Origin of the sequence: Tsukamurella sp. M9C (genome assembly GCF_020169415.1) — a bacterium.
Classification (GTDB): Bacteria; Actinomycetota; Actinomycetes; order Mycobacteriales; family Mycobacteriaceae; genus Tsukamurella.
This window is the reverse complement of the sequence record NZ_JAIULG010000003.1, coordinates 57,672-112,698: the sequence shown is the minus strand read 5'-3', so window position 1 is coordinate 112,698 and position 55,027 is coordinate 57,672. Positions and strand designations below refer to the sequence as shown.

The following is a 55,027-nucleotide window of genomic DNA, read 5'->3' as shown; positions in this document are numbered from 1 at the left end:
GCCGCATCGTCGGGCCCCGTCGTCTACAGCCACTCCTGCATGGCGGCCGTGTGGGAGCACCCGCGCAACATCACCGACGATCAGGCAAGGGCGTGCGCCGAGACGGGCGGCGTCGTCGGCGTCACCGGCGTGGGGATCTTCCTGGGGCCGAACACGCCGACCCTCGAGGCGATGGCCCGCCACCTGGAGTACGCGGTCGAGCTCGTGGGGATCGAGCACGTCGGGGTCAGCACGGACCACTCCTTCGACGCCGACGACTTCCTCGCGGAGATCGCGGCCAATCCCGGGGTCTTCGACGAGTCGTACACGCGCTGGGGGCCGATCCAGTGGATGCCGCCGGAGGACTTCGTGCGGCTCGAGGACTTCCTCGCGGGCCGGGGCTGGTCACCGTCGGACATCGCGGCGGTGACGGGCGGCAATTTCCTGCGCGTCGCGGAGCGGGTCTGGGCGCGCCGATGACGCCCAGCGCTTGACAACCCTCGATCTTTACTTGAGTCTCAGTAGTCACAACAGTCACGTCAGCCCCACGGGCTCGTGGCCGACGACTGAAGGAGACCCGAGGATGCCCGTGTGGATCGACGGCGGCCCCCGGCGATCGCGGCGCAGCCGTGTCGCCCGAGCCGCGCTCCGCGCGGCGGTGCCGGTCCTGGCCATCGGCGGGGTTCTGGCGGGGACGGGCGCGCTGCCCGAGACGGCGCTCGTCGACGCCCCGGGCGACGTCGCGCCGGGTGCCTCCGGCGGGCACGGCCGCGGCATGAGCCAGCTCGGCGCGCTCACCTACGCCAAACAGGGATGGGACGCGCAGCGGATCCTGGCCTACTACTACCCGGGCACCACGCTCGGCACCGTTCACACGGGGCTCCCGGTCACCGTCCGGCTCAGCGAGCGGAATCGCGTCGACGTGCTGGCGCCGGCGGGCGCCCTCGTCGGGGGTAAGCAGGTCGCGCCGGGCCAGGCGGTCAGCATCGACGGGACCACGGCCACGATCCGGCAGGGCTGCGGCGGGCAGGTGCTCGGCACCGTCGAGGCCGCGGACCGCACCATCAGCCCGCTGACCGCCGACCAGGGCATCGCCCCCGACCAGGTGCTGCGCTTCTGCGGCGACAACGCCCGGTACCGCGGGCGGCTCGTCGCTCGCGACGGCGCCGTGCTCAACGTGGTCGGCATCGAGGATTACGTGCGCAGCGTGGTCCCCGTCGAGAACTCGCCCGGCTGGGCCGATCAGGGCGGCGTCGCCGCGCTGCAGGCGCAGGCCATCGCGGCGCGCTCCTACGTCCTGGTCCGCGGCGCGGAGCGCGGCGAGACCTTCGACGACACCCAGGCCTCCCAGGTGTACGGCGGCGTCGACAAGGAGGACCCGCGCACCGACGCCGTCATCGTCAGCACGTACGGCCTCGTCATGGCCAAGGACGGCCGCGTCTTCGAGACCGAGTACGGCGCCTCCCGCGCCGACGACCCCGCCTCCCGGTAGCCGGACGAACGTCGCTGCCGTCGGCGAAGTCCCAGGTCGCCGCGCACAGTGACGGTGTCCGATCGGACGCAGTAGTGTGAGTCGCATGGCGAAGTTGCAGCTGGGGTACAAGGCATCGGCGGAGCAGTTCGGGCCCCGCGAATTGGTGGAGATCGCGGTCGCGGCGGAGGCCGCGGGCATGGACTCGGTCGCAGTGAGCGATCACTTCCAGCCCTGGCGCGTGAACGGCGGCCACGCCCCGTTCTCCCTCGCCTGGATGGCCGCCGTCGGCGAGCGCACCGAGCGCGTGAAGATCGGCACGTCGGTCATGACGCCCACCTTCCGCTACAACCCCGCGGTCATCGCGCAGGCTTTCGCGAGCATGGCGTGCATGTACCCCGACCGCATCTTCCTCGGCGCCGGTACGGGTGAGGCGCTCAACGAGTACGCCACCGGCTTCCAGGGCGAGTGGCCCGAGTTCAAGGAGCGCTTCGCGCGGCTGCGGGAGTCCGTGCGGCTCATGCGCGAGCTGTGGTCCGGCGAGATCACGAACTTCGAGGGCGACTACTACCACACCAAGGACGCCGTCCTCTTCGACATTCCGGACAAGCCCGTGCCGGTCTATATCGCCGCCGGCGGCCCCGTCGTGGCCAAGTACGCGGGCCGCGTGGGCGACGGGATGATCTGCACCTCCGGCAAGGGTATGGAGCTCTACACCGACAAGCTCATCCCCGCCGCCAAGGAGGGCTCGGACCTCGCCGGCCGCGACTTCGACGCGCTGGACAAGATGATCGAGATCAAGATCAGCTACGACCCGGATCCCGAACTGGCGCTGGAGAACACGCGCTTCTGGGCGCCGCTCTCGCTCACCGCCGAGCAGAAGCACTCGGTGAACTCGAGCGCCGAGATGGAGCGCCTCGCCGACGAGCTGCCCATCGAGCAGGTCGCCAAGCGGTGGATCGTCGCCTCCGACCCCGACGAGGCCGTCGCGGCCGTGAAGCAGTACGTCGACGCGGGGCTCAACCACCTCGTCTTTCACGCGCCCGGCCACGACCAGCGCCGGTTCCTGGACAACTTCCAGCGCGATCTCGAGCCCCGCCTGCGTTCGCTCGGCTGAGCCGCGGCTGCGATAGTAAATCCCATGGCCGCGGATCGAGCACCGAAGACGACCAGCATCTACATCGCCTCCCCCGAGGGGGACACCGGCAAGTCCACCATCGCGCTGGGAGCGATGAACCTCCTCACGTCCACCGGGTGGACGATCGGCGTGTTCCGGCCGATCCCCCGCTCGACGGGCGAGCAGCGCGACTACATCCTGGAGCTGCTCATCGAGCAGGCCACCGCCGAGCTGGACTACGAGGAGTGCGTCGGCGTCAGCTACGAGCAGGTGCACGAGGACCCGGACGCCGCGATCGCCGAGATCGTGAGCCGGTTCCACGCCGTCGCCGACAAGTGCGACTTCGTGCTGGTCCTCGGCTCCGACTACACGGACGTGACCACGCCGACGGAGCTCTCCTTCAACGCGCGGATCGCCGCCAACCTGGGCTCGTCGATCCTGCTCGCGGTCAAGGCGCTCGACCGCACGCCGGAGCAGGTGGTCGCCGTCGCCGAGCAGTCGATGGCCGAGATCAAGGCCAATCACGCGCACACCGCGTCGATCATCGCGAACCGGTGCGCGCCGGAGCAGCTCGAGGCGGTGTGCGAGGCGCTCAAGGCCGACACCGGCCTGCCCGTCTGGGTGCTGCCCGAGGAGCCCGTGCTCACCGCGCCCACCATGGGCGAGCTGATGGAGGCCATGGGCGGCCGGCTGCTCTGGGGTGACCCCGAGCTGCTCTCCCGCGAGGCGATGTCCGTGCTGGTCGCGGGCATGACCGCCGAGCACAGCCTGGAGCGGATCACCGAGGGCGTCGCCGTGGTCGCCGCGGGCGACCGGTCGGAGGTGCTGCTCGCCATGGTGACCGCGCACCGGGCCAACGGCTTCCCGTCGCTGGCCGGGATCATCCTCAACGGCGGGTACATGCCGCACCCGATGACCGCGGCTCTGGTCGACGGCCTCAAGCCCAACGTGCCGATCATCTCCGTCGAGCACGGCACGTACGAGACCGCCCGGCTCGCGGCGACGACCCGCGGCCGCGTCGGCCCCGGCTCCGAGCGCAAGGTGGACCTCGCGATCGCGCTCACCGAGAAGTACGTGGTCTCGGACGCGCTGTTGGAGGCGCTGCAGGTCTCCAACCCGGGCGTCGTGACCCCGCAGATGTTCGAGTACAGCCTCATCGCCCGGGCCCGCGCCGACCGCAAGCGCATCGTGCTGCCCGAGGGCGGCGACGACCGCATCCTGCGCGCCGCCGGCCGGCTGTTGCAGCGCGAGGTGGCCGACCTGACCATCCTCGGCCAGGAGTCCCGCGTGCGGGCCCGCGCCGCCGAGCTGGGCGTCGATCTCGGGAACACCGACGTGATCGACCCCAAGCGCGCGACCGACCTCGTCGACAAGTTCGCGCAGGCCTACTACGAGCTGCGCAAGCACAAGGGCATGACGCTCGAGCGCGCCGCCGAGACGGTGGTGGACGTCAGCTACTTCGGCACGATGATGGTGCACCTCGGCATGGCCGACGGCATGGTCTCCGGCGCCGCGCACACGACAGCGCACACCATCCGGCCGTCCTTCGAGATCATCAAGACCAAGCCGGGCGTCTCGACGGTGTCGTCGATCTTCCTGATGTGCCTGGCGGACAAGGTTCTCGCCTACGGCGACTGCGCCGTGGTGCCCGATCCGACGGAGACGCAGCTGGCCGACATCGCGATCTCGTCGGCACAGACCGCCGCCCAGTTCGGGATCGACCCGCGGATCGCGATGCTGTCCTACTCGACGGGCGAGTCCGGCACCGGCGCCGACGTCGACAAGGTGCGCGCCGCCACCGCCTTCGTCCGCGAGCGCGCCCCGGAACTGTTGGTGGAGGGCCCGATCCAGTACGACGCGGCCGTCGACCCCGGCGTCGCGGCGTCGAAGATGCCCGACTCCGCCGTCGCGGGCAGGGCGACGGTGCTCGTCTTCCCCGACCTCAACACGGGCAACAACACCTACAAGGCCGTGCAGCGTTCCGCCGGCGCCATCGCGATCGGCCCCGTGCTGCAGGGCCTCAACGCCCCGATCAACGACCTCTCGCGCGGCGCGCTGGTCGAGGACATCGTCAACACCGTCGCCATCACCGCGATCCAGGCCCAGGCCTTCGCCGCGGACCGGAGCGCCCGATGAGCGCCGTCGCGGGGACGGTCCTGGTCCTCAACTCCGGCTCGTCGTCGCTGAAGTACCAACTGCTGCACCCGGACACGGGCGAGGTGGTGCACGGCGGCATCGTCGAGCGGATCGGCGAGAGCGAGGTGCCCGACCACAAGGCCGCGCTGCGCCGGGTCTTCGAGGAGTTCACCGCGCGCGGCCTCGACCTCGCCGACGGTGCCGGTACCCCGGCGGGCATCGCCGCCGTCGGCCACCGGGTGGTGCACGGCGGCCGGTCCTTCCACTCGCCCACGCTCATCGACGACCACGTGCTCGCCGAGATCCGCAGGCTCAGTTCGCTGGCGCCCCTGCACAACCCGGCGAACGCGCAGGGGATCGAGGTGGCGCGCGAGTTGCTGCCCGGCGTGAAGCAGGTGGCGGTCTTCGACACCGCCTTCTTCTACGACCTCCCGCCCGCGGCGGCCACCTACGCGATCGACCGCGAGCTCGCGGCCGAGCACGCGTTGCGCCGCTACGGATTCCACGGCACCTCGCACGAGTACGTCTCGCAGCAGGCCGCGGCGTTCCTGGGCCGCCCGAACGCCGAGGTGGACCAGATCGTGCTGCACCTGGGCAACGGCGCCTCCGCCTCGGCCGTCCGCGGCGGCCGCGCCGTCGACACGTCGATGGGCCTGACCCCGCTCGAGGGCCTCGTCATGGGCACCCGCAGCGGCGACGTCGACCCGGGCCTGGTGCTGCACCTCGGGCGCAACATCGGCATGAGCATCGACGAGATCGACGACCTGCTCAACCGCCGCTCGGGGCTCAAGGGCCTCTCCGGGGAGAACGACTTCCGCGCGCTGGGCACCCTCATCGAGCAGGGCGACGAGCACGCGAAACTCGCCTACGACGTGTACATCCACCGCCTCCGCCGGTACATCGGCGCCTACCTCGTCGACCTCGGCGGGGCCGACGCCATCACCTTCACCGCCGGGGTCGGCGAGAACGCCGCGCAGGTCCGCGCCGACGCCCTCGCGGGGCTGGAGCGGTTCGGCATCGTCGTCGATCCCGCGCGCAACGCCGGCCGCATCACCGAGCCCACCCGGATCTCGCCGGACGAGGCACCCGTGGCCGTGCTCGTGATCCCGACCAACGAGGAACTCGCGATCGCCCGCGAAGCAGCGGCACTCTGATGCCCCTCGGGCGCGCGGTGGGGATCGAGGGCGACGGGGCCGACTACGGCTCGCCGCTCCTCGGCACCCGCACCGACGGCGCCCGACAGCGCAGGACCCGCACCGTCGCGCTGATCGCCGCCAGTACCTCCGTCGCGACGCTCCTCGGCGGCGGGTTCGCGGCCATGCTGATCGTGGTGGGCATCCCCGAGCCCTCCGTGCAGCGGCCCGAGCTGCACACCGTCAACACCGTGGCGGTGCCGTCGTACATCGCGGCGGGCCTCGTCGTGGGCCACCTGTACACCTTCTGGCTGGTCTACCGCTCGCTGCGATGGACCGGCGGCGACGACCCGCCGACGAAGCAGGAGGCCGCCGACGCCCTGGCCCTACCGCGCCGGCTCTACTGGTTCGAGATGGTGGCGTGGCTGTGCGCCGCGATCCTGTTCGGCTGGCTTTACGGCCGCGTCGACCCGGACCTGGTGCCGAAGGTCTCCCTGGTGGTGCTCGGCGCCGGTCTGATGACCTCGGGCGTGGTGCGGGTCCTGACGGAGTTCAGCATGCGTCCGGTAACGGCGATCGCGCTCCAGGTCACCCGGCCCGAGCCGCGGCACCAGAGCCTGCAGGGCCGGTCGCTGCGGCTGTGGCTGCTGGGTTCCGGGCTGCCCTTCCTCGGCGTCATCACCGTGGCGCTGTTCGCGCTCTTCGAGCCGGCCGCCACCGTACGCGGCATCGCGGTGAGCATGTGCGCCCTCGCCGCCGGCGGCTTCTTCTCCGGCATGACCTTCAACCTGCTCTCGTCGTCGCGCACATCCGCGCCCGTGAGGAGCGTGACCACCGGCATGCGCCGGGTGTCCGAGGGCCGGTACGACACCGAGGTCGTGGTCTACGACGGCACCTCGCTGGGCGATCTGCAATCGGGCTTCAACGCCATGGCCGCGGGGCTCCGCGAGCGGGAGCGGGTGCGCGACCTCTACGCCCGGCAGGTCGGCGAGCAGGTCGCCCGCGCCACCATCGAGAGCGAACCCGAGCTGGGCGGCGTCGAGCAGACCGTCGCGGTGATCTTCATCGACCTCGTCGGCTCCACGGCGCTGGCCGCCGAGCGCCCCGCGGCCCAGGTCGTCCAGATCCTCAACCGGTTCTGCGGCGTCGTCGTCGCGGAGGTGAACAGCCGCGGCGGGCTGGTCAACAAGTTCGAGGGCGACGCGGTGCTCGCGATCTTCGGCGCGCCCGCCCCGCTGACCGACCCCGCCGGCGCCGCGCTCTCGGCGTCGCGGGCGATGATGCGGCGCCTCGCCCTGGAGGTGCCGGAGGTCCGCGCCGGCTGCGGCGTGACCTTCGGCGTCGTCGTCGCCGGCTACGTCGGCGCGGCGGATCGGTTCGAGTACACCGTGATCGGCGACCCGGTCAACGAGGCCGCCCGGCTGTCGACCTACGCCAAGGCGGACCCGACGGTGCCGTGGGCCTCGGCCCCGGCGGTCGAGACCGCCGACCCGGGGGAGTGCGCGCGGTGGCGGCCCGGGCCCATCGACGTGCTGCGGGGGCGTACCCAGGAGACCCGGATGTACGTCGCGAAGCGCTGACGCGGCTCGTCGGGTCGCTGACCCGCCCGACGGTGGCGGTCAGGCGAAGGCGGGAAGCCGCGGCGGCAGCTGCTGCAGCACCCACTCGATGGTCACCGGGTTGGGCATCGACATGGCGTTCCCGATGGTGCGGTCGATGGTGGTGACCCGGTTCTCGCGGCTGACGGCGAGGGCGCGGAAGGCGGTGTCCTCCTCGACCTTGGTGCCGTAGTCCAGGTAGACGAGCGCGTCGAGGTCGAGGACGCTCACCCGCTCCGCGGAGATCTCGGCGAAGAACTTGCCGGTGGGGATCAGTGAGGAGACGGTCTCGGGCAGCGCGAAGCCGAGCATGGTGAGCACCTGCCCGCGGCCGTCGGTGGTGGCGTAGGCGTAGAAGCCCCCGTCGGACTTGGGCAGGACGGTGGCCGCCGTCTTTCCCCGGTACTGCGGGTGCTCCTCCTGGGTGCGGCGGATCGTGTCCTGCGTCTTGGTGATCAGCGCATCGCCCTGCGAGGCGCGGCTGACGCCGCCGGCGATGGCGCGGACCTGGTCCTCCCAGGGCACGCCCCACGCGGCGAACTGCGCGGGCCGCCGGACCACGGGCGCGATCGCCTCGAGGCGCGAGAAGGTGGCGTCGTCGAAGCCGGAGTTCACGGCGACGATCACGTCGGGCTTCGATGCGGCGAGCGTCTCGATGGCCTTGGTGTCCATCTGCGTGCCGGTGCCCAGCAGCATCTGCGGGTTCTTGCCCTGCAGCAGCGGCTTCGCCCACTCACCGACCGGTTCCTTGGCGTCCTGCGCCCACGGCGCGACGATCACGGGCACCACGCCGAGCGCGAGGAGCGTGTCCACGTCGCCCAGGCCCAGCGAGGCGACCCGCTGGGGCGCGGCCGGCGCCTCGCTCGTCGAGCTCGGGTCGACCCCCGACCCGCACGCCGCGAGGGCGAGCGAGAGCAGGACCGCGAGCATTGCCGAGACCAGACGCATACCGCCCCTTCCTTGGAATGAAGGGCAGCCTATCATTACGGTTGTGACCCTATCTGCGACTGAGGAGGCCCCCGCCGGGGGCACGCCCGCGCGGCCGGAGGCGACCTCCGGCGCCGCCCGGCGCAAGCGCCGTCTGTTCGGGCTGATCCTGCTGCTCGTGCTGCTGGTGGTGACGGTGATCGCCTCGCTGGCGATCGGTTCCCGGAGCCTCGCGCCGTCGCTCGTGTGGGACGGCCTGTGGCACCGCTACACCACGGGGCCGAACCCCGCGGACCCCGAGCTGAACCAGGCGGCGATCATCATCCAGACGCTGCGCGTGCCCCGCACCCTGCTGGCGCTCATCGCCGGCGCGGCGCTGGCGCTCGCGGGCGCGTTGATCCAGGGGCACACCCGCAACCCCGTCGCCGATCCCGGCTTCCTCGGTCTCACGCAGGGCGCCGCCTTCGCCGTCGTCTGCGCGACGTTCATCGGCGGCCTCACCCAGCCGATCCAGTACGTGTGGTTCGCCTTCCTCGGCACCGCGCTCACCGCGATCCTCGTCTTCGGGCTCTCCAGCCTGGGGCGCGGCGTCGGCTCGCCGCTGACCCTGGTGCTGGCCGGCATGGGCGTCGCGATGTTCCTCAGCTCGATGACCTCGGCGATCGCGCTCAGCGACAACGCCTCGCTCGACACCCTCCGGTTCTGGAACGCCGGCGCCGTCGTCGGCCGCGGCTACGACGTCATCCTCGTGGTCGTGCCGTTCATCGCCGTCGGGCTGCTCCTCGCCCTGGCCAACGGCCCTGCGGTCAACCTGCTCAACATGGGCGACGACGTCGCGAAGGGCCTGGGCCTGAACATCGGCCTGGCGCGCACCGTCGGCATCGGCGCCGTGACCCTGCTCGTCGGCGGCGCGACCGCCGCCTGCGGCAGCATCTCCTTCCTCGGGCTGATGGTGCCGCACATCGTGCGCTACTTCACCGGCCCCGACTACCGCTGGCTGCTGCCCTACTCGGCGCTGATGGGCGCCTGGCTGCTGCTGGCGGCCGACATCGTGGGCCGCGTGGTCGCCCGGCCGGGCGAGCTCGAGGTCGGCATCGTCGTGGCGCTCTTCGGCGCGCCCTTCTTCGTGGCTCTCGTCTGGTGGCGGAAGGCGGTCAAGGTATGAGCACCACCCTCGACACGGTCGACGAGCAGAAGAAGCCGCCGATCCGGCCCGGCCTGCGGTTCGGGAACGTCGTCTCCTTCGTGTGGCGGCCCTGGCCCGTCGCCGTCACTCTGGCCCTCGCCCTGGTGGCGTTCGTCGCCTTCTGCGCGAGTATCCGCCTCGGTGCCTTTCCGATGACCTTCGGCGAGGTCCTGCAGGCGCTGACCGGCACCGGCGATTCGACGACGCACTTCATCGTCATGGAGCTGCGCATGCCGCGGGCGCTCGTCGGGCTCCTCGTCGGCGCGGCCCTCGGCATGTCCGGCGCCATCGTCCAGTCGATCGCGCGGAACCCGCTGGCCAGCCCCGACATCCTCGGCGTGACCGCCGGCGCCGGCGTGGCCGCGGTCTTCCTGGTCACCTCGACCGGCACCCTCGCCGCCACCCTCAACACCGACTTCGGGCTCCCCGTCGTCGCGGTCACCGGCGGCCTGCTGACCGGCGGGCTCGTCTACCTCCTCGCCGTCCGCGGCGGGGTCGACGGTATGCGGCTCATCCTCGTCGGCATCGCGATCACCTTCCTCATGCGCGCGCTCGTCGACTGGATGCTGGTGCGCGCCGACATCCGCGACGTGGCGCGCGCGCAGACCTGGCTCGTCGGCTCGCTCGAGAGCCGCGACTGGTCGGACGTGTGGACCGCGCTCGGCCTCGGCCTGCCCGCCGCTCTGCTGGCGCTCGCCGCAGCCTTCCCGCTGCGCGCCGTCCAGCTCGGCGACGACGTGGCGCTCGGCCTCGGCGTCCGCCTGGGCCGCAACCGCGCGGTGCTGCTCATCGCGTCCGTGCTGCTCGCCTCCGCGGGCGTCGCCGCAGCCGGCCCGATCGGCTTCATCGCCTTCGTCTCGCCGCAGCTCGCGATGCGCCTCACCCGACTGCCCACGCCGCCGCTCATCCCGTCGGCGCTCATGGGCGCGGCGCTGCTGTCCTGCGCCGACCTCGCCGCCCGCACGATGTTCTCCGTCGCGCTGCCCGTGGGCATCATCACCGCCGCCGTGGGCGGCCCGTTCCTCGTCTATCTCCTCGTCCGCCAGAACCTCAAGGGGGCCAAGTGACCACCACAGAAACCGCGACGACGGCACCGTCGCGCCTCGGCGCCCGCAAGGTCACCTCCGGCTACGGGCAGGTGACGGTCCTCGACGACCTCGACCTCGACATCCCGTCCGGCGTGGTCACCACGATCATCGGCCCCAACGGCTGCGGCAAGTCGACGCTGCTGCGCACCCTCGCCCGGCTGATCAAGCCCTCGTCCGGGCACGTGGTGCTCGACGGGAACGACATCGCCAAGCTCAAGTCGAAGCAGATCGCCACAACCATGGGTCTGCTGCCGCAGAGCCCCCTCGCGCCCGAAGGGCTCACCGTCGGCGACCTCGTCGCCCGCGGCCGGCACCCGCACCAGACCTGGCTGCGGCAATGGAGCTCCGACGACGCCGAGGTGGTCGACGCCGCGCTCGAGCAGACCGGCGTCCGCGACCTCGCGGATCGCGCCGTCGACTCCCTCTCCGGCGGCCAGCGGCAGCGGGTGTGGATCTCCATGACCCTCGCGCAGGGCACCGACCTGCTGCTCCTCGACGAGCCCACCACCTACCTCGACCTCTCGCACGCCCTCGACGTGCTGGACCTCGTCGACGAGCTCAGCAGCCAGGGGCGGACCGTCGTCATGGTGCTGCACGACCTGAACCTCGCCATCCGGTACAGCGACAACATCATCGCCATGAAGGACGGTGCCGTGGTCGCCCAGGGCGCGCCCGCGGACGTCATCAGCGAGGAGATGCTGCGCGAGACCTTCGGGCTCCACTCCAAGGTGATCGACGATCCCGTCGCTCCCGGCCGGCCCTGCATCGTGCCGATCGGCACCCGCCGCACCGGCGAGGCGTAGCGGGGCGCCCGGCACCGTCGGGGCGCGTTCCCTAGCGGGACGTGAATCGCCCTCGCGCGCCGTGCATTCCCCACGTCCATGGACATAGGGAGGTGGCCGCCCCGCTAGGGAGCGCGCGAGCGCAGCGAGCGGGCGCGCCTCAGAACAAGGTGCGCGGGCGGATCGCGTTCGCCAGGTCGACGAGGGCGTGCCGCTGCCGCTTGCGTTCGGCGAGCGCCGCGATGTCGCGCAGCGACTTCTCCGTCGCCTTGCGCAGGCCGCGCTCCGTGAGCGCGTGGTCGAGCAGGGTGCGGGTGCCGTCGAGCCGGCCGTGCTGGTTGCGGTGTTGCACCCAGCCGAGGGCCACGCCGAGGACCAGGGCGCGCAGCTGCAACCGTCGGAACTCGGACTTGGGCAGGGTGCGCACGCGCCGCGCCGCCTCGTGCAGCTGCGCCTCCGTGACGTCGGCCAGGTCGCGGCCGTGCACCAGCGCGACCACAGACGAGCACAGCGCGTTGTGATAGTGCCGGCTGGTCGACGGCACCTGGTCGAGGATCTCGACGGTGCCCACGATGTCGCCCGCCGCGCGGCGCATCCGGGCGGCGCCGAACGCCGCCGAGATGATGCCGCGGTCGGTGCGCCACACGTTCTCGTACCGGCATCGCGCCCGGTCCAGCCAGCCTTCGGGGTCGGATTCGCCGGAGACGTAGCAGAATTCGGCAGCCACGGCGGCGGCCAGCTTGGGGGCCGCCTCGCCGGGCGCCTGGTCGGTCACCGTCTCGAAGTAGTCGTAGGCGGCCGCGTAGTCGCCCTGCATGAGGGCCGTCTCGGCGCGGTACCAGGTGACCTGCCAGCGGTGCGGCTCGCGCGAGGCGAGTGAGTCGAGCAGCGTCGTCGCCGCGTCCACCTCGCCCAGCTCGAGGTGCGCGCGGGCCTCCGCGAGATCGATCTCGACGGTGCCCGCCATCGCCTCCCGCAGCTCCGCGAGCGAGTCGAGGATCTGTGTGGGGTCGCTGCGCATGGTGAGTGCAAGTACGCCGGCCGCCGGATCGGCCGGGTTCGCGATCGGGATCGGCAGCGCCGCCAGGACTTCCGGCGCCCGCAGTCGGTCGTCGTGGACCTCCGGGTCGGGATCGACCGCCCGCAGCATCAGCTCGACGCCGAAGGTGGAGCGCTGCGGCGTGAAGACCACCGAGAGGCCGGGACGCGGCTCACCGGACTTGGTGGACAGGCACTCCCGGAGCACGCCGAGCAACTGATCGGTGAGCTCCGCCGCCGAGGAGAAGCGCTCGCCCGGGTCCTCCGCCGTGGCCTTCACGAGCAGGCGGTACAGCGAGTTGTACTTCGCGAGCGTGTCGTCCTCGGTGGGAGAGGGCAGACCGTCGACGTACCGGCCCCCCTCCATCGGCACCTTGGCGACCAGGACCGCGAGAGTACGGCCCACCGTGTAGACGTCCGAGGCCACCGACGGCCCCGTCTTCGCGATCTCCGGCGCCTGGAAACCCGGTGTGCCGTAGATGTATCCGTAGCCGCCGAGTGGGGCGACGGCGCCCAGGTCGATGAGCTTGACGTCCTCCTCGCTGATCATGATGTTGTCGGGCTTGAGGTCGTTGTAGGCCAGCCCCAAGCTGTGCAGGTAGCCGAGGGCGGGCAGCACCTCGAGGATGTAGGCGATCGCCTGCTCGACCTCCACCTTGGCGCCCGCGTCGGCGTCGTCCGCGGCCTCGGCGAGGATGTCCTTGACCGTCTTCCCCGGGACGTACTCCATGACGATGTACCCGATCTGGGTGCCGTCCGGATCGGGGTGCTCGACGAAGTTGTAGATCTTGACGATCGACGGGTGCGTCATCTCGGCGAGGAACCGTCGCTCCGAGACCGCGACGGCCTGCGCCTGGGCGTCGCCCGAGTTGAGCAGGCCCTTGAGCACGACCGGCCGGTCCACCACGTTGAGGTCGGTGGCCAGGTAGATCCAGCCCATGCCGCCGTGCGCGATCGCGCCCTTGATCTCGTACTGGTCGGCGACGATGTCGCCGGGCTTCAGCGCCGGCTCGAAGGAGAACCGCGCACCGCAGTGCGGGCACGTCCCGATCAGCTGGCCGGGCTCGCCGTCGTGCGCGCGGCCGACGGGCTTGCGGCAGTTCCAGCAGTACCGCTTGCCCTCCGCGATGATCGGGTTGGTGCGGATCGCCTCCGATGGGTCGACCTCGGTGATCCGGGGGATCTCGACGAGGCCGCCGCCCACGCGCCGCCGCGCCGCGACACGGGTGGTGCTCGCGGTCCGCACGGGACCGTTGCCGAACCGCGGCGTGGCCTCGGTCGCCACGGCGGGGGCGGGCGGCGGCACCGTCGTCACCTGGGTGCCGACGGGCGGCGGCTCGGTGTCGTCGAACAGGTCCACCATCGGCGCGCCGACGGTGCCCTGCTCGGGCTCCTCGTCGTCGTCGAAGGAGACGGCCTGGGCCTGCGTGTGTTCCTCGACGTCGTCAGTCATCGTGCATCACCCCTCGTACCTCGCCGCCGGCGCCGACCAGACCTGGCCGAGCGACGGCGCGAACCACTGGTTGTACAGGCGCATCCACGTCCCGTCGAAGGCCATCCGCAGCAGCACCCCATTGATGAAACGCACGAGGTCGGTCCGGTTCTTCCCGACGCCGACCGCGTAATACTCGAGCCCCATCGACGGCCCGGTGATGGTGAGGTTCGGGTCCTGGTCCTCGAGCCCGGCGAGGATCGCGTCGTCGGTGGAGATCGCGTCCACCTGCGACTGCTGCAGCATCACGAGGCAGTCCGACCAGGAGTCCACCGCGACGACGGAGGCGCTCGGCACCAGCCGGCGCACCCGGTCGAGCGAGGTGGTGCCCCGCACCTCGCACACCCGCCGGCCGGAGAGGTCGCCGACGGTGTTGATCGGCGCGCCCCGCGGCGCGAGGATGCGCTGCTGCGCGATGAAGTAGGTGGCGGAGAAGGCCACCGACTTCGCCCGCTCGCAGGTGGCCGACATCGTCTTGACCACCACGTCGACGGTGCCCTCCTCGAGCGCCTTCTGCCGCTCGGCGGTGGAGAGGATCCGGAAGTGGATGCGGTCGGGGTCGCCGAAGATCGCGGCGGCGATCTGGTGCGCGACGTCGGCGTCGAAGCCCTTGATCTCGCCCGTGATGGGGTCGCGGAAGGAGAGCAGGTTCGAGCCGATGTCGATGCCCACCACGAGGCGGCCGCGGTCCTGGATGTCGGCCATCGTCGTGCCCGGCACCATCTGCCCCGGCGCGGGCAGGCCCGACGGGGACGGCGTGGCGGTGCACATCGACACCTCGGACGGGATAGGCGCGTCGGTCGGGACGAGGGAGCCGGAGCCGGGCACCGGCTGGACGACGCCGGTCACCGCGTCGCCGGGGGCCTCGGGGGCGGCGATGACGCAGCCCGTCGACGCCAGCGCGACGGTCAGCGCGAGGGCGATCCCCTGCAGTGTGCGGCGCATCATCGGTACTCCCTGACCCGGGGGTAGAAGCCCGCGGCGACCCCGGCGGCCGCGAGCACGCAGAGGATGAACGCGCCCGGGCCGGAGAAGGCGATCGCGAAGCGGGCGGTGTTGACGTTGTCGCGGTACAGGGTGCGGGCCCGGTCGATCGCCGCCGTGAGGTGCCCGTCGAGGGAGCGGTAGGCGACGGCCGCGGAACCGGGGTCGGTGCCGATGGCCAGCCGCGTCGCACCCAGGTAGTCGCCCGTCGCCTCGCGCGCGGCGATCTGCTGGTGCGCGGTGACCCAGCGCTGCGCGTCGGCCCGCGCCGCCTCGACCGCGGCGGCGATCTGCGGGTCGGAGTCGCCGACGGACTCGAGGTCCTTCTCCGCGCTCTGCAGCGTCTCGGCGAACGCCGACGCGGGCACGCCGCGGCCGGCGCCGCGCTGCACCAGCCCCATCGTCTCCATGGATCGGGCCTTCTGCGTCAGGGTGCGGGCCTGCGAGAGCGCGTCGACCGCGGCGGTCCCGCGCTGCTCGGCGCGCAGGGAGTAGGTCGACGAGGTGAAGCCCGCGACCACCACCCAGGTCATCGCGATCGTCAGCGCCGCGGCCGCGACGACCAGGCCCCGGTTGACCCGGCGCTGCGTGCGCCGCGCGAGATACTGGTGGGTGAGCAGCACCGACGCCAGCGCGATGCCGAGCACCCCGTAGATCGCCCATGGCGGCGAGGCGAACTGATCGTGCGTGCGGCGCAGGTTCTCGGTCTCCTCGCGGTAGAAGCTCTCCGCCGCGGGCAGCAGGGTGTCCTGCATCAGGGTGGACGCGGTCGCCAGATAGGCGGCCGCCACCGAGTTGTCGAGCCGGTTGTTCGTGCGCGCCGTCTCGACCAACCCGGTGTACACGGGCAGGTTCATCGCGATCGTGTCGAGGTTGTCGTGGGCGCGACCGTCGTCGGCGGGCAGGCTCGTCGCGGAGGTGATGAGCGCCTTCCCCGCCGTGGCGAGGGCGACGCTGTAGCTGCCCTGGATCTCGTCGGACGGGAGGCCGCCCGCGACGAAGGCGGCGTTGGCGGACTCGTTGGCCGCCGAGAGCGAGCTGTAGAGCACCTGCGCCGCGTGCGCGCGGGGCTCGTAGTCGGCCAGGTTCTGCTGCAGCACCTCGGTGCGGGAGAGCTGCGCCGCGGAGGTGAACCAGCCGGCGAACAAGCACATCGTGATGAGCACGAGCGCCATGGAGACGAGCTTGCCCGGGCTGGAGGTGAAGAACTCCCGCAGTTCCGCGAATACCGAGGATTCCGGGAAGGATCGGAGGCGCAGGGACGACAGCTGCCGATTCTTCGACGCCTGGGCTGTCACCGTCTGCTCCTTCCCTGAGAGCCACCCTTCGGCCGGGGTCGGGCCACTGCGAACTTCGTGCCTTCGACCCTATCGCGCGACCCCCTCCCGAAGACGGGATGACGCGCATTGTGCGCGCCCCGAGTGGCCCCTTCGTCCGCTACGGTGGGTGTCGTGTTGGGTGACGGGAACGGCTGGGTCCGCGACCCGGACGGCTCCCGGTTCTGGGGCAGGTTCGGCGCCGCGGGTCTGTTGGCTCTGTCGCCGGACGAGAGCCGGGTGTTACTGCAGCACCGCGCGTGGTGGAGCCACCAGGGCGGAACCTGGGCGCTGCCCGGCGGCGCCCGCGACTCGCACGAGTCCGCCGCCGACGCCGCGCTCCGCGAGGCCTTCGAGGAGACGGGCCTCCCGCCCACGTCGCTCGAGGTGCTCTCCGAGGTGGTCACCGCCCGCTCGCAGGTCGGCTGGACCTATACGACGGTGCTCGCCCGTCTCGTCGAGCCGCGGGACCTCGTGCCCAACGAGGAGTCCACGGCGCTGGAGTGGGTATCGCTGGGCTCGGTCACCGACCGCAAGCTGCACCCCGCCTTCGCCGCCGCCTGGCCGGACCTGCAGGTCCAGGTCCGCGCCCTCGCGGAGGACTGACCGTCCGTGTACGGGGTAGCGCTGTGGGCGCTGCTGCTGGTGCTCGTCGTCACCGCGGTCGTGCTGATCTTCCTCGTCCCACCGCGCTCGCGTCGCCGCGGCGAGCGGCCGCGTTCGCCCCGCCGGCACTGATGCCCACACGGCTCGTGCAAGCGCCGGCGAAGGCAGGCGGTAGGCGACGTCACGAACGTTCGGCCACACCGAACGGGGTGTCGATGACGTACCTCCACCGCCCGTCCCGCCCGCGTCGAGCCACATCGGTCGCCGTGCCGCGGACGTCGACGTGGTCTCCCGCGGCGGTTCGCCCGACGATCTCCCAGTCGACGATCAGCAGCGCGAGTGCGTCGTCGAACACGTGCACCTGCTGCACCGCGATACGGATCGGGACGCCGAGCGACTGCAGAGCGGTGTTCGCGGACCGCCGTTCGTCACCGGTGACCGCGGTGCCTTCGCGCGGGATGAAGACCGCACTCGGCTCGTACACCCGCTCCAAAGCCGCCGGATCGCCGGAGTTGAAGGCCGCGGCGAAGACGTCCGGATGCAGATGCGGCTCGGTGGTCAGCTCGATAGCGTGGGCTGTGTGGTCCATGAGCACACGCTGGCAGCCGTTTCCGTGGCTCACCAAACGGTGAGTGCGGCAGTGGTCGACGATCTCGTCCCGGACGGCGTGGGAAACCACAGCGCACCCTCGGACGACTGCCCGGTAGAAACCGCGCTGGCAGCGATCGCGGGGAAGTGGACGACGCTCCTCCTGCGGGAACTGAGCCGCGGCGAGCTCACCTTCGGCGGCCTGAAAGCGGCGCTTCCCGACCTCTCCGACAAGGTGCTCGCCGAGCGCCTGGCCGCACTGGTCGACCGCGGCATCGTCGATCGGATCGCCCATCGCGGCTACCCGAATCGCGTGACGTACTCGCTCACCGAGGCGGGACGCACTCTGCGGCCCCTACTGATCGAGCTCTACCGGACGGGAACCCGACTTCAGGAGCTGCACCGCGGTCCGTGAACCGTGCGGCTATCCGAGGGCGGCCTTGAGGGCGCGGGCGGCGGACTCGGGATCCTCGGCGGCGGTGATGGCGCGGACGACGACGATGGCATCCGCGCCGGCGGCGGTCACCTCGGGAACGCGGGCCAGGTCGATGCCGCCGATCGCGAACCACTTCCGCGTGGGTGCGGCCGCCGCGGTCTCGCGGACCAGCGGCAGCCCCGGCGCGTAGCGACCCGGCTTGGTGGGCGTGGGCCAGCAGGGACCGGTGCAGAAGTAGTCGACGCCCTCCTCGGCGGCGGCCGCGAGGGCCTGGGCACCGTCGTGCGTGGACCGCCCGATCACGACGTCCGGCCCGACGATCTCCCGGGCGACTGGCACCGGCAGGTCGTCCTGGCCGAGGTGCAGCACGTCGGCCCGGGCCGCGAACGCGACGTCGGCGCGGTCGTTCACCGCGACCAGCGCGCCGTGCGCGTGCGCGATCTCCCGCAGCTGCGCGACGATCTCGATCTCCTGCGCGGCCTCGATCGCCCCGAACTCCCGCTCGCCCGCCGAGCCCTTGTCGCGCAGCTGCACGATGTCGACGCCGCCGCGCAGTGCAGCGGCGACGAACTCGGCCAGGTCGCCGCGCTCGCGGCGGGCGTCGGTGCACAGGTACAGGGAGGCGGAGGCGAGCCGCTCGCGGGGGGAGATCATGGCCCCAGCGTAGGCCCGGCGGAGTAGGCTGGATCACGTACACACGGGAGCTCCCGCCGCGGGGCTGAGAGTGGGGCACGTCGCGCCCCTGACCGTCAGACCTGATCCGGGTAATGCCGGCGAAGGAAGGATTCATAGGTGTGAAGAAGACTGTGACCGTCGTGGGCGGAGGCGCCGTCGGCCTCACCGTCGCCTGGACGCTGGCGCGGCGCGGGAGCACCGTCACCGTCGTCGATCCCCGGCCCGGCTCGGGCGCCTCGTGGGTGGCGGGCGGCATGATCGCCCCGTACTCGGAGGCATGGCCCGGCGAGGAGGAGCTGTACCGGCTCGGGGTCGAATCCCTGGGCCTGTGGGAGGGATTCGCGCGCGACCTGCAGCCCTACGCCGACGGTCCGCTCGTCACCTCCCGCGGCACCGTGCACCTCGCCGTCGACGAGGGCGACGCCGCGGACCTGCAGACCGTCGCCGATGCCGTCGGCGATCCCGCGGTGTTCGCGCCGCTGCGTCCGTCGGCCGCCGCCCGCGCCGTTCCCGGTGCGGCGCCGCGGATCCGGGCCGCCGCGACCGCGCCCGACGAGATCTCGGTCGACAACCGCCTACTGCACCGGGCACTCCGCGCCGCGTGCGCGGCGGAGGGCGTGGCCTTCCGCGCCGAGGAGGTCGGCGGTGCCGCGGCGCTCGACGGCCTCCCGGGTGACGCCGTGATTGTCTGCGCGGGTGCGGATTCCGCCGCGCTCGCGCCGGGGCTGGGCGTGCGGCCGGTGAAGGGCGAGGTGGTGCGGCTGCGGCGCGGCCCCACCTGCCTGCCGCCCCCGACGGTGACGGTGCGCGCCCGGGTCCGCGGCCGGCAGGTGTACGTGGTGCCCCGCGCCGACGGCGTGGTCGTCGGCGCGACGCAGTACGAGAACGACCGCGACCTCGGCGTGCGGATCGGTCCCGTGGTGGAGCTGCTGGACGACGCCTTCGCCGTGCTGCCCTTCCTCCGCGAGTACGAGTTCGTGGAGGTCGCGGCCGGGCTGCGGCCGACGACGGCGGGCAACGTCCCGGTGATCGCGCCGCTCGGCGGCCGCGTCTTCGCGGCGACGGGGCACGGCCGCAACGGATTGCTGCTCGCCCCGGTGACCGGGGCGCGAGCGGCGGATATGGTTCTGAAGCAGGAGGTGCAGGCATGGAGCTGACGGTGAACGGTGACGACCGGCAGGTGCTCGACGGGACGTCCGCGCAGACGCTGCTCGAGCAGCTCGGGCTGCCGGACAAGGGCGTCGCGATCGCGGTGAACGGCGCCGTCCACCCGCGCTCGCGGTGGGATGAGGCGCTGCCGGCCTACGCCGACATCGAGGTGCTGACGGCGGTCCAGGGTGGCTGAGCACTCCGATCCGCTGGTCATCGCCGGCCGGGAGTTCGGCTCGCGACTCATCACGGGCACCGGCGGCAGCGCCAACCTCGAGCACCTGCGGGCCGCCCTCGTGGCGTCCGGCACCGAGCTGACCACCGTCTCGCTGCGGCGCACCAGCCTGGCCGAGGGCGGCGGCGTCCTCGAGACCATCCGCGAGCTGGGCATCATGCCGCTGCCGAACACCGCGGGCTGCCTCGGCGCCGCCGAGGCGGTCCTCACGGCGCGGCTCGCCCGCGAGGCGCTGCACACGGATTGGATCAAGCTCGAGGTGATCGGCGACGAGCGGACCCTGCTGCCCGACGCGGTCGCCCTCGTGGACGCCGCCGAGGAGCTGGTGGCCGACGGCTTCACGGTGCTGCCCTACACCAACGACGACCCGATCCTCGCCCGCCGCCTCGCCGACGTCGGGTGCGCCGCGGTCATGCCCGCCGGCTCGCCGATCGGCACCGGCCTGGGGATCCTCAACCCGCACAACATCGAGATGATCGTGGCGCAGAGCTCCGTTCCGGTGATCCTGGACGCCGGGATCGGCACCGCGAGCGACGCCGCGCGCGCGATGGAACTCGGCTGCGACGCCGTGCTTCTCGCGTCCGCGGTCACCCGCGCCGCGGATCCGGCGGCGATGGCGACCGCCATGCGGCTCGCGGTGGAGGCCGGCCGGCTCGCCCGCGGTGCCGGCCGGATCCCACAGCGCCGCTGGGCCGTGCCCTCCTCCCCGATGGACGGCCGGATGGCCGCGGCGACGGGCTCCCGTGGCGGGGCCTGAGCGGGGCGGGCTGCCGGACGGGGCGTCGGAGGCACCGTCGGGACGGATCCGCCGCAGCGCGCAGATCGGCGGTGTCGCGGTGCGCCACGCCGCCCGGACGGCGGGCACTCTGGCCACCGGACGGTTCCGCGACGATCGGGCGGCCCGGGACGCCCGCGACGCGACGCTCCTCGCCCTCGCCGACGACCTGGTGACGGTGCTCGGCGGCATGCGCGGCGCGGCCATGAAGCTGGGCCAACTGATGGCCGTGATCGACATCGGGATCACCGGGAGCTCGGCGCGGGAGGCCTTCGCGGAGCGCCTGCAGCCGCTGTTCCGGTCGGCGCCCCGGTGGACCGACTCCGCCATGATGACGGTGCTCGACCGGGAGCTGGGGGAGCGGCGGGGGCGCATCGTCCGGCTCGACGGGCCGATCGCGTCGGCGTCGATCGGGCAGGTCTACCGCGGCGTTCTCGACGACGGTCGCGCCGTGGCGGTGAAGATCCAGTACCCGCGGATCGACGCGATGGTCCGGGCGGACCTGAAGAACATGCGACTGCTGCTCAAGGTGTTGGGCAAGTACATCCCCGCGACGAACGCCGCGGCGCTATCCGAGGAGATCGCCCGCCAGGTGCTCGCGGAGCTGGACTTCGTCGCCGAGCTGCGCCACCACCGCTACTTCGCCGACCTCTTCGCCGGGCACCCCGGCATCGTCGTCCCGCCGCCCGTCGACGAGCTGTGCACGGGCCGCGTCCTGGTGACCGAGTTCCTCGAGGGCGAGCCCTTCGTGGCCGCCTCCGCCCTGGACGGGCCGGCGCGGGACCGGATCGGCGAGGCCGTGTACCGCTTCTACTGCGGCGAGATGTACCGCACCGGCCGGTTCTGCGCAGACCCCCATCCCGGCAACGTGCTCGTGCTGCCCGACGGCCGCGCCGGATTCGTCGACTTCGGGATGACGGTGCACCTGACCGACGAGGAGCACGCCTTCGAGCGGGACCTGTTCACCTCGCTGCTGCGCGGCGACACCGAGCGGGTGCACGACCTCGCCGTGCAGGCGGGTTTCATCGGCCGCCCGGACCTCATGGACGCCGACGACCTCGCCGAGTACATCGACCACGTCGTCGGCTGGCACCTGCGCGAGGGCGAGGTGATCATCACGCCGAAGACCGCGCGCGACGCCGTGATCGCCGCGACGCTTCCCGCCGGCGGCTTCTACGACAAGTTCGAGGGCCAGATGCTGCAGGCGGAGCACGCCCTCGGCCGGCGCACCGACATGTCGACGGTGGCGCTGCTCGGCGAGCTCCGGGCGAGCGCGCCGTGGCGGGCGATCGCCTGCGAGGTCCTGGAACTGGGGGAGCCCGCGACGCCGATGGGCGTTGAGATCGCAGAGTGGCGGACTCGCCGGGAGGCCGAACCGCGATAGAATCTTCAACCATGTCGGTAACGGAGTCGGGCGTCGCGGAGGCCCCCAGGCCGCGCCGCGGCCGTCCGCCGTCCGTCGGCCTCGCCGAGCGGCGCCGCGAGGAGCTGACGGACGCCGCCTTCACCGTCTTCGCCGAGCAGGGCTACGAGCACGCCTCGGTCGCCGACATCGCCAAGCGCGCCGGCATGGGGCAGGGCACGCTGTACCGCTACGTCGAGGGCAAGCGCGAGCTCCTCGACCTCGTCTTCGATCGCTGCGTCGACGAGCTGATGACCGCCATCGCCCCGGACCGCGTCGTCGACGTGACCGCGAGCGGCGACCTCGCCGCCGCCGAGGAGATGGTCGAGGGCGTCGCCGGCCGGCTCTTCGGATTGGTCGATTCGCGGCCCGACATCCTCAAGGTGGTCATGGTGCAGTCCGGCACCGTCGACGAGGAGCTCCGCTTCCGGATCCAGGGCCTCTACCAGACCTTCGACTCGATGATGGGGCGCGCGCTCGGCCACGCCCGCGAGCTCGGGTGGATCGTGACCCGTACCGAGCACCCGGAGACCGAGACCGTCCACCTGGGGCGCCTGCTCCCGGCCCTCGGTGTGCCCGGCCTGGTGATGGCGCTGACCGCCGGTGACGATCCCGAGCGGCGGCGGGACTACGTGCGCGCCGCGGTCCGGATGTCGGCGAGCGGGATCCTGTCCGGCGAGGCGCGGGCGGCACTGCCACCCCTGGCACCGTCGGGCGAAGAGGCGCCCGCGGAGCCCGACGCCGCCGCGCCGGTGCCGGTGGCCGGACGGTCCGCCGAGCTGCTCGATGCCGCGATCGCCGAGTTCGTGGAGAAGGGCTACGCCGCGGTCGGGGTCCGCGAGATCACCGAGCGCGCCGGGGTCAGCCACGGCACCTTCTACAACTACTTCGACAGCAAGCGGCACATGCTGACGGTGCTCGTGGAGCGGAACCGGCAGGCCGTCCTCGGTCGGCTCGACCGCGTCGTGGCCGATCCGCCCGCGGCCACCGTGGAGGCGCTGCAGGCCGCGGTGTTCGACCTGAATCGGGATGTGCTCCAGGACATCGCGGAGCGACTGGACGAGTTCCGCTTCCTCGCGCTGGAGGTACCCGGCGTCGACGTCGAGGCCTTCGACACCTACCTGGTCCTGTACCGGGAGGCCGCGTCGAGATTCGAGGAGATCCTCGGCGGAGCGCTGGCAGTGGGCCTGCTGCACGAGAGTCTCGGCATCGGCGACATCGCGGAGGTGTGGCTGGGCTACATGCTCGGCACCGCGGCGGCGATGGTGAGCGACGTCGACGTGACGAGCCCCGCCGAGAGCGCTCGTGTGGTCACGAATCTGCTTCTCGGCGGGGCCCGTACGCTCTGATCGGTCAGACGCTGGCGAGGTCCTCGCCGGGGCGCGCGTCGTCGCGGTCGGCCGGCGTGGACTCGACGATGTCGTGGTCCTTGGTCTCCGCCATCAGGTAGCAGCAGAGCACGCTCACCGCGGAGAGCCCGGCCAGCATGAAGCCGACCCACAGCTGGTTGCCGTCCGCCACCCACTTCGCGGCGATCAGCGGCGGGATGGCGCCGCCGAAGATGCCCGCGAGGTTGTAGCCCAGGCCGGCGCCGGTGTAGCGGTAGCGTTCGTGGAACATCTCGGGCAGTGCGGCACCGGCCGGGCCGTAGGCGATGCCGAAGATGATCAGCGTGCCGATCAGCCCGACGGCGTACATCGGAAGGCTCTTGGTGTCGAGGATCGGGAACAGGACGAGCGACCACACCACGGCCAGCCCGCAGGAGGTCATGATGACCTTGCGACGGCCGATCTTGTCGGAGTAGATCGCCGACGCGGCGATCGCGAGGCCGAAGAAGACCGCGCCGGCCATGCCCATCGCCAGCACCGTGGTGCGTGGGAAGCCCAGGTTCTTGGTGGCGTAGTTCGTGAGGAACGCGGTGCCCATGTAGAACAGCGAGAACAGCGACGCCAGCGCACCGGCGGCGATGAGGATTTCCTTCCACTGGAAGCGGATCGCGTCCAGGAAGGGCAGCTTGGTGCGGTTGATCTCGCTCATCGCGCGCTTGCGGACCTCGGTGAAGACGGGGGTCTCCTCCACGGTCAGGCGCACCCACAGGCCGACCAGCACGAGCAGTGCGGACAGCAGGAACGGGACGCGCCAGCCGATCGTCATGAAGGCGCTCTCGGCGTTCTTGGTGTCACCGGCGGTCAGCGTGAACAGCAGGAACGTGCCGCTGGAGAGGAAGAACGCGAACGACGGGCCCAGCTGCGGGAACATCGCGTACAGGCCGCGCTTGCCCTTCGGGGCGTACTCGGCGGTGAGCAGCGTGGCGCCGGCCCACTCGCCGCCCACGGCGAAGCCCTGGAAGAAGCGCATCACCACGAGCAGCACCGGCGCGAGCGTGCCGATGCCGTTCGGGAACAGCCCGAAGACGCCGGTCTCGCTACCGGGCAGCAGGCCGATCATCACCGTCGCGGCGCCCATGATGAGCAGCGTCCACACCAGGGTGCGCTTGCGGCCGATCCGATCGCCGAAGTGCCCGAACAGGATCGCGCCGACGGGCCGGGCGAAGAAGGCGACCGCGAAGGTGGCGAACGAGGCCAGCGTCGCGACGCCGGGGCTCATGTTCGAGAAGAAGATGGTGGGGAACACCAGGGCGGCGGCGGTGCCGTAGATGAAGAAGTCGTAGAACTCGATCGTGGTTCCGATCGAGCTGGCCATCGCCACCCGGCGGAGCCGGGCTTTCGGGACGGCGGGGAGTTCGGGTGCAGTCACGTGCGCTCCTCGGGTCGGTGAACCCCACGAACGGTAGTGACCGCGGTCACACCCCCGATACCCCCGAAAGGGGGTAGACGGTGCCCGGGCCTACGGCAGGAGTCCGAGGCTGCGGGCGCGGGTGACCGCCTCGAACCGGGTGCTCGTGCCCAGCTTCTGGCCGGCGCTGCGCAGGTATGCCTTGACGGTCTCCGCGCTGATCGACAGGCGCTGCGCTACCTCGGCGTTCGTGCAGCCCAGGGCCACGTGGGCGAGGGCGTCCAGCTCGCGGGCGGTGAGCGGACGCTCGGGCCGGGCGGCACCGCCGGACGGGCGGCCGAGGTCGGTGATCCGGCCGCACGCCGATTCGAGGCGGGTCCGCACGGCACCGTCGGTGATCTCCCCGGCGAGGGCGCGGAGCTCGGAGAAGACCTCGCGCAGGAGCTCCCGGTCGACGCCCCCGAGCGCGGAGCGCTCCGCCGCGGCGGCCTCGGCGAACTGCATCCGCCGCTCCACCTCGTCGCGCACGCGGAGCTCGTAGGCGAGGTCGCGGACGGTGCGCGCGACGGCGCCCAGGACCGCATCGCCGAAGGTGGACTGCCTGTGGTCTGCGGCGTAGAAGACGGCCCGCACCACCCCGTTCACCGCGAGTGGGACCGCGACCATCGAGCGCAGGCCCTCCGCCTGGACGTGGGCGTGGTAGTGCTGGGTGATCCCGGCGGTGCCGTAGTCGGCGACGGCGGTGGGGCGGCCGGTGCGCAGGACGTGCCCGCCGAGGCCCGCGCCGCGCGCGACCGGGAGGCCGTTGAGCGCGGGGGTGCGCAGCCCGACGCCGCCGCCGAGGACGACGTGGTCCTCATCGACCAGGCCGACGAAGGCGACGGGAAGTTCTGTGCGCGTACGAATGGTTCGCAGGGCGGACCGGGTGACGTCGGCGTCGATCGTGCTGGCGGTCATCGGTCTCTCCGGGGTCACAGCGGGTGATTCATCATCGCATGACCGGTTCGTCCGTGTGATGGGAACCACAGCCGGGCGGCGTCAGCAGGGCGCCGCCGGCAGGGCCCCGAGCTGCGCGCGGACCGTCTCCGCGAGCCGGGTGAGTGCGTCCTTGCCGGATGCGAACGAGCCGTCGGCGGGCCGCGCGGACAGCATGAGCCCGGTGTAGCCGCGCGGCGTCTGCACGACGGCCAGCTGCCGGACCACGTAGGCGCCGTCGGTGCCGGGGCCCCAGCCGCCCTTCACACCCACCGACTGCGCGCCGCGCAGACCGAACGCGCCCCACTGCTGGTTCGCGTCGACCTCACGCATGAGTCCGGCGGCGATCCGGCCCGACGGCGAGCAGGGGAGGCGGGCGGCGAAGGTCGCGGCGGGGCCGTCCTCCCAGAGGGTCTGGCCGAAGGCGGAGTACTCGGGGCGCACCTTGCTGGACTGCACCACGGTCTGCGCGTCGCCGCCCTCTCGCAGCACCTGCTGCACCGCGAGGCCGGCCTTCGCGGGCGGGCCGAGGGAGTCCCAGATCGCCTCCGCGGCGGCGTTGTCCGAGTGGGTGATCGCGGCACGCATGTCCGCGGTGGCGGTGGGCTTCTCCGCCCGCTCGAGCGCCGCCATGACCAGCGGCACCTTGGACGTCGACCATGCCGGGAAGCCGGTGACGTTCCCGGCGGTCACGACGCGCCCGTCGCCCGCGACGGCGATGCTCGCCTGTCCGGGGATCCGCTCGACCGCCCGGTTCAGCGCCGCCAGCAGTGGATCCGCGGCGCGCGGTGCGGGGCTCGACGACGGTCCGACGGGCGCGCCGGAGCGCGCGCTCGCCGCGTCGTGCGGCGCCTCGGACGATGACGGGGCGGTGGAGCCCGCGTCGCCGACCGTGCACGCGGCGGAGCAGAGCGCGACCGCGAGAAGCGCTGCGGCCCTAGTAGATGTAGACGATCGCATTGTTCCCTCCCCGGCACGTCACGACGTTCGTCGTGCCGGTGCACGACATGGCGATCGATCCGAGGTTCGTCGCGTTCGGGCTCACCCCCGAGACCGATCCGGATTGGGGCGCGGTGAACTGCGCGCGATAGGCGGCCGCGATGACGTTCGCGAAGCCGCACGAGGTGTAGGGCTCGCCGGGGACGCCGCTGCCCCTGTCCGCGGCGACCGTGCCGAAGACCGCGCTCGTACTCCCGACGCAGACCTCGACGTTCGGCGGCTGGGCGGCCTTCGTCACCGTCGGCGTGGCCGACGGTGACGTGGTCGTGGTGGCCTCGGAGGTGGGCGCGACGGTGGTCGTCGTCGCCGCGACGGGCGTCGACGGTCCGCCGCCGCCCAGCAGGACGACGGCGGCGACGATGCCCGCGACCAGCAGGATCGCGCCGACCGCGAGTGCGGGGATCAGTATTGGACTGCGTCGCGGCGCTGCCGCGGCGGGCGGGTACGCGGCGGGCGGCGCGTAGCTCGGGGTGACGTACCGCGGCTGCCCACCCGAGGACGGCCCGCCGTGCGGGTACGAGATCTGCGTGGGCAACGGCGCGGACGGCGGGCCCGCCGCGCGCGGCGCCGAGGGCACCGTCGTCGTGGTGCCCCAGCTCTGCGGCGTGCTCTGCAGGGCGGCGGTGGCGGCCCGGGCGAGCGAGCCGCAGGTGGGATACCGATCCTCCGGACGCTTGGCCATGCCCTTGGCGATCACGGCGTCGAGCGCGACGGGGACGGGGCGGGGCGCGTCGGCCGACGCGCGGGGCGGCGCCGAGAGCAGGTGGTGCCGCATCATCTCGGAGATCGAGCTCGCGGCGAACGGGGGCCGGCCGACGAGCAGCTCGTACAGGACGCAGGCGAGCGAGTAGACGTCGCCCGCTGGGGTGGCGCCGCCACCGTCGAAGCGCTCCGGGGCGGCGTAGGCCTGCGAGCCGACGAACAGGCCGGCGGAGGTGAGCCGGTCCGCGTCGCCGACCACGACCAGGCCGAAGTCGAGGAGGTACGCGAAACCCGACGGGGTGACCTGGACGTTGGCGGGCTTCACGTCGCGGTGCACCAGGCCCTGTAGATGCGCGGAGTCGAGTGCGGAGGCGACCTGTGTCACCAGGTCGACGGCCCGCTCGGGCGGCAGTGGCCCCGCGGCGACGAGCTCGGCGAGGTTGCTGCCGTCGACGAGGCGCATGTCCAGATAGAGGGTGCCGTCGATGTCGCCGTAGTCGTGGATCGGGATGACGTGGGGGTCCGACAGCCGCGCGGCGGTCCGCGATTCGTTCGTGAAGCGCTCGCGGAATCCGGGATCCTGCGCGACGCCGGCATGCAGCAGCTTGAGCGCCACGTCGCGGCCCTTGACGGTGTCGTGTGCGAGGTACACCTCGCCCATCCCGCCGCGGCCCAGCAGCCGCACCAGCCGGTACGGGCCGAAGGTCGTGCCCGCCCGGTCGCTCGTCGAGTCCCCACTCATCGCTCGCCCCCTCCGCGGAGTCCGGTCGGGCCGAGTCTATGGCCGGGCGCGCGTCACGGCGGCGCGGCCGAAGAATTGTTAGCGTGAATCCATGATCGAAGTCGCGGGTTTGACCAAGACCTACGGGGCCGTGCAGGCGGTGAACGACCTGTCGTTCGCGGTGCGGCCCGGTCGCGTCACCGGGTTCCTGGGGCCGAACGGCGCGGGCAAGTCGACGACGATGCGCTGCATCCTCGGACTCGACCGCCCCACCGCCGGCCGCGCGACGATCGGCGGCAGCGAGTACAGCGCCATCGACCGCCCGCTGACGAAGGTGGGCGCGCTGCTCGACGCGAAATGGGTGCACCCCAACCGGACCGCGCGCGACCACCTGCGCTGGCTCGCGGTGGCGAGCGGCATCCCCGCCGGGCGCGCCGACGAATGCCTCGCGGCCGTCGGCCTCACGGACGCCGCGCGGAAGAAGGCCGGCGGCTTCTCCCTCGGTATGGCGCAGCGCCTCGGCATCGCCGGTGCGCTGCTGGGGGATCCGGGCGTGCTGCTGTTCGACGAGCCCGTGAACGGCCTCGACCCCGAGGGCATCGTCTGGGTGCGTACCTTCATGAAATCCCTCGCGGCACAGGGGCGCACCGTCTTCGTCTCCAGTCACCTGCTCGCGGAGATGGCCCTCACCGCGGATGACGTGGTGATCGTCGGCCGGGGGCACCTCGTGTGGAACGGCACCATGGCCGACTTCATCGCGCAGAACTCGGAGCACACCGTGCGCGTGCGGAGCCCGCGCGACCGCGAGCTGGCGAAGGCGCTCACGTCGCGCGGCCTCGCGGTCGATGCGGCGGCCGAGGCCGCGCCCGGTGGCGGCGGCCGGACCGTCCTCACCGTCCGCGGCACGACGAGCGACGCCGTCGGTGAGATCGCCGCGGCGGAGGGGCTGCCACTGGCCGAGCTAGCCCCGCAGAGCAGTTCACTGGAACAGGTCTTCATGCGCCTCACGGGCGGAGCCGTGGAGTACCGCGGAACGGGAGGCATCGGATGATCGTCCGCGCTGTACAGGCCGAGTTCGTCAAGCTCGCGACGGTCCGCGCCACCAAGTGGCTCCTCATCGGATCGTCGGCGGCGGCGCTGGCCATCACCGTGATCGTCGCGCTGGTGGTCCGCAACATCGGGGAGACCATCGACGACATCGGCGTGGTCGCCCTGGCGCCCCTCTCGGGCTTCGCGGCACTGCCCGGTATCGCCATCACCTTCGCCGGGGTCATCGGCGTCCTGTCGGTGACCACCGAGATCCGGTACAACACGCTGCGGACGACCTTCCTCGCCGTCCCGAACCGGTGGATCGCCCTGCTGGCCAAGACTTTCGTGGTCGCCGTGGTGTGCGCCGTGACCTACGCCGTGGCGATGGTCGTCGCGGTCCTGCTGTTCGGCGTGATCGTGGACGGATCCCCGGCGGAGGTCCTGCGCTCGGGCGCGGGCTCGTTCCTCGCCTTCCCGATCGGGACGGCCTTCGCGGCGGTGCTGGGCGTGGCGGTGGGCTGCGCGCTGCGGAACGGCGCGGGTGCCATCACCCTGCTGCTGGGCTACCTGTTCGTGGTCGACAACGTGATCACGACGATCCCGCAGACCCGGGAAGCCGGCCCCTATCTGCCGCTGTCGAACCTGCAGAACTTCATGGGCGTCCTCTTCGACGAGAGCTTCCCGTGGGGCGCGCCGGTGTCCTTCGTGTACCTGGTCGTGGTGATCGGCGCGCTGTGGGCCGGGGGCGCGGCGCTGGTCGCGCGACGTGACGCATGACTCATTGCGCCTTCACATCGACGCAGCTCACAGGGTCTATGTAAGCATCGCGTGAACGTTCGTCGCCGGCCCTTTCCGCTGATCGTTCGCAGTGCTACATAGGAAGGGTGACCGTCGAGAGCGCCGCCCCGCCGACCGCCCCGGACGCGCCCGTGCGGGACCCCGCGCCGGGGCTCGTGCGGCGCACCGTCGGGCGACGGGGCGTGCGGTACGTCGCGGTCCTCGTCGGGGCCTGGCTGCTGGCCGAGGCGATGGGGCTGTTCGGGGTCCCCGCGCCCGCGCTCCTCGCGGCGCTCGTGCTGGGTGCGACGCTGCGCATGGCGATCGGGCGGGAGGTCGCCGTCCCCGCCGAGGTGAGCCGGTGGACGCAGGCGTTCATCGGCGTCATGCTGGGCGGCTACCTGAATCTGGAGGCGATGCGGGCCGTCGGTCCTGTGCTCGCGCCCTTCCTGGCCATCTCGGTCCTCACCGTCGTCCTCTCCGTCGCCGCAGCCTGGGTGCTCAGCAGGTGGGTCTCCGGGCTCGACCAGCGCACGGCGACACTGGGCCTCATGGCCGGAGGCTCCTCGGCGGTGGTCACCCTCTGCGACGAGCTCGGAGCGCGCAAGGACGTCGTCGGCGTGATGCAGTACTCGCGCGTGCTGCTGGTGAGCCTCACCGCGCCGTTCGTCATGGTGGGCCTGGCCGGCGGCGCCACGGCGTCCTCGCAGTCCTGGCTGCTCGACCTGCAGATCGTGGGGCGCGGCGACCAGGTGGCGGGCCTGTCCACGGCCTTCGTCTTCGCGCTGGCGGGCATGTGGCTCGGGCGCAGGCTGCACCTGCCCGGCGGCGGGCTGATCGGGCCGATGCTCCTGGCCGCCGTGATCGGCGGCGCCGAGCTCACGCGCGGCTTCGCGCCGCAGGGTGCCTTCAAGGAACTGCTGCTCATCGTCGTCGGGCTGGAGGTCGGGCTGATGTTCGACCGGCGCCTGCTGCGCCGGTTGGCGCACCTGCTGCCGGCGATCGCGGGCGGCATCGTCGTCCTGTGCGGGCTGGTCGCGCTCCTCGCCGCCGCAGCGGCGTACCTGACCGGGGTGCCGCTGGCCGACGCCTACCTCGCCACGACCCCCGGCGGTATCAACGCGGTCGTCGCCAGCGCGACCGGCAGTGCCGAGGCCGATATGGCGCTGATCGCGACGGTCCAGAGCCTGCGGCTCATCATCGTGGTGCTCGCGCTGCCGTTGGTGGTGGCCGCGATGAACAGGTGGACGGGCCTCAGGAACTCTCGCGCAGCCGCCACGACGCGTTGACGGGGCCGTGGCCGGCGCCGACGGGGTAGGCGGCCGCGAGGGACCGGGTGACCCACTCCTTGCCGAAGGCCACGGCCTCCGGGACGTCGTAGCCGTGCGCGAGCGCGCAGACGGTGGCCGCGCCGAGCGTGTCGCCGGCGCCGTGATCGTGCCGGGTGTTGAGGCGCTGCGCCTCGAACTCGAGGAACTCGGCACCGTCGTACAGCACGTCCGTGCTGGTGGCCGCGGTCCGCAGGTGGCCGCCCTTGACCAGGGCCCACCGCGGCCCGAGGGCGTGCAGGGCGCGCGCAGCGTCGCGCTGCGTGGCCTCGTCGACGACGTCGATGCCGGTGATGAGGCGCACCTCGTCGAGGTTGGGGGTCACCAGGTGCGCGAGCGGGAACAGGCGGCGCAGCAGGGTCTCCAGCGCCTCCGGCGTGAGCAGCGGGTCGCCGCGCTGCGACGCGCAGACCGGGTCGACGAGGAAGGGGATGCGCGCGCCGATCCCGAGTTCCTCGGCGGTGTCGGCGATCGCGTCGATGATCCCCGCGGTCGCGAGCATGCCCGTCTTCGCCGCCCCGATCCCGATGTCCTCCACCACCGCCCGGATCTGGCCCGCCACGGTCTCGGGCGGGATCGGGTGGAAACCGGTGACGCCCAGGCTGTTCTGCACCGTGACGGCGGTGATCGCGCTCGTGCCGTGCACGCCGGCGAGCGCGAAGGTCCGCAGGTCCGACTGGAGGCCTGCGGCGCCGCCCGAATCCGAGCCCGCGATCGTCATCACCCGCACGGGGGTCTCGCCGTCCGCGGGCAGGGGGAGGAACTGCATGGGGTGAGGATACCGCCGGGAACCGGCAGGTCGGCGGGTGCGTCCGCGCGGAAAAGGCGTTGCGGGCGCAATCGCCCGCTCCTATCCTCGACCTGCTCGCCACGCCCGGACGACCGGAAGGAGGTGCGGTATGAGCACGTTCGTCCCCGCTCCGCCGGTGCGGGTCTTCAACGCCGACTACAGCCCGCTCGACGCGGTGCACTGGCAGGACGCCGTGGGCATGATGCTGCGCGAGGTCGCCCTCGCCCTCGAGCCGCACGACCCGCCCAGGGTGCTGCGCTCCCCGAGCACGGTGATCGAGGTGCCCAAGTCGATGCTGCTCGTGCGGTACGCGGCGGTTCCCTACCGTCGCACCGCCGATCACGCGAGCAGGACCGAGATCCTGCGCCGTGACGACCACACCTGCCAGTACGCGGGCTGCGGCGCGCGGGCCACGACGATCGACCACGTCTTCCCGCGCTCCCGCGGCGGCGGCAACACGTGGACGAACCTCGTCGCTTGCTGCGCGGAATGCGACCACCGCAAGGCCGACCGCACGCCGGCCGAGGCGGGCATGCGCCTGGTGCGCGAGCCCTTCCGCCCCGCGGCGGTCTGACCCCCTGCTCCGATTGAACGATGTTTTGGAGATTCCGACCTGCGGCTTTCCTCTCCAAAACATCGTTCAATCGGGGGTGGCGACCGCCCAGAGGGGGTTGACGGGGCCGTGGCCCGCGCCGAGCGGGTACGCCCAGCGCAGGCCCTCGGTGACCCACGCCTTGCCGAAGGCGACGGCGGCCGGCACCGACGCGCCGTGCGCGAGGGCCGCCGTCGTCGCCGCGGCGAGGGTGTCGCCGGCGCCGTGGTCGTGCCCCGTCGGGACCCGCGGCGCCGTGAACGCGATGGACTCGGTGCCGTCGGTGAGCAGGTCCGGGCTCTCCGGCGAATCGCGCAGGTGACCGCCCTTGACCAGTGCCCACTGCGCCCCGAGCGCCAGCAGGGCGTCGGCGGCGGCCGCCTGCGTGGCGGAGTCCACCACGTCGATCCCGGTGATCAGCCGGACCTCGTCGAGGTTCGGGGTGACCAGCGTGGCGCGGGGGACGAGCACGGAGCGCAGCGCGTCGAGGGCCTCGGTCGCGAGTAGCGGGTCGCCGTGCATCGACGCCGCCACCGGGTCGACGACGAGCGGCACCGCACGGCCGTGACCGATGTCCTCCGCGTCCGCCGCGGCGGCGACCGCCTCGATGATCTCCGTGGACGCCAGCATCCCGGTCTTCGCGGCCTCGACGCCGATGTCGCCCGCCACCGAACGGATCTGGGCCGCCACGATCGCCGGCTCGACGCCGCGGAAGTCCTGCACGCCCACGCTGTTCTGCACCGTGACGGCGGTGATCGCCACGCAGGCGTGCAGTCCGAGCACGGCGAAGGTCCGCATGTCGGCCTGGATGCCCGCGCCGCCACCGGAATCCGAGCCGGCGATGGTCAGCACCCGGTGCGGCGCGGAGCCTCGCGGGGCGCTCGGCAGGCGCGACGGTGCGCCGACCGTCACCGTGGTCGGTTCGGATCGGCGATCCGTCATGCCCGGGAGGGCTCCAGCGGGATGTACACGCGCCCACCGGCGTCGGCGAACTCCTGCGACTTCGCCGCCATATCGGCCGCCAGCTTGGCGTCGATGTCCTCCTGCGTCACCAGGTTGTGCTCCTGCGCGTAGGCGCGCACGTCGGCGCTGATCCGCATCGAGCAGAACTTCGGGCCGCACATCGAGCAGAAGTGCGCCGTCTTCGCGGGCTCGGCGGGCAGCGTCTCGTCGTGGAACTCGCGGGCCGTGTCCGGGTCCAGCGACAGGTTGAACTGATCGACCCAGCGGAACTCGAAGCGCGCCTTGGACAGTTCGTCGTCCCGGGACTGCGCACCGGGGTGCCCCTTGGCGAGGTCGGCGGCGTGCGCCGCGATCTTGTACGTGATGACGCCGGTCTTCACGTCGTCGCGGTTGGGCAGGCCCAGGTGCTCCTTGGGCGTGACGTAGCAGAGCATCGCCGTGCCCGCCTGCGCGATGATCGCCGCGCCGATCGCCGAGGTGATGTGGTCGTACGCCGGCGCGATGTCGGTGGCGAGCGGGCCGAGCGTGTAGAACGGCGCCTCCTCGCACAGCTCCTCCTCGAGCCGCACGTTCTCCACGATCTTGTGCATCGGGACGTGGCCGGGGCCTTCGATCATCACCTGCACGCCATAGGACTTCGCGATCTTCGTCAGTTCGCCCAGGGTGCGGAGCTCGGCGAACTGTGCCTCGTCGTTGGCGTCCGCGATGGAGCCGGGGCGCAGGCCGTCGCCGAGGGAGAAGGTCACGTCGTACTCGCGGAGGATCTCGCACAGCTCGCGGAAGTGCGTGTACAGGAACGACTCCTCGTGGTGCGCGAGGCACCACGCGGCCATGATGGAGCCGCCGCGGCTGACGATGCCGGTGACCCGGTTCGCGGCGAGCGGCACGTAGCGCAGCAGCACGCCGGCGTGCACGGTCATGTAGTCGACGCCCTGTTCGCACTGCTCGATCACGGTGTCCCGGAAGATCTCCCAGGTGAGCTTGGTCGGGTCGCCCTTGACCTTCTCGAGCGCCTGGTAGATCGGGACGGTGCCGACGGGGACCGGCGCGTTGCGCATGATCCACTCGCGGGTCTCGTGGATGTCCTTGCCGGTGGAGAGGTCCATGATGGTGTCGCCGCCCCAGCGGGTGGCCCACACCATCTTCTCGACCTCCTCGGCGATGGAGCTGGTCACGGCCGAGTTGCCGATGTTCGCGTTGATCTTGACGGCGAAGGCCTTGCCGATGATGGCGGGCTCCAGCTCCGGGTGCTTGCGGTTGGCCGGGATGACCGCGCGGCCGGCCGCCACCTCCTCGCGCACCTTCTCGGGGTCGAAGCCCTCGCGGGACGCGACGTAGCGCATCTCGTCGGTGATGATTCCCGCACGGGCCCAGGCGAGTTGGGTGCTCGCGCCGTCGACCGGGGCGGGTGTGGTCCAGGCGTCGCGGGTCTTGGGGAGGCCCTCGGCGAGGTCGTGCAGCTGATCCTCGGCGGTGTACTGGGTGTACGGGCCGGAGGTGTCGTAGACGTCGTGGTGATCGCCGTTGGTGAGCGCGATCCGCCGGAACGGGACGTGCAGGTCACCGTCGGTGCCCGGGACGGTGCGGTACCGCTTCTCGGAGCCCTCGATCGGGCCGACGGTGACGGTGGAGACGGGGGTGGACGACGAAACAGGCATGCGGGACTCCTCTTCCCTACGCCGGCATTACCCGGACAGGTTCGTACGGTCGACGCCCGCGATAGACGTCCTCTCAGCTCACTGCGGTGAGCTCCCGTGTGGTGTGCGTTACCGAGGGTAGCGCACACACGGCGGAGTCTCAGGCGATCCGCACGCCCCGCGGCAGGTTCGCCGCGGGAACCCGCAGGCGGCGGGCCGCGAAGGCGAGCCCGAGCCCGCCCAGCGCCAGGTTCGCCAGCAGGCCCCAGTACCAGGAGTGCCCGAGGTAGCCGTCCGTCCGTCGCGGGTCGCCGAAGTCGGAGTAGTAGATGAAGTCATCGCCCGTGGAGAAGCCCGGCCGCCCGCAGGTGCGGTCCTGGTTCGCCGCCGGCGGGGTGCGCATGTCGGACACCCCGTCGGCGATGGTGGCGAGGCCGGATTCGGACGGGATGCGCTGGTCGTCCGACGTGTAGCGGTTCCAGGCTCGGCGGTCCCGGTCGGCGTCGCGGCCGTAGTCCCGTTGCGCGGCGGAGTCCGCGAGGACGACCGCCGGGTTCGGCGCGAGGATCCACCAGACGCGCTCGGTGTGTTCGACGGTGACGTTCGTCCGCTCGATGCGGCAGGTGCCGCTCTCCCCGTTCTCGGAGTACGTCCAGATCGGCCGGTCCGCGGAGACCTCGGTCTTCGTCGCAGGGACCAGCAGGACGGCGATGATCGGAAGGCCGATCAACAGGAACAGCATGGCCAGCTGCGTGACGGCGGCGGAGCCGATCGGTCGAGCGAGCAGCGCGGAGAAGCCGAGACCGATGCCGCAGTAGGACAGGAAGATCAGCGCGGTCACCACGACGCCGAGCACGGAGAAGACGACCGGGTACTCGGCGACGGCGATGGCCCAGATCAGGTACGGCGCCGACACCACGAGCAGGGCGCAGGAGGCGATCCACGCGCCGAGCAGCTTGCCGGTCGCGAGCTGCGCGCCGCTAGCGGGGGTGGCTTGCACGACCGCGAGGGTGGCGTCCTTCCGGTCGCCGTTGATCGATGTCGCCGTCATCGTCGGGGCGATCACCAGCCCGAGGAAGCCGACGAAGCCGAGGACGATGAAGTACAGGTTCTCCTCGAAGGACTGTCGCCCGGATTCGGGAGAGGTGACGGTCATGAACCACAGCAGGCCGAAGACCACGGCGGAGACCACGAGGAAGAACACGCCGAGCAGGACGCGCCAGCGGGTGGCGCGGGTGCGTTGACGGAGTTCCAGTCCGGTGAGCACGCCGACGGTGCGCCACCACTGCGTGAAGCCGTTCATGTGCGATCAGCCTCCAGTGCGAAGTACGAGTCCTCGAGGGCGTTGGTGGCGCGGGCGAACTCGACGATCCGGGCACCGTCGGCGATGCTCTGCGCGAGGTGTGCGGCCGCGTCGGCCTCGGAATCGAAGGTGAGATACGTTCCGCCGCTCGGTGGTTCACCGAGGAGCCGGATCCGCCACCGGGTGACCGCGGACTCCGGCGGCGCCTCGGTGCGGCCGCGCGCCATCATCACCACGTCGTCGACCATCTCGCCGAGCTCGGAGAGGATGTGCGAGGAGACGAGGACGGCGACGCCGCTGTCGGCGAGGGCGCGCAGCGAGTCGCGTAGTTCGAACCGCGAACGCGGGTCCATGCCGGAGGCGGGCTCGTCGAGCAGCAGGATCGGCGGGTGGTGCACCATGGCGCGGGCGAAGCCGAGGCGCTGCTTCTGCCCGCGGGAGAGGACCTGCGCCGGCCGGTCGGCGAACTCGGTCAGGTGCACGCGGGCCAGCAGGTCCGTCGCCCGGGCGCGGGCCTCGCCGGACGGGACGCCGTACAGCTTCGCGAAGGTGGTCAGGATCTCGGTCGGAGTCAGTGAGTCCCAGGTCCCGAAGACGTCGGGCATCCACCCGACGCGGGACCGGAGCGCATCGGGGGCGATGGGCGCACCGTCGAGCTCGATGGCGCCCGACGACGGCTGCAGCAGGCCCGCGAGCATGAGCAGCAGCGTCGTCTTGCCCGCGCCGTTCGGGCCCACCAGTCCGGTGATGCGGCCAGGGGGCAGCGTGAGCGTCGCGTCGGCGACCGCGACGTGCTGTTTGAAGGTCCGCGTGAGCCCGCGGGCGACCAGCGTCATGCGGTTCACAGTAACCGCGTTCCGAAGTTCACGATCGAGAAATGTGACAGATGTGAAAACACCGGTCGCGAGTACGCCGACTTGTCGGGGTTCGGGCGTACGGTGGGGTGATCCGCATCACATGGAGGTGTTCATGGCTGACAAGGTCGAGGTTCCCCCGCCCACGCTGGAACTGGGGGAGTCGTTGCGTCTCTTCGACAATCCGGTGCGCGACCGGTACGAACTCTGGTCGGGCGACGAGCTCATCGGGGTCGAGGGCTACGAGGTCACCGACCACGGTGACGTGATCCTGCTGCACACGGTGGTCATGGAGAAGTTCGGCAAGCAGGGCTTCGCCCGCGCCCTCGTGTCGGGGGTGCTGGACGATCTGCGCTCCCGGAACCGGCGCGTGATCCCCGTGTGCACCTACGTGCGCTCGTTCATCACCCGGTTCCCGCAGTACCAGGACGTCGTCGACTCGGCGGCGCACACCTAGGAGCCGGGACGGCGCAGCGCCCGGACGTACCGGGCGCGCGCCACCTGCTGCGCCACGAGGAGTGCGGGGAACGCCGCGCGCCAGAAGCCGCGCGGCGCGGGCCGGGTCAGCGACCGGATCGTCAGGCGCACGGTGGCGCCGTCGCGGTGCACGACGAAGGCCTCCTCGCCGCGCACCGGATGCCCGGGGAGGGTGCGGTACGAGAAGCCGACCCGTTCAGGGGCGTCCACCACCTCGACGACCTCGACGGGCTCCCGGATCGTGATCCCGGCGACCCGGGCTGTCACCGTCAGCCGCTGGCCGGGTTCGACGGGGCCCGCGGCCGAAACGGCGAAGCCGCTGCGCGTCTTCACCGCCCACCGCAGGACGTCGTGTGCGGCGCGGGCGAAATCCTCGTCGCCGGAGCCGATCACCGTGGTGATCTCCGCGCGACGGTGGTCGGCGGGACCAGGACCCCACGCCGTGGCACCCGGCGCCGTCACTGCGGCTCGGCCCAGTAGTGGTAGCCGTGATGGCGGGTGAAGCCGGCCCGGCGGTACAGCTCCCGCGCGCCGGAGTTGTCGGCGGTGACCTCGAGGAAGACGCGCTGCGCGCCTTCCTCCGCCGCCCGCGCCCGGAGCGCCGCGAGCACGCGGGTGGCGAGGCCCCGTCGACGGTGCTCGGTCGCGACGGCCATCGATCCGATCCCGCCCCACAGCGTCCCCGCCGCGTCCGCGGTGAGCGCGAGGCGCCCGGCGGCGACGGGGGCACCGTCGGGCCCGGCGATCGATGCGAAGAGCGCCGCCCCGTCGACCGAGGTCACGAGGGGCTCGGCCGTGCCGGTGAGCGACAGCCAGGCGCCGTCGGGGGCGCCGGCGAAGCGGACCTCCGGGTCGGCGCCGTCGGCGATGGCCGGCGCGATCAGCACCTCCGTCGGCTGCACGACGGGCGCGAGGCCGGATGCTCCCGGCAGTACGCGGTCGGACAGCGTCAGGCGCAGCGGCAGGTCGCGGGCGGCGTACCAGGCGCGCACCCCGTCGAGCCGGTCGAGCGCGGCGTCGGGGTGCAGGGGCGCGGCGGCGTTCGCGCGGTGCCCGGGCAGGCCCACCGCGGCGCGGCACAGCCAGCCGTCGATCCACTCGCGTTCCACGGACCACCACGACCGGGCGCGCGCCAGGTCCAAGGACCGGATCTCGCTCGCCCGGACGGGGCGCGGCGGCACTGTCTTCCACCGGATGATCTCGGCACGGGGAACGGCGTGCTCGGCGCCGTCGCGGTCGGCGCGGACGAGCAGCGGGTCACCGTCGGACAGCAGGGTGCCGATGACGTCCGAGGCCTGCCCGGACGGCAGCAGCCGCCGGACCACCACCCGGTCGCCGGGCGCGGGCACGTCAGTGACCGAAGGGATCTTCGACGGTGCCGGGCATCCAGGTCAGGCCCGGCACGGTCCAGCCCTGCTTCTTGATGAACTTCTTCGCCTGCCGCGCGTACCGGCCGGTGAGGACGTCGGTGTAGAGGAAGCCGTCGAGGTGGCCGGTCTCGTGCTGCAGCATCCGCGCGAAGAAGCCGGTGCCCTCGATCTCGACCTTCTCGCCGTTGCGGTCGGTGCCGACGACCTTGGCCCAGTCGGCGCGGCCCGTCGGGAAGGACTCGCCCGGGACGGAGAGGCAGCCCTCCCAGTCGTCGTCCGGATCCGGCATGGTCTCGGGGATGTCCGAGGTGGTGAGGACGGGGTTGATGACCTCGCCGCGCCGGCGCTCGCCGGTCTCCTCGTCCGGGCAGTCGTAGACGAAGAGGCGCAGGCCTCGGCCCACCTGATTGCCGGCGAGTCCCACGCCGTTGGCGACGTCCATGGTCTCGTACATGTCGTCCAGGAGGGTCACGATCTCGTCCGACGGCTTGCCGCCCGCGTCCAGCTCGACGGGCGTCGTGGGGGAGTGCAGCACGGGGTCGCCGACGATGACGATGGGGAGAACGGACATGGCATACACGGTAGTCGGGGGCGGTGCGGGCCGCACCGGCGCACCGGGCGTCGTGGGGGCCCGGCGGCGCGGGAGCTGCGCGACACGCGCCCGTAGCCCCGCGACGGCGCCGCCGGCCGTGGTTAGATTGACGCGAACTACAGAAGTGTTATTTCGAATGCGAGGGGAACGCATGGAGGGCGCCGGTGCGGCCGCGCAGAAGACGGTCCGAACTGACGCGCAGCCCGTCGACGAGCGCGGCGACGACGGCCTGACCAGGCGCGAGCACGACATTCTGGCCTTCGAGCGCCAGTGGTGGAAGTACGCGGGCGCCAAGGAGGACGCGATCAAGGAGCTCTTCGGGCTCTCCGCGACCCGCTACTACCAGGTGCTCAACACCCTGGTCGACACGCCCGAGGCACTGGCCGCGGACCCCATGCTCGTCAAGCGCCTGCGCCGCGTCCGCGCCGGCCGGCAGAAGGCCCGCGCCGCCCGCAAGCTCGGCTTCGAGATCACGTGATCCGATACAGTCGGGTGTCGTGAGCACTCAGAACACCCGCGCCGTCCCGATCCGGACCATCATCATGATCCTGATCTCGGCCGCGATCATCCTCGCGGCGGTCGGGGTCCACGGGCTCGTGACCCGCAACGACGATCCCCAGGCAGCGCTCAACGCGCAGGAGGCCAAGATCAAGGCCGCCGCCACCGAGACCGCGGCTCCCGCCGCCGACAAGCCGACGGTGTGCCTGATCTCCGTGGCCAAGGCGCCGGTCGCCGACACGCGCGACAAGCTCACGAAGGCCGGCTTCACCGTGCAGGGCGAGGCCGCCGCGGCCTGGCCGAACCGGCCCGCCGCGCCGCGCGCCACCACCGTGTACTTCGCGGACGGCGGCGAGGACGCCGCCAAGACCGTCTCCACCGCCCTCCCCGGCTCCGCCACCGCCGCCCGCCCCGCCGGGCTCGAGGCGTGCGAGGGCGCGCTCGCCGTCGCCGTCGTGAAAAAGTAGCCGGCGACGGGCGGAGCGGGGTCCTGTCCCTCGCTGCGAGAGCGGCCCCGATATGATTTCGGGCAACACCAGCCCCAGGGCGGCCCAGCCCCGGTAGCCGTCGCATAAGGAGTCATCGATGACGAAGCGTCAGTTCCTCGCCCCGATCGCGATCCTTCCGGTGGCGGCCATCGCCCTGGCCGGCTGTACCACCAACGAGAAGCCCTCGGACACGCCCGGAACGAACCCCGCGGTCGTCACCGGCGCGACGGTGCCCGCGCAGGGCCCCGTCCGCAGCCTGGACCCGAACGCCGCGCACGGCGAGGACAAGCCGGGCGAGAGCTCGCCGTCGGCCGGTGCCGCCGAGGCCTCGCTCGTCAAGCCCGACGGCAGCAGCGCCGGCAAGGCCACCTTCTCGGAGAAGGACGGCGTCGTGGTGATCGACGTCCGCGTGACCGGCCTGCCCGCCGGCTTCCACGGCATGCACATCCACGAGGTGGGCAAGTGCGAGGCGAACTCGGTCGCCAAGAACGGCGCCCCCGGCTCCGCCACCAACTTCGGCTCCGCCGGCGGCCACTGGCAGAAGCCCGGCGCCTCCGGCCACCCCATGACGGGTGACCTCGTCTCGGTCTACGTCAACGCCAACGGCACCGGCCAGACCGTCACCAGCACCGGCGCCTTCACCCTCGCCGACATCAAGAAGAACACCGAGGGCAACGCGCTCATGATCCACGCGGGCCCCGACAACTTCGGCAACATCCCGTCGGCGCGCTACACCAACATCGTCCCGGGTCAGCCCGTGCCGGACGAGACCACCCTCAACACCGGCGACGCCGGCGGGCGGATCGCCTGCGGCGTGATCAAGGTCGGTTAATCATCGAGCCCGTCGCCTTCGAGGCGTCGCCGCGGCCGACGATCGGCGTCGAGTGGGAGTTCGCCCTCGTCGACCGGGAGACCGCGGACCTGGTCAGTCGGGCCGGGGAACTGTTCGACGGCATCCGCGCCACCCATCCGGACATCGCGCCGCAGGTGCATTCGGAGATGCTGCGCAACACCGTCGAGGTGGTGACGGGCGTCTGTGAGAACACCGCGGAGGCGATGGCGGACCTGGCGCGCATCATCGCGGCGGTGCGGGAGACGTCGGACGCGATGGGCGTCGACCTGTTCGGCGCGGGTACCCACCCGTTCGCGCAGTGGAACGCGCAGCAGCTCACGGAGAATCCCCGCTACGACGAGCTGATCGCCCGCACCCAGTGGTGGGGCCGGCAGATGCTGATCTGGGGCGTGCACGTGCACGTCGGGGTGAACCACCGCGACAAGGTGCTGCCGATCATCTCGGCGCTGCTCAACCACTACCCGCACCTGCTGGCGCTGTCGGCCAGCTCCCCGATGTGGGGCGGGCACGACACCGGGTACGCCAGCACCCGCGCGATGATGTTCCAGCAGCTGCCGACCGCGGGCCTGCCCTTCCAGTTCGAGCAGTGGAGCGAGTTCGAGCGGTTCGTGCACGACCAGAAGACCACCGGGATCATCGACCACCTCAACGAGATCCGCTGGGACATCCGCCCCGCGTGCCACCTCGGCACCATCGAGGTGCGGATCTGCGACGGCATGTCGTCGTTCGCGGAGCTCGAGGCGATCGTCGCCCTCATCCACTGCCTCGTCGTGTGGCTGGACTCCCGGCTGGACGCGGGGGAGACCCTGCCGACGCTGCCGCCCTGGCACGTGCAGGAGAACAAGTGGCGCGCCGCCCGGTACGGCCTGGACGCCATCATCATTCAGGACGCGGACAACAACGAGCGCCTGGTGACGGAGGACCTCGACGACCTGCTCGAGCAGCTCGCGCCCGTCGCGGCCCGCCTCGGCTGCTCCCGCGAGCTGGCCGCCGTCGCCGACATCGCCCGCCGCGGCGCCTCCTATCAGCGGCAGCGTGCCGTCGCCGGCGGCGTCTGCAACGTGGACACCTACCGCGACGTGGTGCGGTCGGTGACGAGCGAGCTCGTCCTGCCGTAGCCGCGTGTCGATGCACGCATAGCCGCATGCGTCTTTGTTAACGAAAATGATTCTCGTTAACTTTATCGCGTGCTCACCACCTCGCTCGGCCGTCGCGCCGGCGCCTCCCCGCTGCTCCTCGCCGGAGTGCTCGCAGCGGTCCTCGTCGTGTCGATGGGCATCGCGGTGTCGCAGGGCGCGGCAACGGTGCCGCTCGGCGACGTCCGGCGCCTGCTCTGGGCGGCCCTGACCGGCGGCCCCCTCGCCCGCGAGGACCAGTCCACCTACTCGATCCTCTGGGACCTGCGCGTGCCGCGGGTGCTGCTCGCGGCCCTCGTCGGCGCCGGCCTCGCCATCGCGGGGGTCGCCTGCCAGGCCCTCGTCCGGAATCCGCTCGCCGACCCCTTCATCCTCGGAATCTCCAGCGGTGCGTCCGTGGGCGCCAGCTTCGTCGTCACCACCGGCGTCGTGGCGGGCCTCGGCATCGCCGGCACGGCCGGGGCGGCGTTTGCGACCGCCGTGCTCGCCTCGCTGCTGGTCTACCTGCTCAGCCGGACGGCCGACGGTGCCCTCAGCCCGGTCCGGCTGGTGCTCACCGGCGTGGTGCTCGCCTTCGCCTTCCAGGGCCTCGCGGGCGCGATCGTCTTCTTCGACCCCGTCGGCGACGCCGCGCGGTCCGTGATGTTCTGGCTGCTTGGCGGTCTCGGGGGAGCGCAGTGGTCCGTGCTCCCACTGGTCGCCGTGACGGTGGCGGCGTGCGCCGCCATCACCGGGCGCCTCGCGGGCGTGCTCGACGTCCTGGCGCAGGGCGACGAGGCCGCCGCGGCGCTCGGCCTCGACCCGCACCGCGCGCGCCGAATGCTCTTCCTGGTCATCGTGGTCATGACCTCGGTGCTCGTCGCGATCGCGGGCACGGTCGGCTTCGTCGGGCTCGTCGTCCCGCACGCGGTCCGCATGATCGTCGGCCCGGCGCACCGGGCGGTGCTCCTGCTCGCCCCGCTCGTCGGCGCCCTGCTGCTGGTGTGGGTGGACCTGCTGAGCCGCCTGGTGGTGGCGCCGCGCGAGCTACCGCTGGGCATCGTCACCGCGCTGGTCGGCGTGCCCGTCTTCATCGTCCTGCTGCGGCGCCGCGGCGGACTGCTGGGCGGCGCGGCGTGAGGGTCGAACTGGATCGGATCACCGTGGAGCTCGGCGGAACCCGAGTGCTCCATGACATCTCGCTCGACATCGCCGCGGGTGCGCACGTCGGGCTGATCGGGCCGAACGGCAGCGGCAAGTCGACGCTGCTGCGCTGCCTGTACCGGGCGATCGCCCCCGCCGCGGGGACGGTGCGCGTGGGCGGACGGGACCTCGCAGCGCTGCGCCGGCGCGACGGTGCGCGCCTGGTCTCCGCCGTCACGCAGAGCGAGACCGGGCATCTGGGGTTCACGGCGGAGGAGACGGTGATGTTGGGGCGCTTCGCCCACGGCGACGCCGGCAGCGCCGCCGCGATCGACGCCTGCGAGGCGGCCCTCGTCGCGGTGGACGCCACCGCGCTCCGGCGGCGCAGCGTGCTGGGACTCTCCGGGGGCGAGCGGCAGCGCGTCCTCATCGCCCGCGCCCTCGCGCAGGACACACCGGTCCTCCTGCTCGACGAGCCGCTCAACCACCTCGACGTGCGGCACCAGCTGGACCTGCTGCGCCTGCTCCGGGCGACGACCAAGACGACCGTCACCGCCATCCACGACATCGACCTCGCCGCCCAGAGCTGCGACCGCCTGGTGCTCCTCGACCGCGGCCGGGTGGTCGCCACCGGCACCCCGGGCGAGGTGCTCACGGCCGACCGGATCGCCGAGGTCTACGGCGTGCGGCCCGTGGTCGCCGCGGCCGACACGGGTCCGCCGCGCATCCGCTTCGAACTGTAGAAACCGACCGATCGAAAGGATCGACCGATGCACCCCCGTCCCCTGCTCGCCGCGGCCCTCGCGGCGAGCACCCTGCTCGCCGGCACCGCCTGCGGTGCGCGCCCCGCCGAAACCACGACCGACCTCGTCGATGTCACCAACTGCGGTGTGCACCAGCAGTACCGGTCGCCCACCGCCGCGGTGCCGTACGACGTCTCGGCGATCGAGAAGATGTTCGCGCTCGGCCTCACCGACCGCATCAAGGGCATCGTCCTGCCGAAGACGGTGCACGGCGTGATCGCGAAGTCGCCGTACCGCGACGAGTACGCCAAGGTCCCGATCCTCAGCGACGGCGTGCTGACCCAGGAGCCGCTCGTCGCCGCCAAGGCGGACTGGGTGTTCGCGGGCTGGCAGGCGGGTTTCAGCCCCGCCCGCGGCGTCACCCCGGAGTCGCTGGGCAAGCTGCGGATCGACAGTTACATGCAGGAGGAGACCTGCTACAACTACGGCGACAAGCCCGCCGTGCGGGAGGTGAATCCGTTGGCGGACACGTACACCGACCTCACCAACCTGGGCGCGATCTTCCGCGTCCCGGACCGCGCCACGAAGCTGGTCGATGACCTGCGGGCCCGCGAGCGCGCGCTGCAGGAGCGCGCCGACCGCAAGACGGTGAAGCCGTCGGTGTTCGTCTACGACTCCGGGACCGCGGAGCCCTACACCGCCGGTCGCCGCGCCGCGGCCGACCAGGTGGTCTCCCTCGCGGGCGGCCGCTCCGTGACGCACGACGTGGACGGCCGGTGGACCTCCGTCGGATGGGAGTCCGTAGTGCAGGCGCAGCCCGAGGTGATCGTCATCGTCGACTACGACAAGCAGCCCGCGCAGCAGAAGATCGACTACCTGCGACAGTCGTCGCCCATCAAGGACTCGCCGGCGGTGCGCGAGAACCGGATCCGCGTGGTGGACTACGCCGAGCTGGTGGCCGGACCGCGCAACCTCGACGCCGCGGCGGTGCTCGCCGACTACCTGGAGCAGAGCGGAGCCGCCCGATGATCGCACCCGACACCGCCCCCGGCTCCGTCGCCGACGTCCTCGACCTCGCCCGCGAGGTCGCGCAGGACGAGGTGGCCCGCAGCGTCTTCTTCGTCGCGCACGGCACCCGCCTCGCCGGGAGCGAGCAGCGTTACCGCAACCGGTACGTTCTCGTCCGCGTCGGGGATTCCTTCGGTGCGTGTGCCTTCGAGGAGGGCGAGCTCGACCCCGATATCGCGGACCTGTCCGGCGAGCCGGTCGCCGCCCTGCTCGAGCACGCCGCGCAGCCCCTGCGGATCGCCGCGGCCGACGCCGCGCTCGGCGCCGCGGCGCCGCACCGCGAGGACCCCCGCGCCGAGCTCCGGACGCTGCCCACCGGCACCCCCGACGTCCGCGCGATCGCCCGCGACGCCGCGGTGGCGGAACTCCTGTCGGTCGCCCCGGGCGCTCGGGTCGCGCTGATCGGCGTGGTGAACCCCCTGGTGGCCGCCATCCGCGAGCGCGGCGGCGAGCCCCTGCTCGCGGACCGGAACCTGCAGCGCACCCACTGGGGCGACCCCGTCGCGGACGATCATCGTGCGGTGCTCGCCGAGGCCGACGCGGTGCTCGCGACCGGGATGACCCTGGGCAACGGCAGCTTCGACGAGATCCTCGCGACCTGCCGGGAGCGCGACGTGCCGCTCGCCGTGTACGCGCAGAGCGGGTCGGCCGTCGCCCGCGCCTTCCTCGGGGCGGGCCTGAGCGCGCTCTCCGCGGAGCACTTCCCGTTCTCGCAGTTCTCCGCCGACGCCTCGCCCATGTACCTGTACCGGGGCCGGGCATGAGCGCACCCGGGGACCGCCCCGTGCCGGACCGGGTGCTGGTCCGCGCGATCTGGCCGATGCTCGCCGCCGCCGCGCTGGGCCTCGTCCCGTTCACCGTCATGGCGAACTTCCTCGTCGCCATCGCCGCGGACGCGAACGCGGGCGTCGACCTCATCGGCGGCCTGCGCGGCCTCGGCGGGGTCGCCGCCCTCCTGGTCGGCGTCGCGGCCGCGCCGCTGCTGGACCGGCTCTCGCGCTCGTCGGTGGCCGCGCTGGCCCTGCTCGTGCTCGCGCTGGGGTGCGGGCTCGCGCTGCAGGGCAGCACCGTCGCGTGGATCGCCTTCTGCCTGTTGATCGGCGCGGGCACCGCCGTGCTCAACCCCGCGGTGTCGGCCATGGCCGCCGACCGGTTCGACAGCCCGGCGGCCTCCGCGCGGGCCGCGACCCTCGTCTCGTCGACCATGACGCTGACCGCGGTCCTCGCGGCCCCGGTCCTGGCCCTGCCCGCCGTGCTGTGGGGCTGGCGCGCCGACATGGCCGCGACCGCCGTGGTGCTGCTCGTGGTTGCGGCGCTCATCGCCCGCCGCCGCGATCCGCGCGGCGGGAACACCTCCGTGAGCTACCTCCAGGCCTTCCGCACCGTGCGGGCGATCCCCGGCGCCCTCGACACCCTGGCGGTCTCCCTGTTGCGCACGCTCGCGTTCATGGGTTCCCTCGCGTACATCGCCGCCGCCTTCGGCCAGCGCTTCGGCATCGGGACGGGCTGGTTCTCCCTGGTGTGGGCCACCTCCGGGCTGGCCTTCTTCCTCGGGAACTTCCTGGGCGGCAGGGTGATGCAGGACCGCGGTGCCGACCGCTTGCTCGGCACGGTGCTCGCGGCGATCCTCGTCGCCTCCGTCGCGATGGTGGCGCTCTACACCGCGCCGCACGTCGCCGTCGCCTGGCCGATGGTGGCCCTTGTCTCGGCGTCGCACGCCGTCATCGCCGCCGCCGTGACCACCACGCTGGTCCGCGGGGCGGGACCGGTGCGCGGCACCGTCCTCTCGCTCAACGGGGCGGCGCAGAGCGTCGGCGTCTTCGCGGGCGCCTCCCTCGCCGGCGGGGCCCTCGCGCTCGCCGGCTGGACCGGCGTCGGCCTCGTCCTCGGCGGCGCCACCGCGCTCTCGGCCTTCTTCGCCCGGCGCGCGCTGCGCGGGGCCCGCGCGGAGGAGCGCATCGGATGAGCGCACCGCGCAACACCTCCCGCGGTCGCGGGGTGGGCAGCAGCAGTGGCCACCACGGCGAGTTCCTCCAGGGCCGGTTCCGCTGCCCGGTTGAGGGCGAGTGCCCGGGCCTGGTGACGGTGCCGATCGGCACCGTCGGATCCGTGGCGGTCTTCGCCCCGGACGCCTCCGGCGCGGTACGGGCGCGGACCACCGGCGGCGAGCGCGATCTCGACAAGGCACGGCGCGCCGCCGTGGCGACGCTGGCCCACCTGCGGGAGCGCGGCGCGCTCGGCTGCACCGGCGGCGAGCTCCGCATCGCGCGGACGACGGCCGTGGGCCTGGGGCTGGGCTCCTCGACCGCCGACGTCCTCGCTGCGGTCCGGGCGGTCGCCGACTGCGCGGACGTCGAGCTCGACGCCGACACCGTCGCCCGCCTCGCCGTCGCCGCCGAGGGGGCCTCGGACCCGCTGTGGGCCGACCGCCCGATCCTGTTCGCCCACCGCCACGGCCACGTCATCGAGGACCTCGGGGCGACGCTGCCGGGAATGCTGCTGGTGCGATGCGTGCTCGGCGGTCCCGTCGACACGCTGGCACTGCCCCCGACGGGATCCGGCGACGTGGCGGAGTACGAGGAGCTGCGCGGTCTGCTGCGTCGCGCGGTCGCCGCCGGCGACGCGGCGGGGGTCGGCGCGGTCGCGACCCGCAGCGCGCTGCTCAACCAGAGTCGGCACCACAAGCCCGGTCTCGATCGCCTCATCGCGGCGGCCGAGCGCGGCGGAGCGCTCGGCGTGCAGGTGGCCCACTCCGGGAACGTGGCCGGGCTGCTGTTCGAGCGCGAGCACCCGCGGGAGCGCCTGCGGCGGGCGTGCGCCCGTGTGCGCGCCGTCGGCTTCCGCGTGTCCGACGCCCCGATCGTGATCGGCGGCGCCGCATGAGGATCGACGGCCACATCGCCGAGGCGCTGAGCCGCCCCGCCCTGCTCCGCGCCACGGACGACCGGTACCTCCTGCGGTTCGAATCGATGAAGGTCGCCTCGGCGCGGGCCGCGCTCCGCGCCGCCCTCGACGCGGGGCGGGTCCGGCCGGGCGGCACCGTCATCGACTCGTCGTCGGGCATCTACGCCTACGCCCTGGCCCTGGCCTGCCACGAGGCGGGCGTGCGCTGCCGCATCGTCGGATCGACCACGATCGACGAGGGCCTACGGGTCCAACTCCTCGCCCTGGGAGTCGAACTCGAACAGATGCCGCCGTCGGCGTCGCTCAAACTCGACCAGGACCGCCGCGTCCGGCGCATCACCGAACTGCTCGCGCAGGACCCGTCGCTGCACTGGATGCGGCAGTACCACGACCCGGTGCACTACCTCGGCTACCGCGACATCGCCCGCGGCGTGGCGGCGGAGCTGGCGGCCGAGGGAGTCGCGGCGGTGCGGCTCGTCGCGCCCGTCGGCTCGGGGGTGTCCAGCGGCGCACTGCGACTCGGCTTCGAGGAGGCGGGCCTGGCGGTGGAGCTGGTCGGCGTGCAGCCCTTCGGCAGCGTCACCTTCGGCGCCGAGCACGTGGAGGATCCCGCCATGCTCATCGCCGGCATCGGCTCGTCGATCCCGTTCGACAACGTGCGGCACGGGCTCTACGACGTGATCCACTGGGTGTCGTTCGAGGTCGCCCGCGCCGGCACCCACCGGCTGCTCCGTGAGGCGGCGCTCTTCGCCGGCCTGTCCTCCGGCGCCGGGCAGGTGGCGGCCGGCTACGAACGGCAACACGGCACGTCGGTCGACGCCACCGTCCAGGTGCTGCCCGACACGGGGCACCGCTACCTGCGCGCGCTGGCCGACCACGTCGACACGGCGGAACCGGTGGGGCCGCGGCTCGTCGACGACCCGGCGGAGATCGCGCTGCCGTGGTCGCGAATGCGCTGGTCCGGGCGGTCCGGAGCCTGACGGCCCGGAGGAGCCGCTAGTCGCGGCTGCCCGTCTCCATCTGGTCCGGGTCGATGGTGCTGTCGCGCAGCCGCTGCTCCTGGTAGGCCACCCGGCCCACCCGGTGCGCGACCGCGGGCGCGGTGATCATCGTGAACAGCCCGGCCAGCACCAGCATCCACACGTCGACCGAGTCGGTCATCCGGACGATCGCGCCGGCCAGCAGCAGGAGCATGCCCAGGGTCTGCGGCTTCGTCGCCGCGTGCATGCGGGTCAGCGTGTCCGGGAAGCGGATGATGCCGATCGCGGCGGTCACGGCGAAGACGGCGCCGGTGAGGAACAGGATCGAGGAGACGACGTCGACGATCATCGCAGGCCCCCGTTCCGCGGCGCGATGTCCGGCGTCTCGTCCGGCGGCGACGGGGCCGTCCCGGCATCGTCGGGCACCCGGAACCGGACCACCGAGACCGAGCCGACGAAGCCGACGAGCGAGAGCGCCACGATCCCGGGGATCACCGATGAGTTGCGGCTGTACGCCGCCCACACGGCGAGCCCGCCGACGGCGATCGCGACGAGCGCGTCCACCGCGACGACGCGGTCGAGGGTGTTCGGGCCGCGCAGCAGGCGGTAGGCCGTGAGGAAGGCGGCGGTCATGAGGATCACGCCGGTGATGACGAAGACGACGGTCACGACTTCTCCTCTCCCTCGGTGCTCTGTGCCTTGCGGTAGGCGATCTCCGGCGCGGCCATGCGGCGGGCGTCGCCCGCCAGGCCGCGGGCGCCGGGCGTGACGTGGTGGAAATCGTCGTCGTCGATGCCGTGCATCGGGCTGGCGTGCCACTCGTTGTCGCGCTCGAAGGCGTTGATGAACAGCCGCTCGAGACGCGCTGTGCTGCGGTAGAACTGCCGCACCGCCTTCTCGCTGCTCACGTCGACCACGTGCACGTAGAGCAGCCGCCGCTTGGTGTCGATCTCCAGCACCATCGTGCCGGGGATCAGGTTCATCATGTCGACCAGCAGCGTGAGCACCAGGTCGGACTTGATCGAGACCTTGGCGCGGAGCACCGCGCTCAGCGGCATCCCGCCGGGCCGGATCGCCAGCCAGGCCACCTCGATCGACGAGCGGAACATCTCCACGAGGAAGACGCCGATCAGCTTGAGCAGCGAGCCGACGTGCACGCGGCCCTCGACCGGGACCGGCGGTAGGGGGAGCAGCAGCAGGATCGCGAGGCCCACCAGCAGGCCGCCGGCGATGTTGCCCCAGGTCACGCTGCCCCACAGCATCACCCACACCGCGTCGAGCCAGATCAGCTGCGCCACCTTGACGCCGACGGCGCGGCCGTCGCGCAGGTCCGGCAGGACCCTCGTCACGAGTCGCCTAGCCATGCGCGCCTCCCTGTGGCCCGACGGTGACGGGCGCACCGTCGGGCGTCTTGAGCTTCTCCAGGGCCTCGGGGCCGAGCACGGCCTCGATGTAGTCCGCCCGGCCGATGAGCTGGTCCGCGGCGCGGTCCGTGACGTCGAACATCGGGCCCGCGAAGATCGCGAGGATCAGGCCCACGCCGAGCAGGCCGGCGGTGGGCGCGACCATGCTCATCGGCATGCGGCCCGGGTCCTCGCGGTCGGCGAACTCGATGACGTCGGCGTCGTCGAGCAGGGCCTCCGGGTGCGCGACCGCCAGTTCTCCCTCGGGAGCGTCCGAGCGGGGGCGCCAGAAGGCCTTGGTCCACACCCGGATCACCGCGTACAGGGTGAGCAGGCTGGTGATCACGCTGCCCGCGACCAGCACCCACGCCAGCACCGAGCCCTGTCGCACGCCGGCCTCGAGGAGGCCCACCTTGCCGACGAAGCCCGAGAACGGCGGGATGCCACCGAGGTTCAGGGCCGGCAGGAAGAACAGGATCGCGAGCACCGGGCTGGCCGCGGCGAGCCCGCCGAGGCGGCGCAGCGAGGCCGCGCCCGCCTGCCGCTCGATGAGGCCCACCACGAGGAACAGCGTCGTCTGCACGAGGATGTGGTGCACCACGTAGTAGATCGTCGAGCTCAGGCCCAGTGGCGTGGAGAGACCGATGCCGAAGATCATGTAGCCGATGTGGCTGACCAGCGTGAACGAGAGCAGGCGCTTGATGTCGGTCTGGGCGATCGCGCCGAGGATACCCACGATCATGGTGAGCAGGCCGGCGATCATCAGCACGTCGTCGAGCGAGCCGCCCGGGAAGAGCAGCGTGTGCGCGCGGATGATCGCGTACACACCGACTTTGGTGAGCAAGCCGGCGAAGACCGCGGTGACCGGGGCGGGCGCCGTCGGATAGGAGTCGGGCAGCCAGGTCGAGAGCGGGAAGACCGCCGCCTTGATCCCGAAGGCCACGAGCAGCACGGCGAACAGCGTGGTCCGCGTGCCCGACGGTAGGTCCTGCAGCCGGATCGCCATGTCCGCGAGGTTGAGCGTGCCCGTCGCGAAGTAGGCGTAGCCGATGCCGAGCAGGAAGACCACCGACGAGACCATCGAGACCATCACGTACGAGACGCCCGCCCGGATCCGGTCGGCGCTGCCGCCGACCGTCAGGAGCACGAACGATGCCGCGAGCAGCATCTCGAAGGAGACGAACAAGTTGAACAGGTCGCCCGCCAGGAAGGCGTTGCACACGCCCGCCGCGAGGATCAGGTATGTGGGGTAGAAGATCGAGACGGGCTGGTGCTCGTCGCCGTCGCGGATACCCTGTCCCACCGAGTACACGAGGACGCCCAGCAGCACGATCGCGGAGACCAGCACCATGAGTGCCGCGAGCTGGTCGGCGACGAGGGTGATGCCCAGCGGCCCGCCCTTGCCGTCGCGGTCGCCCCAGCCGCCGACGTGCAGCGCGACGGTGCCGTGCCGGTCGGTGTAGTAGAGCATCAGCGCCGCGACCGCGACGATCGCCACGAGGGAGATCAGCGAGATCAGGCGCTGCAGCCGCGGGTGCCGGCCCATCACCATGGTGATCGCGGCCGCCACGATCGGCAGCACCGTGGGCAGCGGGATGAGGGCGAGCATCATCGATTCGGTCATCGCTCGCCCTCCTGCTCGCTCTTCTCGCCCGGCGGGAGTTGCTTCTCGCGCGGCACGGCGGGCAGCGGCAGCGCCCCGGTGTCGACGACGTCGACGCGGGCCCGCTTGAGCTCCTCGGCGGAGAGCAGCTCGCCGTCGGGGCCGTACGCGTCGCCCAGGGCCGACGGTGCGCCGGTGATCGGATCGTCGGAGGCGTCGTAGTCGGGATCGTCGGCCGCGACGTCGACGTCGCGCTCGAGGACCTTCGTGTCCTCGGGGTCGTCGTCGACCTCGTCGTCGGTGTTGATGGTGAAGGAGCGGTAGGCCAGCGCGAGGATGAACGCCGCCATGCCCATCGTGATGACGATGGCGGTGAGGATCATCGCCTGCGCCAACGGATCCGCGTCCGTCAGGCGTCCCTCCGAGAAGTACCCGACGATGGGCGGGTTCCCGGGCGGGGAGGACAGCGCGAGGATCAGCAGGTTCACCGCGTTGCCGAACAGGATGATGCCCATCAGCATGCGGGTGAGGCTGCGGTCCAGGAGCAGGTACACGCCGGTGGCGACCATGACGGCGATCACGGCGAAGAGACCGATGTCGACGATCATCGCGCGCCACCCCCCGTCTGGACGGGCAGGGGCGAGGTCATGTCGGCGGGGGATCCCTCCAGGTCGAGTCGTGCTCCCAGGCTGCGCAGGACGTCGAGCACCAGGCCCACGACGATGAGGTACACGCCGGCGTCGAAGATCAGCGCAGTCACCACCTTGACGTCACCGAAGACCGGCAGGGTGAACTCGAAGGCGACCGACGACATGGCCGGCGCGCCCGCGAGCAGCGAGACGATGGTGCCGCCCGCCGCGAGCAGCAGGCCCGTGCCGAGGATCCGGCCCGCGTCGAGCGGGAGGGCCTCGCCGATCTCGTACCGGCCGCCCGCGAGGTAGCGCAGCACCAGCGCGAGTCCGGCCGTGAGGCCGCCGGCGAAGCCGCCGCCGGGCGCGTTGTGGCCCGCGAAGAAGAAGTAGACCGAGACCACCATGATCGTGGGGAAGGCCATGCGGGAGGTGATCTCCAGGACCAGCGAGCGGTGCCGCGGGTCGCGGAGGGCGCTGCCCCGCAGCCAGGTGGTGCCGGGAGCGGCGGCGGCCGCGGCGGCGGCCTCCGCGCTGACACGGGGCGCCGAGCCGAAGCGGCGGTTGCGGAAGACCAGCGAGGCGACGCCCGTCGCCGCCACCAGCAGTACCGAGATCTCGCCGAAGGTGTCCCAGGCGCGGATGTCGACCAGGATCACGTTGACCGTGTTGTGGCCGTAGCCGAACTTGTAGGCCTGCTCCGGCAGCCGGTCCGCGACGGGGGCGGCCACTCGCGCGGCGCGCGCCGCGATCGCCACCACGACCACCATCGCCGCCACGGCGACGCCGAGCAGCGCGCGCGCCACCCGCGACGGACGGCTGCCGGTGATCGGCGCCTCCGCGGGCAGCTTGCGCAGCACCAGCACGAAGATCACCAGGGTCAACGTCTCGACCAGGAACTGCGTGAGCGCCAGGTCGGGGGCGCCGTAGATCGCGAAGATCACGCCCGTGCCGTAGCCGGTGACGCCGACGACGAGCACCGTCGCCAGGCGGTTCCGCAGCAGCACCGCGGTGAGCGCGGCGGCGCACATGAGCAGCGAGATCGCCAGGAACAGCGGCGAGGCCTCGATCCGCATGTCGGGTCGCGCGCGGGTGCCGAAGGCCAGGACCACGAGTGGCAGCAGCACCAGCGTCAGCAGGATCGTGCCCTGGGTGAGCGGCAGCGAACCGCGCTGCGTGCTCTGCGTCATGCGCAGCGACAGCACGTCGGCGCCGCGGAGCGTGGCGTCGTAGAGCCGGTCCGCGTTGCCGAGCAGGACGCTGTTGCGCTGGCGCAGCCGCGAGAACGGGCTGTGCGGCTGCACGATGACGATGCCCGTCGCGATGATCAGCACGGTCAGCAGCAGCGGCAGCGTGAAGCCGTGCCACAGCGCGAGGTGGTACGGGTCCTCGGCGGGCGGGAAGGACCGGTCCGGGTACTCGGCCAGCACGTGGTCGAGCCAGGGCGAGAAGATCCCGTCGATCAGGCTGAGGACGGCGAGCAGCGCGGGGCCGGCCAGGAAGAGCGGGCTGATCGCGTGCATGTTCTCGACGGCACTGGTGGGCTTGGCCTGGCCTTTGCGGCCGAAGGCGCCCCACAGGAAGCGGATGCTGTAGGCCACCGTCAGCGCGGAGCCGGCGCACATGCCCACCAGCAGGATGA

General features: G+C 72.2%; 56 protein-coding genes, 1 pseudogene and 2 riboswitches (2 of these 59 only partly in view). Of the genes and pseudogenes, 33 read left to right on the top strand and 24 right to left on the bottom strand.

All coding sequences use genetic code 11. The annotated features are described in order from the left end of the window. The 6 genes from LB823_RS03045 to LB823_RS03020 form a co-directional block, all read left to right on the top strand. Window positions 1–459: the 3' end of a dipeptidase gene (locus LB823_RS03045; protein ID WP_224645296.1), read on the top strand. The gene continues 501 nt to the left of window position 1, outside the view; 459 of the gene's 960 nt are visible here — the last part of the coding sequence; its start codon lies off the left edge, out of view; its stop codon occupies window positions 457–459. Window positions 460–562: 103 nt separating this feature from the next. Beyond that, window positions 563–1,471, top strand: a complete 909-nt coding sequence (locus tag LB823_RS03040; protein ID WP_224645295.1) for a SpoIID/LytB domain-containing protein — start codon at window positions 563–565, stop codon at window positions 1,469–1,471. A gap of 85 nt (window positions 1,472–1,556) precedes the next feature. Further along, window positions 1,557–2,567: a glucose-6-phosphate dehydrogenase (coenzyme-F420) gene (gene fgd, locus LB823_RS03035; RefSeq protein ID WP_224645294.1), complete on the top strand. Its 1,011-nt coding sequence runs from the start codon at window positions 1,557–1,559 to the stop codon at window positions 2,565–2,567. 24 nt (window positions 2,568–2,591) lie between these two features. Next, window positions 2,592–4,703 (top strand): phosphate acetyltransferase, encoded by a 2,112-nt coding sequence (pta, locus tag LB823_RS03030; protein WP_224645293.1) that lies wholly within the window; start codon window positions 2,592–2,594, stop codon window positions 4,701–4,703. Continuing rightward, window positions 4,700–5,857, top strand: coding sequence for an acetate kinase (locus tag LB823_RS03025; protein ID WP_224645292.1), 1,158 nt, complete (start codon window positions 4,700–4,702; stop codon window positions 5,855–5,857). The genes pta and LB823_RS03025 overlap by 4 nt, the downstream gene beginning before the upstream one ends. Next, the gene (locus LB823_RS03020; protein WP_224645291.1) at window positions 5,857–7,416 is read left to right on the top strand and encodes an adenylate/guanylate cyclase domain-containing protein; all 1,560 of its coding nucleotides are present in this window, start codon (window positions 5,857–5,859) and stop codon (window positions 7,414–7,416) included. Before LB823_RS03025 ends, LB823_RS03020 begins: the two co-directional genes overlap by 1 nt. A 39-nt stretch (window positions 7,417–7,455) precedes the next feature. On the opposite strand, the gene LB823_RS03015 is transcribed toward LB823_RS03020, so the two are convergent. Continuing rightward, window positions 7,456–8,382, bottom strand: a complete 927-nt coding sequence (locus tag LB823_RS03015; protein ID WP_224645290.1) for an ABC transporter substrate-binding protein — start codon at window positions 8,380–8,382, stop codon at window positions 7,456–7,458. 43 nt (window positions 8,383–8,425) lie between these two features. Between LB823_RS03015 and LB823_RS03010 the strand changes: the two genes are divergently transcribed. From LB823_RS03010 to LB823_RS03000, 3 genes and pseudogenes are all read left to right on the top strand, one after another. After that, complete coding sequence (locus LB823_RS03010) at window positions 8,426–9,526, top strand: iron ABC transporter permease (protein ID WP_224645289.1); 1,101 nt, start codon at window positions 8,426–8,428, stop codon at window positions 9,524–9,526. Then, complete coding sequence (locus LB823_RS03005; protein ID WP_224645288.1) at window positions 9,523–10,614, top strand: iron chelate uptake ABC transporter family permease subunit; 1,092 nt, start codon at window positions 9,523–9,525, stop codon at window positions 10,612–10,614. The genes LB823_RS03010 and LB823_RS03005 overlap by 4 nt, the downstream gene beginning before the upstream one ends. Next, a pseudogene (locus LB823_RS03000) lies at window positions 10,611–11,473 on the top strand (ABC transporter ATP-binding protein). Before LB823_RS03005 ends, LB823_RS03000 begins: the two are co-directional and overlap by 4 nt. 104 nt (window positions 11,474–11,577) lie before the next feature. Here LB823_RS03000 and LB823_RS02995 read toward each other — a convergent pair. From LB823_RS02995 to LB823_RS02985, 3 genes are read right to left on the bottom strand one after another with little or no spacing between them, the layout of a single operon-like run. Then, window positions 11,578–13,908, bottom strand: a complete 2,331-nt coding sequence (locus LB823_RS02995) for a serine/threonine-protein kinase (protein ID WP_224645286.1) — start codon at window positions 13,906–13,908, stop codon at window positions 11,578–11,580. Between the two features lie 6 nt (window positions 13,909–13,914). Further along, window positions 13,915–14,895, bottom strand: coding sequence for a glutamate ABC transporter substrate-binding protein (locus LB823_RS02990; protein WP_224645285.1), 981 nt, complete (start codon window positions 14,893–14,895; stop codon window positions 13,915–13,917). Then, window positions 14,892–16,229, bottom strand: a complete 1,338-nt coding sequence (locus tag LB823_RS02985) for a hypothetical protein (RefSeq protein ID WP_224645284.1) — start codon at window positions 16,227–16,229, stop codon at window positions 14,892–14,894. Before LB823_RS02985 ends, LB823_RS02990 begins: the two co-directional genes overlap by 4 nt. Before the next feature lie 153 nt (window positions 16,230–16,382). On the opposite strand from LB823_RS02985, the gene LB823_RS02980 reads away from it, so the two are divergent. Both LB823_RS02980 and LB823_RS23640 read left to right on the top strand, forming a co-directional pair. Then, the gene (locus tag LB823_RS02980) at window positions 16,383–16,853 is read left to right on the top strand and encodes an NUDIX hydrolase (RefSeq protein WP_224645283.1); all 471 of its coding nucleotides are present in this window, start codon (window positions 16,383–16,385) and stop codon (window positions 16,851–16,853) included. Window positions 16,854–16,859: 6 nt separating this feature from the next. Continuing rightward, window positions 16,860–16,985 (top strand): hypothetical protein, encoded by a 126-nt coding sequence (locus tag LB823_RS23640; protein ID WP_255602884.1) that lies wholly within the window; start codon window positions 16,860–16,862, stop codon window positions 16,983–16,985. Between the two features lie 49 nt (window positions 16,986–17,034). Here LB823_RS23640 and LB823_RS02975 read toward each other — a convergent pair whose 3' ends face one another. Then, window positions 17,035–17,442, bottom strand: coding sequence for a DUF4440 domain-containing protein (locus LB823_RS02975; protein ID WP_224645282.1), 408 nt, complete (start codon window positions 17,440–17,442; stop codon window positions 17,035–17,037). On the opposite strand from LB823_RS02975, the gene LB823_RS02970 reads away from it, so the two are divergent. Then, a complete protein-coding gene (locus LB823_RS02970; protein WP_224645281.1) occupies window positions 17,434–17,856 on the top strand; it encodes a helix-turn-helix domain-containing protein in 423 nt (140 codons plus the stop codon). The two genes, LB823_RS02975 and LB823_RS02970, sit on opposite strands and share 9 nt — an antisense overlap. A 9-nt stretch (window positions 17,857–17,865) precedes the next feature. On the opposite strand, the gene thiE is transcribed toward LB823_RS02970, so the two are convergent. Then, the gene (gene thiE, locus LB823_RS02965; protein ID WP_224645280.1) at window positions 17,866–18,531 is read right to left on the bottom strand and encodes a thiamine phosphate synthase; all 666 of its coding nucleotides are present in this window, start codon (window positions 18,529–18,531) and stop codon (window positions 17,866–17,868) included. A 33-nt stretch (window positions 18,532–18,564) separates the two neighbouring features. Continuing rightward, a riboswitch (TPP riboswitch) is annotated at window positions 18,565–18,677 on the top strand. Here thiE and thiO point away from each other — a divergent pair. The 5 genes from thiO to LB823_RS02940 all read left to right on the top strand — a co-directional run bounded on the left by thiO (window position 18,672) and on the right by LB823_RS02940 (window position 23,462). Further along, window positions 18,672–19,709, top strand: coding sequence for a glycine oxidase ThiO (thiO, locus tag LB823_RS02960; protein WP_224645279.1), 1,038 nt, complete (start codon window positions 18,672–18,674; stop codon window positions 19,707–19,709). Its footprint overlaps the riboswitch before it by 6 nt. After that, the gene (gene thiS, locus LB823_RS02955) at window positions 19,700–19,897 is read left to right on the top strand and encodes a sulfur carrier protein ThiS (RefSeq protein WP_224645278.1); all 198 of its coding nucleotides are present in this window, start codon (window positions 19,700–19,702) and stop codon (window positions 19,895–19,897) included. The genes thiO and thiS overlap by 10 nt, the downstream gene beginning before the upstream one ends. Continuing rightward, a complete protein-coding gene (locus LB823_RS02950; RefSeq protein WP_224645277.1) occupies window positions 19,890–20,693 on the top strand; it encodes a thiazole synthase in 804 nt (267 codons plus the stop codon). Before thiS ends, LB823_RS02950 begins: the two co-directional genes overlap by 8 nt. Further along, window positions 20,680–22,095 carry an AarF/ABC1/UbiB kinase family protein gene (locus tag LB823_RS02945; protein WP_224645276.1) on the top strand — a complete coding sequence of 472 codons (1,416 nt, stop codon included), beginning with the start codon at window positions 20,680–20,682 and terminating at the stop codon, window positions 22,093–22,095. Before LB823_RS02950 ends, LB823_RS02945 begins: the two co-directional genes overlap by 14 nt. Window positions 22,096–22,106: 11 nt before the next feature. Continuing rightward, on the top strand, window positions 22,107–23,462 hold the full coding sequence (locus tag LB823_RS02940; RefSeq protein WP_224645275.1) for a TetR/AcrR family transcriptional regulator: 1,356 nt from the start codon (window positions 22,107–22,109) through the stop codon (window positions 23,460–23,462). A 4-nt stretch (window positions 23,463–23,466) separates the two neighbouring features. On the opposite strand, the gene LB823_RS02935 is transcribed toward LB823_RS02940, so the two are convergent. The 4 genes from LB823_RS02935 to LB823_RS02920 all read right to left on the bottom strand — a co-directional run bounded on the left by LB823_RS02935 (window position 23,467) and on the right by LB823_RS02920 (window position 28,267). Next, the gene (locus LB823_RS02935; RefSeq protein ID WP_224645389.1) at window positions 23,467–24,816 is read right to left on the bottom strand and encodes an MFS transporter; all 1,350 of its coding nucleotides are present in this window, start codon (window positions 24,814–24,816) and stop codon (window positions 23,467–23,469) included. A 144-nt stretch (window positions 24,817–24,960) separates the two neighbouring features. After that, a complete protein-coding gene (locus LB823_RS02930; RefSeq protein ID WP_224645274.1) occupies window positions 24,961–25,806 on the bottom strand; it encodes a LuxR C-terminal-related transcriptional regulator in 846 nt (281 codons plus the stop codon). 81 nt (window positions 25,807–25,887) lie between these two features. Beyond that, a complete protein-coding gene (locus LB823_RS02925) occupies window positions 25,888–26,784 on the bottom strand; it encodes a class A beta-lactamase-related serine hydrolase (RefSeq protein ID WP_224645273.1) in 897 nt (298 codons plus the stop codon). Beyond that, on the bottom strand, window positions 26,762–28,267 hold the full coding sequence (locus tag LB823_RS02920; protein WP_224645272.1) for a serine/threonine-protein kinase: 1,506 nt from the start codon (window positions 28,265–28,267) through the stop codon (window positions 26,762–26,764). The genes LB823_RS02925 and LB823_RS02920 overlap by 23 nt, the downstream gene beginning before the upstream one ends. 91 nt (window positions 28,268–28,358) lie before the next feature. Here LB823_RS02920 and LB823_RS02915 point away from each other — a divergent pair, with 91 nt between their 5' ends. The 3 genes from LB823_RS02915 (at window position 28,359) to LB823_RS02905 (ending at window position 31,341) form a co-directional block, all read left to right on the top strand. After that, window positions 28,359–29,297 (top strand): ABC transporter ATP-binding protein, encoded by a 939-nt coding sequence (locus LB823_RS02915; protein ID WP_224645271.1) that lies wholly within the window; start codon window positions 28,359–28,361, stop codon window positions 29,295–29,297. After that, the gene (locus LB823_RS02910) at window positions 29,294–30,052 is read left to right on the top strand and encodes a hypothetical protein (protein ID WP_224645270.1); all 759 of its coding nucleotides are present in this window, start codon (window positions 29,294–29,296) and stop codon (window positions 30,050–30,052) included. The genes LB823_RS02915 and LB823_RS02910 overlap by 4 nt, the downstream gene beginning before the upstream one ends. Before the next feature lie 107 nt (window positions 30,053–30,159). Continuing rightward, a complete protein-coding gene (locus tag LB823_RS02905; RefSeq protein WP_224645269.1) occupies window positions 30,160–31,341 on the top strand; it encodes an AbrB family transcriptional regulator in 1,182 nt (393 codons plus the stop codon). Here the strand turns inward: LB823_RS02905 and thiD (LB823_RS02900) are convergent. Then, window positions 31,307–32,149, bottom strand: coding sequence for a bifunctional hydroxymethylpyrimidine kinase/phosphomethylpyrimidine kinase (thiD, locus tag LB823_RS02900; RefSeq protein ID WP_224645268.1), 843 nt, complete (start codon window positions 32,147–32,149; stop codon window positions 31,307–31,309). The two genes, LB823_RS02905 and thiD (LB823_RS02900), sit on opposite strands and share 35 nt — an antisense overlap. 130 nt (window positions 32,150–32,279) lie before the next feature. Between thiD (LB823_RS02900) and LB823_RS02895 the strand changes: the two genes are divergently transcribed. Next, on the top strand, window positions 32,280–32,744 hold the full coding sequence (locus tag LB823_RS02895) for an HNH endonuclease (protein ID WP_224645267.1): 465 nt from the start codon (window positions 32,280–32,282) through the stop codon (window positions 32,742–32,744). A gap of 66 nt (window positions 32,745–32,810) precedes the next feature. Here LB823_RS02895 and thiD (LB823_RS02890) read toward each other — a convergent pair whose 3' ends face one another. From thiD (LB823_RS02890) to LB823_RS02875, 4 genes are all read right to left on the bottom strand, one after another. After that, window positions 32,811–33,704, bottom strand: coding sequence for a bifunctional hydroxymethylpyrimidine kinase/phosphomethylpyrimidine kinase (thiD, locus tag LB823_RS02890; protein WP_224645266.1), 894 nt, complete (start codon window positions 33,702–33,704; stop codon window positions 32,811–32,813). Further along, a complete protein-coding gene (thiC, locus tag LB823_RS02885; RefSeq protein WP_224645265.1) occupies window positions 33,701–35,383 on the bottom strand; it encodes a phosphomethylpyrimidine synthase ThiC in 1,683 nt (560 codons plus the stop codon). The genes thiD (LB823_RS02890) and thiC overlap by 4 nt, the downstream gene beginning before the upstream one ends. Next, window positions 35,379–35,491, bottom strand: a riboswitch (TPP riboswitch). Its footprint overlaps the gene before it by 5 nt. 31 nt (window positions 35,492–35,522) lie before the next feature. Then, window positions 35,523–36,665 (bottom strand): ABC transporter permease, encoded by a 1,143-nt coding sequence (locus LB823_RS02880; protein ID WP_224645264.1) that lies wholly within the window; start codon window positions 36,663–36,665, stop codon window positions 35,523–35,525. After that, the gene (locus LB823_RS02875; protein WP_224645263.1) at window positions 36,662–37,501 is read right to left on the bottom strand and encodes an ABC transporter ATP-binding protein; all 840 of its coding nucleotides are present in this window, start codon (window positions 37,499–37,501) and stop codon (window positions 36,662–36,664) included. Before LB823_RS02875 ends, LB823_RS02880 begins: the two co-directional genes overlap by 4 nt. A gap of 133 nt (window positions 37,502–37,634) precedes the next feature. On the opposite strand from LB823_RS02875, the gene LB823_RS02870 reads away from it, so the two are divergent. Next, complete coding sequence (locus LB823_RS02870; RefSeq protein ID WP_224645262.1) at window positions 37,635–37,976, top strand: GNAT family N-acetyltransferase; 342 nt, start codon at window positions 37,635–37,637, stop codon at window positions 37,974–37,976. Here LB823_RS02870 and LB823_RS02865 read toward each other — a convergent pair. Genes LB823_RS02865 through LB823_RS02855 form a run of 3 tightly spaced genes read right to left on the bottom strand, consistent with a single transcriptional unit; the run spans window position 37,973 to window position 39,937 of the window. After that, window positions 37,973–38,458: a DUF1990 family protein gene (locus LB823_RS02865; RefSeq protein WP_224645261.1), complete on the bottom strand. Its 486-nt coding sequence runs from the start codon at window positions 38,456–38,458 to the stop codon at window positions 37,973–37,975. The two genes, LB823_RS02870 and LB823_RS02865, sit on opposite strands and share 4 nt — an antisense overlap. Then, the gene (locus LB823_RS02860) at window positions 38,455–39,345 is read right to left on the bottom strand and encodes a GNAT family N-acetyltransferase (RefSeq protein ID WP_224645260.1); all 891 of its coding nucleotides are present in this window, start codon (window positions 39,343–39,345) and stop codon (window positions 38,455–38,457) included. Before LB823_RS02860 ends, LB823_RS02865 begins: the two co-directional genes overlap by 4 nt. 1 nt (window position 39,346) lies before the next feature. Continuing rightward, window positions 39,347–39,937 carry a peptide deformylase gene (locus LB823_RS02855; RefSeq protein ID WP_224645259.1) on the bottom strand — a complete coding sequence of 197 codons (591 nt, stop codon included), beginning with the start codon at window positions 39,935–39,937 and terminating at the stop codon, window positions 39,347–39,349. 172 nt (window positions 39,938–40,109) lie between these two features. Here LB823_RS02855 and LB823_RS02850 point away from each other — a divergent pair, with 172 nt between their 5' ends. The 11 genes from LB823_RS02850 to LB823_RS02800 all read left to right on the top strand — a co-directional run bounded on the left by LB823_RS02850 (window position 40,110) and on the right by LB823_RS02800 (window position 49,750). Next, window positions 40,110–40,436 (top strand): DUF3263 domain-containing protein, encoded by a 327-nt coding sequence (locus tag LB823_RS02850; protein ID WP_224645258.1) that lies wholly within the window; start codon window positions 40,110–40,112, stop codon window positions 40,434–40,436. Between the two features lie 19 nt (window positions 40,437–40,455). Then, complete coding sequence (locus LB823_RS02845; protein WP_308011414.1) at window positions 40,456–40,923, top strand: LytR C-terminal domain-containing protein; 468 nt, start codon at window positions 40,456–40,458, stop codon at window positions 40,921–40,923. 118 nt (window positions 40,924–41,041) lie between these two features. Next, window positions 41,042–41,776, top strand: coding sequence for a superoxide dismutase family protein (locus tag LB823_RS02840; protein ID WP_224645257.1), 735 nt, complete (start codon window positions 41,042–41,044; stop codon window positions 41,774–41,776). Window positions 41,777–41,778: 2 nt separating this feature from the next. Continuing rightward, window positions 41,779–42,915, top strand: coding sequence for a glutamate--cysteine ligase (locus LB823_RS02835; RefSeq protein ID WP_224645388.1), 1,137 nt, complete (start codon window positions 41,779–41,781; stop codon window positions 42,913–42,915). 69 nt (window positions 42,916–42,984) lie between these two features. Further along, window positions 42,985–44,052, top strand: coding sequence for an iron ABC transporter permease (locus LB823_RS02830; protein WP_224645256.1), 1,068 nt, complete (start codon window positions 42,985–42,987; stop codon window positions 44,050–44,052). Beyond that, entirely contained in the window at window positions 44,049–44,798 is a 750-nt protein-coding gene (locus LB823_RS02825; RefSeq protein ID WP_224645255.1) for an ABC transporter ATP-binding protein, read from the top strand. Before LB823_RS02830 ends, LB823_RS02825 begins: the two co-directional genes overlap by 4 nt. Window positions 44,799–44,825: 27 nt before the next feature. Then, window positions 44,826–45,827 (top strand): ABC transporter substrate-binding protein, encoded by a 1,002-nt coding sequence (locus LB823_RS02820; protein ID WP_224645254.1) that lies wholly within the window; start codon window positions 44,826–44,828, stop codon window positions 45,825–45,827. After that, window positions 45,824–46,630, top strand: coding sequence for a Rossmann-like domain-containing protein (locus LB823_RS02815; protein WP_224645253.1), 807 nt, complete (start codon window positions 45,824–45,826; stop codon window positions 46,628–46,630). The genes LB823_RS02820 and LB823_RS02815 overlap by 4 nt, the downstream gene beginning before the upstream one ends. Next, entirely contained in the window at window positions 46,627–47,832 is a 1,206-nt protein-coding gene (locus LB823_RS02810; protein ID WP_224645252.1) for an MFS transporter, read from the top strand. The genes LB823_RS02815 and LB823_RS02810 overlap by 4 nt, the downstream gene beginning before the upstream one ends. Beyond that, window positions 47,829–48,749, top strand: coding sequence for a hypothetical protein (locus LB823_RS02805; RefSeq protein ID WP_224645251.1), 921 nt, complete (start codon window positions 47,829–47,831; stop codon window positions 48,747–48,749). The genes LB823_RS02810 and LB823_RS02805 overlap by 4 nt, the downstream gene beginning before the upstream one ends. Continuing rightward, a complete protein-coding gene (locus tag LB823_RS02800; RefSeq protein ID WP_224645250.1) occupies window positions 48,746–49,750 on the top strand; it encodes a pyridoxal-phosphate dependent enzyme in 1,005 nt (334 codons plus the stop codon). Before LB823_RS02805 ends, LB823_RS02800 begins: the two co-directional genes overlap by 4 nt. Window positions 49,751–49,766: 16 nt before the next feature. On the opposite strand, the gene mnhG is transcribed toward LB823_RS02800, so the two are convergent. The 6 genes in view from mnhG to LB823_RS02770 are tightly spaced (at most 11 nt apart) and all read right to left on the bottom strand, a layout consistent with a single transcriptional unit that may run on beyond the window. Continuing rightward, window positions 49,767–50,099, bottom strand: coding sequence for a monovalent cation/H(+) antiporter subunit G (gene mnhG / locus LB823_RS02795; protein ID WP_068522911.1), 333 nt, complete (start codon window positions 50,097–50,099; stop codon window positions 49,767–49,769). Next, the gene (locus LB823_RS02790) at window positions 50,096–50,419 is read right to left on the bottom strand and encodes a monovalent cation/H+ antiporter complex subunit F (protein ID WP_224645249.1); all 324 of its coding nucleotides are present in this window, start codon (window positions 50,417–50,419) and stop codon (window positions 50,096–50,098) included. Before LB823_RS02790 ends, mnhG begins: the two co-directional genes overlap by 4 nt. After that, window positions 50,416–51,114 (bottom strand): Na+/H+ antiporter subunit E, encoded by a 699-nt coding sequence (locus tag LB823_RS02785; RefSeq protein WP_224645248.1) that lies wholly within the window; start codon window positions 51,112–51,114, stop codon window positions 50,416–50,418. Before LB823_RS02785 ends, LB823_RS02790 begins: the two co-directional genes overlap by 4 nt. Next, entirely contained in the window at window positions 51,107–52,762 is a 1,656-nt protein-coding gene (locus LB823_RS02780) for a Na+/H+ antiporter subunit D (RefSeq protein WP_224645387.1), read from the bottom strand. The genes LB823_RS02785 and LB823_RS02780 overlap by 8 nt, the downstream gene beginning before the upstream one ends. A gap of 11 nt (window positions 52,763–52,773) precedes the next feature. Continuing rightward, window positions 52,774–53,364, bottom strand: a complete 591-nt coding sequence (locus tag LB823_RS02775; RefSeq protein ID WP_224645247.1) for a Na(+)/H(+) antiporter subunit C — start codon at window positions 53,362–53,364, stop codon at window positions 52,774–52,776. Further along, window positions 53,361–55,027 carry the 3' portion of a Na+/H+ antiporter subunit A gene (locus tag LB823_RS02770; RefSeq protein ID WP_224645246.1) on the bottom strand. 1,231 nt of this gene lie beyond the right edge of the window, so the window shows 1,667 of its 2,898 coding nt (coding positions 1,232–2,898); the start codon falls outside the window, past its right edge — the gene reads right to left on this strand; its stop codon occupies window positions 53,361–53,363. The genes LB823_RS02775 and LB823_RS02770 overlap by 4 nt, the downstream gene beginning before the upstream one ends.

Coding starts and splice junctions, on each gene's coding strand:
- LB823_RS03040 (WP_224645295.1), top strand. CDS start 563: ATGCCCGTGTGGATCGACGGCGGCCCCCGGCGATCGCGGCGCAGCCGT.
- fgd (WP_224645294.1), top strand. CDS start 1,557: ATGGCGAAGTTGCAGCTGGGGTACAAGGCATCGGCGGAGCAGTTCGGG.
- pta (WP_224645293.1), top strand. CDS start 2,592: ATGGCCGCGGATCGAGCACCGAAGACGACCAGCATCTACATCGCCTCC.
- LB823_RS03025 (WP_224645292.1), top strand. CDS start 4,700: ATGAGCGCCGTCGCGGGGACGGTCCTGGTCCTCAACTCCGGCTCGTCG.
- LB823_RS03020 (WP_224645291.1), top strand. CDS start 5,857: ATGCCCCTCGGGCGCGCGGTGGGGATCGAGGGCGACGGGGCCGACTAC.
- LB823_RS03015 (WP_224645290.1), bottom strand. CDS start 8,382: ATGCGTCTGGTCTCGGCAATGCTCGCGGTCCTGCTCTCGCTCGCCCTC.
- LB823_RS03005 (WP_224645288.1), top strand. CDS start 9,523: ATGAGCACCACCCTCGACACGGTCGACGAGCAGAAGAAGCCGCCGATC.
- LB823_RS02995 (WP_224645286.1), bottom strand. CDS start 13,908: ATGACTGACGACGTCGAGGAACACACGCAGGCCCAGGCCGTCTCCTTC.
- LB823_RS02990 (WP_224645285.1), bottom strand. CDS start 14,895: ATGATGCGCCGCACACTGCAGGGGATCGCCCTCGCGCTGACCGTCGCG.
- LB823_RS02975 (WP_224645282.1), bottom strand. CDS start 17,442: ATGGACCACACAGCCCACGCTATCGAGCTGACCACCGAGCCGCATCTG.
- thiE (WP_224645280.1), bottom strand. CDS start 18,531: ATGATCTCCCCCCGCGAGCGGCTCGCCTCCGCCTCCCTGTACCTGTGC.
- thiS (WP_224645278.1), top strand. CDS start 19,700: ATGGAGCTGACGGTGAACGGTGACGACCGGCAGGTGCTCGACGGGACG.
- LB823_RS02940 (WP_224645275.1), top strand. CDS start 22,107: ATGTCGGTAACGGAGTCGGGCGTCGCGGAGGCCCCCAGGCCGCGCCGC.
- LB823_RS02935 (WP_224645389.1), bottom strand. CDS start 24,816: ATGGCCAGCTCGATCGGAACCACGATCGAGTTCTACGACTTCTTCATC.
- LB823_RS02930 (WP_224645274.1), bottom strand. CDS start 25,806: ATGACCGCCAGCACGATCGACGCCGACGTCACCCGGTCCGCCCTGCGA.
- LB823_RS02925 (WP_224645273.1), bottom strand. CDS start 26,784: ATGCGATCGTCTACATCTACTAGGGCCGCAGCGCTTCTCGCGGTCGCG.
- LB823_RS02920 (WP_224645272.1), bottom strand. CDS start 28,267: ATGAGTGGGGACTCGACGAGCGACCGGGCGGGCACGACCTTCGGCCCG.
- LB823_RS02915 (WP_224645271.1), top strand. CDS start 28,359: ATGATCGAAGTCGCGGGTTTGACCAAGACCTACGGGGCCGTGCAGGCG.
- LB823_RS02910 (WP_224645270.1), top strand. CDS start 29,294: ATGATCGTCCGCGCTGTACAGGCCGAGTTCGTCAAGCTCGCGACGGTC.
- thiD (WP_224645268.1), bottom strand. CDS start 32,149: ATGCAGTTCCTCCCCCTGCCCGCGGACGGCGAGACCCCCGTGCGGGTG.
- LB823_RS02895 (WP_224645267.1), top strand. CDS start 32,280: ATGAGCACGTTCGTCCCCGCTCCGCCGGTGCGGGTCTTCAACGCCGAC.
- thiD (WP_224645266.1), bottom strand. CDS start 33,704: ATGACGGATCGCCGATCCGAACCGACCACGGTGACGGTCGGCGCACCG.
- thiC (WP_224645265.1), bottom strand. CDS start 35,383: ATGCCTGTTTCGTCGTCCACCCCCGTCTCCACCGTCACCGTCGGCCCG.
- LB823_RS02880 (WP_224645264.1), bottom strand. CDS start 36,665: ATGAACGGCTTCACGCAGTGGTGGCGCACCGTCGGCGTGCTCACCGGA.
- LB823_RS02875 (WP_224645263.1), bottom strand. CDS start 37,501: ATGACGCTGGTCGCCCGCGGGCTCACGCGGACCTTCAAACAGCACGTC.
- LB823_RS02870 (WP_224645262.1), top strand. CDS start 37,635: ATGGCTGACAAGGTCGAGGTTCCCCCGCCCACGCTGGAACTGGGGGAG.
- LB823_RS02855 (WP_224645259.1), bottom strand. CDS start 39,937: ATGTCCGTTCTCCCCATCGTCATCGTCGGCGACCCCGTGCTGCACTCC.
- LB823_RS02850 (WP_224645258.1), top strand. CDS start 40,110: ATGGAGGGCGCCGGTGCGGCCGCGCAGAAGACGGTCCGAACTGACGCG.
- LB823_RS02840 (WP_224645257.1), top strand. CDS start 41,042: ATGACGAAGCGTCAGTTCCTCGCCCCGATCGCGATCCTTCCGGTGGCG.
- LB823_RS02820 (WP_224645254.1), top strand. CDS start 44,826: ATGCACCCCCGTCCCCTGCTCGCCGCGGCCCTCGCGGCGAGCACCCTG.
- LB823_RS02815 (WP_224645253.1), top strand. CDS start 45,824: ATGATCGCACCCGACACCGCCCCCGGCTCCGTCGCCGACGTCCTCGAC.
- LB823_RS02810 (WP_224645252.1), top strand. CDS start 46,627: ATGAGCGCACCCGGGGACCGCCCCGTGCCGGACCGGGTGCTGGTCCGC.
- LB823_RS02805 (WP_224645251.1), top strand. CDS start 47,829: ATGAGCGCACCGCGCAACACCTCCCGCGGTCGCGGGGTGGGCAGCAGC.
- LB823_RS02800 (WP_224645250.1), top strand. CDS start 48,746: ATGAGGATCGACGGCCACATCGCCGAGGCGCTGAGCCGCCCCGCCCTG.
- mnhG (WP_068522911.1), bottom strand. CDS start 50,099: ATGATCGTCGACGTCGTCTCCTCGATCCTGTTCCTCACCGGCGCCGTC.
- LB823_RS02785 (WP_224645248.1), bottom strand. CDS start 51,114: ATGGCTAGGCGACTCGTGACGAGGGTCCTGCCGGACCTGCGCGACGGC.
- LB823_RS02780 (WP_224645387.1), bottom strand. CDS start 52,762: ATGCTCGCCCTCATCCCGCTGCCCACGGTGCTGCCGATCGTGGCGGCC.
- LB823_RS02775 (WP_224645247.1), bottom strand. CDS start 53,364: ATGATCGTCGACATCGGTCTCTTCGCCGTGATCGCCGTCATGGTCGCC.